The following is a 57,671-nucleotide window of genomic DNA, read 5'->3' as shown; positions in this document are numbered from 1 at the left end:
GCGAGATCGAGTTGACGATGGACTTGCCCTGCACGCATTGCAGGCCGGCCTCGATCACCTCCCATTTGGAGCTGTCGATCATGATCGGCACGCGGGCGATGTCGGGCTCGGCAGCGATGAGGTTGAGGAACTCGATCATCGCCTGTTTGGAGTCGATGAGCCCCTCGTCCATGTTGATGTCGATCACCTGCGCGCCGTTCTCGACCTGATTGAGCGCGACCTCGAGCGCGGTGGCATAATCGCCGTTGGTGATCAGTTTGCGGAACTTGGCAGAGCCGGTGACATTGGTCCGCTCGCCGACGTTGACGAAGGGGATCGCCTCGGTGAGCGTGAAGGGCTCCAGCCCCGACAGGCGCATCTGCGGGATGTGCTCGGGGATCTCGCGCGGTTTGTATTCGGCCACGGCATTTGCGATGGCCCGGATGTGGTCAAAGGTCGAGCCGCAGCAGCCGCCGACGATGTTCACCAGCCCGTCACGGGCAAAGCCAGCGACCTGCTCGGCCATCTGCTCGGGCGTCTCGTCATATTCGCCCATCTCGTTGGGCAGGCCGGCGTTGGGATAGGCGCAGATCAGCGTGTCGGCGACCGACGAAAGCTCGGCAAGGTGCGGGCGCATGGCATTGGCCCCAAGCGCGCAGTTGAGGCCGATGGTCAGCGGCGCGGCATGGCGCACCGAGTGCCAGAAGGCGGTGGGCGTCTGGCCCGAGAGCGTGCGGCCCGAAAGGTCGGTGATCGTGCCCGAGATCATCACCGGCAGCCGCTCGCCGCGCTCGGCGAACACCTCTTCGCAGGCAAAGATCGCGGCCTTGGCGTTCAGCGTGTCAAAGATCGTCTCGATCAGCAGGATGTCGACGCCGCCGTCGATCAGCGCGCGCGCCTGCTGGGCATAGGCCTCGCGCAGCTGGTCGAAGGTCACCGCGCGGTAGCCGGGATTGTTCACGTCGGGGCTGATCGAGGCGGTGCGGTTGGTCGGCCCAAGCGCGCCCGCGACGAAGCGCGCGCGCCCGTCCTCGGCCTCGGCCCGGTCCATCGCCTTGCGCGCCAGACGCGCGCCCTCGAAGTTGAGGTCATAGACCGCCGCCTGCATGTCGTAGTCGGCCTGCGCGATGGTGGTCGACGAGAAGGTGTTGGTCTCGGCAATATCGGCGCCAGCCATGGCGTATTGGTAGTGGATCTCCTCGATCGCCTCGGGGCGCGTGAGGTTGAGGATATCGTTGTTGCCCTGCTGCGGCTTGTCGCTGGAATGCGGCAGATGGCAGGTGCAGGCCCCGCCGCCACAGCCTTGGAAGTCGCCCTCCGACAGGCCCAGCTTCTGGATCTGCGTGCCCATGGCACCGTCGAGGATGAGGATGCGCTCGCGCGCGGCCGCCTCGAGACGGTCGAAGACGGGGGAGCGGGTCGGGATGGAAGCGGACATGACGGACTCCGGGCCAGAGGTGGCAAGCATTGGTTGCGCCGTCTCTAGCGATCTAGGGCGGTGAAGGCCATCTCATATTAATCATCGTTTATATGAAGACGGCTCAAGCGGCGGCCAAAAGCCTCTCATGGCTTTTGCTCCAACGCAAAGGGGCGGACCTTTCGGCCCGCCCCTCGCGGTCTCTCACCTGACCGATCAGTTCGGGATCAGGTCGGGCACGATGGTGACGATCCCCGGCGCGAACCACAGCAGCGCAAGACCGGCCACCTGGATCAGCACGAAGGGCAGCACCCCGCGGTAGATATGCCCCGTGGTCACCGAGCTTGGCGCCACGCCGCGCAGGTAGAACAGCGCGAAGCCAAAGGGCGGCGTCAGGAACGAGGTCTGCAGGTTCACCGCGATCATGATGGTCACCCATTTCGGATCGAAGCTGCCGCCGTAGATCACCGGCCCGACGATCGGCACCACGATGTAGATGATCTCGAGGAAGTCGAGCACGAAGCCGAGGATGAACAGCACCAGCATGACGATCAGGAAGACCTTATGCTCGTCATCGAAGCTGCGCAGGAAGCTCTGGATGTAGTGCTCGCCGCCAAAGGAGATCACCACGAGGTTGAGCAACTGCGAGGCCACGAGGATGGTGAACACCATCGAGGTCACCTTGGCCGTCTCGCGCACCGCCGGGGTCAGCACGCCCGCTTTGAACAGCACCCAGCAGGCGAAGAGCAGACCGAAGAGCGCGTAGAGATAGGCCGCCTGTGCCACCATGAAGGCGATCCAGGTTTCGGCGCCTGCGCCCTCGGTGCCGACGCGCAGGTCGAAGTTCACCCCGATGAGGATCATGATCGCCACCGCGAAGGTGGACATCAGGATGATCTTCGGCGAGCGCCCCTCTTCGCCCAGCTTGCGGTAGGCCGCGAGCATGATGGCACCGGCCGCGCCGAGCGCCGCGGCGGGCGTCGGGTTGGTGATGCCGCCGAGGATCGAGCCCAGCACGGCGACGATCAGCACCAGCGGCGGGAAGACCACCCGGATGAGATCGTTCTGCGCAAGGCGCGCTGCCGCGTGTTTGCAGCCCCAGAGCGCGATGGCCCATGGGATGAGCATCATCAGCACGGTGAACAGCGGCGAGGTGCTGGGCGAGATGAAGAGCACATCCACCAGCAGACCAAGCGCCAGACCGCCTGCCCCGATCAGCAGCGGCTTCGGCTCGGACGAGGGCGAGACCGCCCGTGCCCATGCCAGCACGATGCCCAGCAGAACCGCGATCACCGCGATGCCGGTGCCGATCGGCGCGGCATTGGCGATCTTCTCGGCGCGCAGCGTCTCGATCTCTTCGGCGCTCAGACGGTGCGATTGCGCGACACCGCCGGCTTCGTCGATTGCCTGCTGCTCGGCCACGGCCGCATCCCATGCCGCCTGACCGTGCAGGTCGATCATCGCCGCCTTACACTCTTCACCAACGTTGGTGCGCAGCGAGGCCATCTGGCCGCTGTCCGAGAAGGTGTCCACATGCGTCGACTGCGAGCCGACGATGCCGATCTGCCCCAGCACCAGCGTGCCGACAATGATCAGCGCCGGAACGCCAAGGTACCAAGTGAAGGCCTCGCCGCGGGTCACCGGCTCGCCGGTGGACCCCTCAAGCTGCACCGGCGGTGCGGACTGCGGGCGGAACATGGCAAAGCCGAAGGCATAGAGCGCGTAGAGCACCGCCAGCAGGATGCCCGGCAGCAGCGCCGCTTGGAACAGCGTGCCCACGGAAACCACCGCAGGCTCGCCCAGCAGCGTCAGCGCGTCGGTACAGCCCGCAAGCTGCGCGCGGTCTTCCTGCGCGGTGGCGTAGAGGTCACCGGCCAGCGTGCCCAGCAGAACGATCACGATCGACGGCGGGATGATCTGACCCAGCGTGCCCGACGCGGCGATGACGCCGGTGGCCAGTTCGGGCGAGTAGTTGTTGCGCAGCATGGTCGGCAGGGCCAGCAGACCCATGGTCACCACCGTTGCGCCGACGATGCCGGTGGAGGCCGCGAGGAACGCGCCCACGACCACGATCGACACCGCAAGGCCGCCCGGCAGCGGTCCGAAGACGCGCGCCATGGTGGTCAGCAGGTCGTTGGCGATCTTCGAGCGTTCCAGCACGATGCCCATCATCACGAACATCAGCACGGCCAGCAACGTCTCGATGGACTGACCCGCGATGACCCGCTCGTTGATGCGGTTGACGATAAACGACACGTTGCGGTCCAGCGCCACTTCCCAGCCGCGATCAAAGACCGGCATCGCGTAGCGCGGCAGGTCCGGATAGCGGAAGATGGAAATGGCGTCCTCGCGCACGCCGCTTGCGACCAGCGCACGATAGGCGTCAGAGCCCGTGTCGATGGCCTGATGGATCAGCAGCCCCGCGCTGTCGAGCGCGGCGATGATGCCAAAGGAGATGACCCCTGCGCCGCCGATGGCGAAGGCCACCGGGAAGCCCGAAAGGATCGAGGAAAAGAGCGTGAGAAAGACGATGATCAGGCCGATCTCGACGCCATCGAGTCCGAATAGCATTTACCTATGTCCCTCTCAGAATTCCGCGTGGTCGTAGGCTTCTTCGCCTGCTTCGACCTTGTCGTGATCGTGGTATTTGCCGTCGCTCTCCGGGCCCTCTTTCCATTCGAGGTAGGAGCGCCAGAAGAAGGTGACCCCCTGCAGGAAGATGAAGCCGCACATCAGCACGATCAGGATCTTGAACAGGAAGTAGGCGGAAAAGCCGTTGGGGCTGAAGCCGATGGTCTCGACGTTCCAGCGCAGCGCGCGCGCCTTCATCACCAGCCGCTCGAGACCTTCGGAGGCCGAGGGCTTGGGCACGATCAGGTGGCGCCACAGGAAGTACCACGAATAAAGCCACATCAGCGCGGCCATCGGCATCATGAAGAACAGGCTGCCGAACATGTCGATGATCTTCTTGGTGGAGTATTTCACCGGCGAGTAGACCAGATCGACGCGCACATGCCCGCCCTGCACGAAGGTGTAGGCAAGGCAGAGCGCCACGACGATGGCGTTATAAAGCTTGAGCTCTTCCGACCACCAGCTGACGTCGAAGGTCACCGGAACGCCAAAGCCGAACGACAGGTCCGGCCGGGCGAAAACGCGCTGCACGAGGATGATGATCACCTGCTGCAGCACCATGATGAGACCGGCCCATGCGGCGACGCGCCCGACGGTGTTGTGGAAGGCTTCGAGCCCGCGCACCATGCCCCACATGAAGCTGTTGCGCCAAATTCCGATCGCCGTAAGCACGAGGAACGTGGTGAGCACGACAAAGAAGAACTCTGCCGATGCGCCGTAATAGACGAAGCGCATCACCGCCTCGTTGTCCGCCCAGTTCAGCCAGCTTGACGGATGCGTCAGCGCGTAGCCGAAATTCCAGAAGGACATGGCGATATTGCCGAAGAACCAGGCCAGCGCGTCCAGTATCGCACTGAACGCCCCACCCGAGGCTGTCTCTTCCATGACCGGTGCCCCCTTTTCTTATCTTGTTGGATGCCGCCCCCGGACCTGCGAAATTGCGATCCCAGACGGGGCGATGTCTTGAAGCAGCGACGCCCCCGCGTGAAGCGGGGGCGCGTTTTGCGGTATGCGTGGGATCAAAGACCCATGACGCGGTTACGCTGTGCCGAGAACGAGCCTTCCGAGCGGCTGATCCACTGGGCCGAGGAGCGCAGCGAGGTGTTGAAGCTCTCGTAGCACTTGGCATAGAGCTCGTCGCCCATGGGCTCTTCCATGACTTCCTTCGCCGCGGCGCCGAAGGCATCCCAGACGCTGTCGGGGAATTCCATCAGCTTCACGCCGCCGGACTGCAGACGCTGCAGCGCTGCCGAGTTGTTGGCCATGAACAGCGACATGGTCCACAGGTTCGACGCGCGCGCCACCTGACGGACGATCTCCTGATGACCTGCGCTCAGGCCCTCGAACACGTCGAGGTTCATGGTCAGGTTCAGGTTCGGGCCCGGCTCGTGGAAACCGGCGGTGTAGTAAATCTTGGTGATTTCCTGGAAACCGGCCTTCTCGTCTGCCCACGGACCGATCCACTCGGTGCCGTCGATCGCGCCCGAGGACAGCGCCTGATACACTTCTGCGCCCGGCAGGTTCTGCACCGATGCGCCGAGCTTGCCCAGCACCTGGCCGCCCTGGCCCGGCATACGGAACTTCAGACCCTGGAAGTCTTCCGGCGAGTTGATCTCTTTCGAGAACCAGCCGCCCGACTGCGGGCCGGTGTTGCCCGACGGGAAGGCCTTGAGGCCGAAGATCGAGTACAGCTCGTCGCAGAGCGCCTCGCCGCCGTCATGGTAATACCAGTTGGCATATTCCATGAAGTTCATGCCGAAGGGCACCTGGCTGAAGAACGACAGCGCCGGGTGCTGGCCGAGGAAGTAGTAGTCCACGCCGTGGTACATGTCGGCCTGACCGGCGGAGACAGCGTCGAACACCTCGAAGGCGCCCACGAGCTCGCCCGCAGCCTTCAGCTCGACGGTCAGCTGGCCATCGGTGGCCGCGGTGATCTGGTCGGCGCAATATTGCGCGCTGTCATGCACACCGGCAAGGCCGCGGCCCCAGGTGGTGACCATGGTGAGGGTACGCTTGCCCTGCGCATAGGCCGGAGCGGCAAGCGCAGACGCGGCAGCAGCGGCACCACCAGCGGTGGACGCCCTCAGAAAGGAACGACGATCCATTTAAATCCTCCCATAGATTATCACGCGGGCCATCTCCTCATGTCCTCGCGCGGATCGTTACAGTGCGGGCACCCTAGGACAGGTGCGCGCGCAAACGAAATACCCAGCACTACGTAAAAGACGACATAATCTTGCGGGTGACGCTGCGATACACCCGCTTTCCCTTGCCTTTGCCGTGGTTTCCGTTGCGGAATTGCGCACCAAATATGGCGTTCGCGCTTCCCTGAGGCCCGAATCATGCCGTAACTGGAAAGAGATGCGCAGACTTTTGCAAAAACTCAGCCTTAGCTACGGACAGAAGCTCTTTCTTCTGGCCTCAGTGCCGCTGATCCTTGCCTGCGCCGCCATCGCGCTGCTGGTGGCCTATCAGTCGCGGATGCTGGCCGAGCGCGAAATCCGCCAACTCGAAAGCGAACTTCTGGAAGCCAAGAAGCAGGAGCTGCGCAATTACGTCACGCAGGCGCGCAACGGGTTCTATTTCATCTATGGTGCCGCCGCCCCCGATGACGAGGCCGCCAAGACGCAGGTCGCGCAGATCCTTGCGGCGATGATCTACGGCGAGGACGGCTCGTTCTTCGTCTATGACTACGACGGCACCAATCTGGTCTCGCCGCGCCGCACCGACATGATCGGCAAGAACTGGTCGGGTCTGGCCGACAGCGCGGGCACGCCGATCGTCGATCCGATGATCGAGATCGCGCGGCAGGGCTCGGGCTATCTGTCTTTCCTCTGGCCCAAACCCTCGACCGGCGAAGAGGCCGAGATGATCGCCTTCGTGCTGGGCTTTCAGGACTGGCAATGGGCGGTGGGCACCGGCGTCTGGATCGACGACGTGCTGGCCACGGTCAGCGCCAGCCGCACCGAGGTGCAGGCCCGCATCCGCCGCACCTTCCTTTATATCGGCGGCATCACCCTTGGCGCGCTGCTGATGGTGTTCCTCTCGGGGCTGGCGATGAACCTGCGCGAACGGCGGCTGGCGGACGCCAAGCTCAAGGAACTGACGCAGCGGGTGTTCGACGCGCAGGAGGACGAGCGCCGCCGCGTCGCGCGCGAGTTGCACGACGGCATCAGCCAGATCCTCGTCGGGGTGAAATACGCGCTCGACATCACCCGCCGCCGCCTCAGCCAGAACGACCCGCGCGCCATGGACACGCTGGGCCGCGGCACCGAGGCGCTCTCGGGGGCCATTCAGGAGGTGCGCCGGATCAGCCGCGATCTGCGCCCCGGCGTGCTCGACGATCTCGGCCTCGGCCCCGCCCTGCGCGCGCTCATCGACGATTTCGAGGCCCGCACCGGCATCACCAGCCGGCTCGAGACGGTGGTCTTCCGCAACCGCGTCGATCAGGAGGGCCGGATCGCCCTCTACCGCATCGCGCAGGAGGCGCTGACCAATATCGAGCGCCACTCCGGCGCCACCTCGGTCACCATGGACCTGCGCGGGCATCGCCGCGGTGCCACGCTGCGGATCGAGGACAATGGCCACGGCATCGACCCCGAAAAGGCGCGCGGCCAGCGCGGTATCGGCCTGCGCAATATGCAGGAGCGCATGGATCAGCTTGGCGGCAGCTTGCGGATCTTGTCCTCGAAATCTGGCACGGTTATCGAAGCGCAGATCCCGCTGTCCCACCTCCTGCCGCCCGAAGACGGCGCAACCACTTCCAGCAGCAAGGCGTCCGCATGACACAGCCCATCCCCCAGCACGCGCAGGGCGCAGAGCCCACCAAAGTGGTGATCGTCGACGATCACCCGCTCGTCGCCGAAGGGATCGAGGCGCTGCTCGACAGCTATGATGACATCGCCGTGCTGGCCACGGTGTCGGACGGGCAGATCATGATCGACCGGCTCGACGAGCTGTCGCCGGATGTGATCTTGATGGATCTGAACATGCCCGGCCTCGGCGGGCTTTCGGCCACCGAGATGATCCTCGAACGCCGCCCCGAGACGCGCATCCTCATCCTGTCGATGCATGACACGCCGCAATATATCACCACCGCGCTCGGCCATGGCGCCTCGGGCTATGTGCTGAAGGATGTGCCGACCGAAGAGATCAAGACCGCCATCGACACGGTGATGCGCGGCGAGCGCTATCTCTGTACCGGTGCCGAGGGCGCGCTGGCCCCGGTAATGTCGGGCGGGCGCGAACAGCTGACCAACCGCGAGCAGACCATCCTGCTGCAGCTGGCGCAGGGCAAATCCAACAAGGAAGTGGCGCAGGCGCTGGATATCTCGGTGCGCACGGTCGAGACGCACCGCAAGAACATCAAGCGCAAACTCGGCATCAGCTCCACCGCCGGGCTCACCCGCTACGCGCTGGAACATGGCGTGCTGCAGGGCACCGGCGTCAACAGCTGAGCGCCCCCGCCCTCCTTCGTCTAGACAAAAATATCCCGGGGAGTCCGCGTCAGCGGACGGGGCAGAGCCCCAAATCCCTCAACCGCCAGACCGCCCTCAGATCAGCTTGCCGATCTTCGCCACCGCGTCCTCGGCCTCTCCGAACATGGCGGGCAGCAGCTGCGGGACATGCACGGTCTCGATCGCGGCCTCTTCGGCGGCGTGATGGGTCTGGATACTGGCCAGCGCTTGGGTCAGGACGAGCAGACCCACCAGTGCGACGGCCTTCAGCGCGCCAAACTCCCGCGCCCGACGATAGAACCTGTGATGATGCGCCATGTTTCCCTCCTGCGCATAAGTAAACCCTCCAGTTCAGTATTCCACGCAGGTCCCGCACGCACAATTCACGTTGACGCGCGGTCTCGTGTCATGCGCGAGTCGTGGCGCACAGCAGGCCAAAACTGGCGCAATGTTTCGTAAAAGATCATTCTCACCCATATCACGCGCAACAAAAGTAAATTTTTCTCGCGCCGCACGCAGTTTTTCTGTGCCGTTAGGTGTTGACGCCCCCTGCCCCTCCGCCTATGGTCCGGCCCACGCACGAAGGGAGTCTGCGGATTATGGGCCTACTTGTAATCATTGTAGAGACATGGCGCATGGGCCGGTAATCGGAACCATAATGGACCCCCATGCGCCCCCGACATCCTCGGGGGCTTTTTTGTGCGCGACAGAAATTAAGTGAATGACGTCTGGAACGGAGACCGCGATGACACGTCAGATGACCGGAGCGAAGATGGTGGTTCAGGCCCTGAAGGATCAGGGTGTGGACACGGTATTCGGCTATCCCGGTGGCGCGGTGCTACCGATTTATGACGAGATCTTTCAGCAAAACGACATCCGCCACATCCTCGTGCGGCATGAGCAGGGCGCGATCCACGCTGCCGAAGGCTATGCCCGCTCGACCGGCAAGCCGGGTGTGGCGCTGGTGACCTCCGGCCCCGGCGCGACCAACGCCGTGACCGGCCTGACCGATGCGCTGCTGGACTCGATCCCGATCATCGTCCTTTCGGGTCAGGTGCCGACCTTCATGATTGGCTCGGACGCCTTTCAGGAGGCCGATACCGTCGGCATCACCCGCCCCTGCACCAAGCACAACTGGCTGGTCAAAGAGACCGACAAACTGTCGGCCACCATCCATCAGGGCTTTCACGTGGCGACCTCGGGCCGCCCCGGCCCGGTACTGATCGACATTCCCAAGGATGTGCAGTTCGCCACCGGCACCTATACCGCCAAGCCGCAGGCACCGGTCGGCCACTACCAGCCGCAGGTGAAGGGCGATATCGAGACGATCACCCAACTGGTCGAAGCCATTGAGAACGCCGAGAAACCGGTGTTCTACACCGGCGGCGGCGTGATCAACTCGGGCCCTGCCGCGAGCCAACTGCTGCGCGAACTGGTCGAGGCCACCGGCTTTCCGATCACCTCGACGCTGATGGGTCTTGGCGCCTACCCGGCGTCGGGCAAGGCGTGGCTGGGGATGCTCGGCATGCATGGTCTTTACGAGGCCAACCTCGCGATGCACGGCTGCGATCTGATGATCAACATCGGCGCGCGCTTCGACGACCGGATCACCGGGCGGCTCGATGCCTTCTCGCCGCGCTCGAAAAAGGCGCATATCGACATTGATCCCTCGTCGATCAACAAGGTGATCAAGGCCGATATCCCGATCGTCGGCGACGTGGGCCATGTGCTCGAGGACGTGCTGAAGATCTGGAAGGCGCGCGGCCGCAAGGTGAACCGCGAGGCCATCGCCAAATGGTGGCGTCAGATCGAAGAGTGGAAGAAGGTCGAATGCCTGACCTACAAGAACTCCGAGACCACGATCAAACCGCAGTACGCGCTGCAGCGGCTCGAGGCGCTGACCAAGAGCCATGACCGCTATATCGCCACCGAAGTGGGCCAGCACCAGATGTGGGCCGCGCAGTTCCTCGGCTTCGAGGATCCCAACCGCTGGATGACCTCGGGCGGCCTTGGCACCATGGGCTACGGCTTCCCCGCCTCGATCGGCGTGCAGGTTGCCCACCCCGATGCGCTGGTGATCAACGTGGCGGGCGAGGCGTCTTGGCTGATGAACATGCAGGAGATGGGCACCGCGGTGCAGTTCAACCTGCCGGTGAAGCAGTTCATCCTCAACAACGAGCGGCTCGGCATGGTGCGCCAGTGGCAGCAGCTGCTGCACGGCGAGCGTTATTCGCAAAGCTGGTCCGAGGCACTGCCCGATTTCGTCAAGCTCGCCGAGGCGTTCGGGGCCAAGGGCATCATCTGCAAGGATCCCGCCGATCTCGACGACGCGATCATGGAGATGATCAACTACGACGGGCCGGTGATCTTCGACTGCCTCGTCGAGAAGCACGAGAACTGCTTCCCGATGATCCCGTCGGGCGAGCCGCATAACAAGATGCTGCTGGGCGACGCACAGGCGACCAACGCCATCGCCGGCAAGGGCGCGGTGCTGGTCTGAGCCATCAGCGGACGGGGCTGCCCCGTCCGCCCCCACCCCACGCATGTTCCGCAGCGCCGGTCAGAGGAGGAAGCCGGATGATCTTTGCCGCCATCACTTCGGCCAGCCACCCGGCCCGCCAATGCGACGCACCCCATGCGCGCGCCCTGCCGCTGCGGGCAAAAAAAACGCGGCGCCCCCACTCCGGACGCCGCTTACTTGGTACTGAAATAACTGCTGAAAATTCTGCTGAAATACCGGATGAAAAGTCTTTGGTGAAAACCGGTTACAGAATGATGTCGAGCAGCCCGTCGTCGCAATCGTCGGCGTATTCCTCGCCGCCATGCTCGTCAGAGCCGCTTTCGACATTGCCGGTGAGCAGCGCAAAGAGGTTGATGTCCTCACCGACGTCGGCAGAGGCAATGGCCGTCAGGTCGATGGCGTCGCCCACATCCACATCGGCGATGGCATCCACATCCAGCCCGTCCTCGTCGAGATCGGCACTGGCAAAGGCATCCACGTCGATGCCGTCCTCGCCGCCCACGTTGACCCCGGCCAGCACATCCGTGTCGAGCCCGTCTTCGTCGAGGTCCACATCGGCAATCGCCCCGATATCGATCCCGTCATCGCCGCCGATATTCACGTCGGCCAGCAGATCCACATGCAGGCCACCGTCATGCTGGTCTTCGTCCTTCGAGCCGAAGCCCCTGAAAATTCCGAACATCAATAACTCCTCCTGTTGCATGCGCCTTGCGACGCACAGCAGGAGTCACGAAAAAGAGAGCGAAACGGTTTCCAAAAATTTAGGCAACATTGTGTCAACAAGCGGTCAACAATCCGCCACAATTGCCCAGATGCCCGTCCCGCTTCCTGCGTTGCAATAAGGAGCTGCAATAATGTCGCCGCTACAGATCAAGAAAGGTTCGTCCAAACATTCGGCCTATAACCTCCGGCCGACATTCTCGGACGTGCAGGAAACCCATACGATTACCGTTCTGGTGGAAAACGAGCCGGGCGTTCTGGCGCGGGTTATCGGGCTCTTTTCCGGGCGCGGCTATAACATCGACAGCCTGACCGTGGCCGAGGTGGATCACGAGGGGCATCTGTCGCGGATCACCATCGTCACCACCGGCACGCCGCAGGTGATCGAGCAGATCAAGGCACAGCTTGGCCGCATCGTTTCGGTGCGCGACGTGCACGACCTGACCGCCGAAGGCAGCTCGGTCGAGCGGGAACTGGCGCTGCTGAAGGTCGTGGGCGCCGGTGACAAGCGGGTCGAGGCGCTGCGCCTTGCGGACATCTTCCGCGCCAATGTGGTGGACAGCACGCTCGAGAGCTTTGTCTTCCAACTCACCGGCACGCCTGACAAGATCGACGCCTTTGCCGACCTGATGCGCCCGCTGGGCCTCGTTCAGGTGGCGCGCACCGGCGTCGCGGCCCTGTCGCGCGGACACGGCTAAGCGCAAGACGCGCAACACATTGGGTACAAATGCGAAAGGGTCCGCTTAGCGGACCCTTTCTTTGTTCCAAGGACGCGACGTTCCGGAGTGGTAGCTAGGCAACAAAAGCCTTTTCACGTCGGCGTGCCCCCGGAAAGGCGATCACCCGCTCCCCAGCCGGACGATCGACCATGCTCGGCGTTGCGGGAGACTCCGCAGCGCGCAAACTCTGAGCAAGACCGAAGTAGGATTGCGACTCGAGACGTTCGGGTTTGCTCGCAAGCCGCAGGCTTTCGCCCTCGGTGACCTCGAATTGAATGAGGTCGCCGACATCCAGTTCCGCGCCGTCGTGAATGCTCGGATTTGTATCGTGCCAATAGGCCAGATCACCATGGTCTTCACACCAGATGACTGCCTTCTGATCGGTTTGATCGGCCCAAAGTACAACACCATACATTTTTCGTGACATGGACACCCCCCACCGTCTCTCCACTTAACACTGACGCACTCAAGCACCTGGGCACATGGCGCGAAACGTGACGCACGCTTGCTTTTTGTGACAGAATGGGCGACGCTTGGTGCGCAATGGCATCAATGCTGACGCTATAGCGCGACAGGTAATCGGTTCAAAGGGAGAAATTGCCCATGGATGGCGTTGTCCTTGAAGGAACTGTCTCTAAGAAGAAAGAAAGCGGCATGGCAAACCGTCCCGGAGACAGACAGTCACAACCCAGCCCCGCAGAATTGCGCAGCGTGTTTGGCGCGAATCTCCGAAGGCTCGGGAAACACGCCCCCTCCATTTCTGCCCTGTGCCGAGACCTCGGAATCAATCGCACGCAGTTCAATCGCTATCTTGCGGGGGAATCCTTCCCCCGTCCGGACGTGCTGCACCGCATCTGTACCTTTTTCGAGGTGGATGCCCGTATCCTTCTCGAACCGGTCGATGAAATCCGGCAAGAGCCGCGCGATCTGCTGAGCCACCCGTTCATCGCCGATTACGTCGGTGCCGGAATGAAGGGGCTGGTCGAGGATGATTTCCCCTCTGGCTTCTACCGCTTCTCGCGCGCGGCTTTTTCCGAAGAAGAGCGTTTCGTCGTCGGCGTCGTGCATATTTCGCGTCAGGGTGGCTATACCTTCCTGCGCGGCTTCGAGCCGAAAGAAGCGCTGGCCATGTATGATCTGCCCACCGATGCCGCCTCGCGCGAGTATCGCGGACTGGTCATGCCGCAGGCCGAGGGGATCGCCGCGCTGGTCAGTCGCCGCGACGCGGTGACCACCTCGTTCAACTACCTTTCGCGCGCCGCCGCGCTCGCCAACCATTTCTGGGTTGGCTACACCGTGCGCACCACCCCCGAGAACCCCTCGGGCAGGCGTGCGGCGCGGCTGGTCTACGAATATCTCGGCCACGACACGCATAAGGTGCTCGCCGCGGCGCGCGGCAGCGGCTACCGGACGATGAAAGAGCTTGTGCCCTTCCACCGCCAGCAACTCCGCGTCAACGAGCCGTTCCGCTGACCACAAGCGGGGTGCCGTCAGACCCGGCGCCCCGCCCAGCACTCCCCTCATCCGGCATCCATCACGTGCCGTCGACCCTCAGCAGATCGTATAGGTGCCATGTCGCATGTCCCAGCACGGGCAAGGCGACGAAGAGCCCCAGAAACGCCGGCAGCATCGCCACGAAGGTCACCAGCGCCAGCAGCACGCCCCAGCCGAACATCGGCAGCGGGTGGGCGGCAACATATTGAAACGACGCGATCATCGCGGTGACGAAATCCACGTCCCGATCCAAAAGCAGCGGCAGCGCCAGCACGGTGATCATGTAAAGCAGCGTGGCAAATCCCGCCCCCACAACCGAGCCCACCGCCAGCATGGTCAGCCCGTTTGGCGTGAGGAACACCTCAAGGCTCGACGAGACATTGGTCATCGGCGCAAGCCCGAGGAACAGCGCAAAGATCATGTGGCCGAGGAAGAACCAGAACAGAAAGACGATGACGATCACCGCGCAGAGCGAGGGCAATTGCCGTTTGGACTGCCGCAGGATGACGCTGAAGATCTGCATCCAGTCCAACGGCTGGCCGCGTTCGAGGCGGCGCGAGACCTCATAAAAGCCCACCGCCGCAAAGGGGCTGATCAGCGGAAAGCCGATCGCCGCCAGAACCAGCCAATAGCTGGTGCCGGTCGCCATGGTCAGCCATGCCAGAAACAGACCCGCCAGCACGTAGACGCCGGCAAAGACCAGCGCAAAGCCGGGCGCGAAGACCAGATCGGACCAGCCCTGCCGCAGCGCCTTGCGCAATGTCTTGACCGTGACGTCGGAAAACTCGGGCACCCCGTGCAACGGGGCCTCGGCATGATCATCCGGTCCGAAGCGTCGTCCGTCTCTGTCCTCGCCAGTGCTCTCCGACCCGATACGCTCCATTCGCCTTCCCCTCCGATCCCCTCTTGCAGGAGATTTAAGCCGGGAGGGACCGCGTTAGGCAAGCATCCTGTCGGGCAGGCGTGGAAGGATCAGTCGTCGCGGGCGTCGGCGCGGGACTTGCCCGAGACCTGCTGCGCCAGCGTCGCGCCCATGAACGGGTCGAGATCACCGTCGAGCACACCTTGCGTGTCCGAGGTCTCGTGGCTGGTGCGCAGGTCCTTCACCATCTGGTAGGGCTGAAGCACGTACGACCGGATCTGGTTGCCCCAGCCCGCCGAGCCCTTGTTCTCGTGGGCCTCGTTGATCGCCGCGTTCCGCTTGTCGAGCTCCATCTGATAGAGCCGCGATTTCAGGGCCTTCATGGCGATATCGCGGTTCTGGTGCTGCGACTTTTCCGACGAGGTCACGACGATGCCCGTGGGGTGGTGGGTGATCCGCACCGCGGAGTCGGTGGTGTTCACGTGCTGGCCGCCCGCCCCGGACGAGCGGTAGGTGTCGACGCGGATGTCGGCGGGGTTCACCTCGATCTCGATATTGTCGTCGACCACCGGGTAGACCCAGACCGAGGCAAAGGAGGTCTCGCGCGTGCCCTTGCCGAAGGGCGAGATGCGCACCAGACGGTGCACGCCGCTTTCGGACTTCAGCCAGCCATAGGCGTTGGGGCCAGAGATCTTATAGGCGCAGGATTTGATGCCCGCCTCGGCACCCGCTTCTTCCGACTGAAGCTCGACCTCATAGCCGCGCTTTTCGGCCCAGCGGACGTACATCCGCTGCAGCATGGCGGCCCAGTCACAGGCCTCGGTGCCACCGGCACCGGCGTTGATCTCGAGGAACGTGTCATTGCCGTCGGCCTCGCCGTCGAGCAGCGCCTCAAGCTCTTTCTGACCCGCCGTCTCGGCCAGCGCCTTGAGCGAGGTCTCGGCCTCGGCGACGACCTCGTCGTCCTCTTCCATCTCGCCCAGTTCGATCAGTTCGATCTGATCTGCCAGTTCCTGCTTGATCGACTTGTAGGTGTCGATGGCATCCACCAGCTGCTGACGCTCGCGCATCAGCTTCTGCGCCGCGGTGGGATCGTCCCAGAGGTTCGGGTCTTCGACCCGCGCGTTGAACTCCTCGAGCCGGAACTCCGCGGTCTCCCAGTCAAGGCGCTGCTCCAGCAGGTCGACCGACTTCTTGATTTTCTCGACGGTGTTCTGGATCTCGGCGCGCATGCGGGTCTTCCTGGGAAAAGGGCGGTTTTGGTCTGGCGTTTGTTCCGGGGGACATAAACCAGCGCCGGTCGCCCTTCAAGCGCAGAGCGCGCGCAGGGGATCGGGGGCCACCCGCCCCCGCCGCGCCAGGACGCGTTGGGCCGCGCTCAGCTTGCCGCGCCGCCCGCGTAGACCGTGATGGTCGGCAGATCGGTCAGCGGCGCGCCGATGAGGCGCATGGCCGCCAGCGAGATCCGGCTGCCGCCCGAGGCTGGGCCCTCGATGGGCCGAAGCTCGACCTGTGCCGACTTGCCGGTGCCGGGATAGACCACCCTGCCCTTGGTCACACTCGAGACCAGCGGCGTTTCGAGCCAGAAGCCCGGCTCGGCGGGATCGCCCAGCGAGGCCACCGTGCTGCCAAGCTGACGTTCGGAACTACTCGGCGCGGCGGCGGCGGCGGCGCGTTCCTCGACGCTGGTGGTGTCGAACTCTTCCTCGGTGCGCGCGCTGGCGGGCGGGCGCGCCGTGGTCACCGAGGTCTGGGTCGGGGCCTGCGCCTCGGGCGTGGGGCTGGTAGGGCTCTGCGCGCCCTGTTGCGCGCAGGCACCAAGCGCGACAAGCGCCGCGCCTAAAACGAGTTTCTGCGCCAACGCCAGCTTGGGCGCGCGGCTGCGGATCGGGGCGTGTGTCGCAACGTTCACTGTCATGTGTGGAAGATTAGGGCGCACCCCCCGGTCTGACAATCGCGCAGCGGCTTGTCCCGGCAGGGTTTCGCGCATACATTCCGGCCCATGACCCCGCTTGTCGATCCATTCCTCCGCCCGATCTCTTACCTGCGCGTCTCGGTGACGGACCGCTGCGATTTCCGCTGCGTCTATTGCATGTCCGAGAACATGAGCTTCCTGCCCAAGAAGGAGCTTCTGACGCTCGAAGAGCTCGACCGCCTGTGCTCGACCTTCGTCGGCCTTGGCGTCGAGAAACTGCGCATCACCGGTGGTGAGCCTCTGGTCCGGCGCGACATCATGACTTTCTTTGGCGCGATGACCCGGCATCTCGACTCCGGGGCGCTGAAGGAATTGACCCTGACTACCAACGGCTCGCAACTCGAACGCTTTGCGCAGCCGCTGTGGGACGCGGGCGTGCGCCGGGTGAACATCTCGCTCGACACGCTGGACGAACAGAAATTCGCCGACATCACCCGCTGGGGCCGCCTGCCGCAAGTGCTGCGCGGCATCGACGCGGCGCAGGCAGTGGGCATGCGGGTGAAGCTGAACGCCGTGGCGCTGAAGGGCTTCAACGAGGACGAGCTGTACTCGATGACCGAATGGTGCGCCGAGCGCGGCATCGATCTGACGTGGATCGAGGTCATGCCCATGGGCGACATCGGCAATGAGGACCGGCTGGGGCAGTATTGGAAGCTGTCGGATGTGCGCGCCAAGCTTGCCGAGCAGTATACGCTCACCGATCTGCCCGAAAGCACCGGCGGCCCGGCCCGCTACGTGCGTCTGGAAGAGACCGGCCAGAAGATCGGCTTCATCACCCCGCTGACGCACAATTTCTGCGAAAGCTGCAACCGCGTGCGGCTGACCTGCACCGGCGAGCTTTATATGTGCCTCGGTCAAGAGGACAACGCCGATCTGCGCGCGCCGCTGCGCAACCATCCGGGCAGCGACGCGCCGCTCGCAGAGGCGATCCGCGCCGCCATCGCGCGCAAGCCCAAGGGCCATGATTTCGACTATTCGCGCCAGTCGGTGGACGGGCGCGTGTCGCGGCACATGAGCCATACCGGCGGCTGAACCGCGTGACGCTCTGGACCTGAGAGGGCTGGACTGAGGGGGCGCTGCCCCCTCGCCGCTGCGCGGCTCACCCCCGGCGTATTTTCAAAGAGAAGAAGATAAAGCGGCGACGTTGGAGCAACGGCGTTAAAGCATCTCTGGCCAGCGCTTCGTCGCATTGAAAACGCCCGCCACGGGGAACCGGGCGGGCGCTTTGTTGGTGTGCTCGGTCGGGCGTCAGTCGCCCTGCAGCAGCGTCGTGATCCGGCGCACGGCGGCGCGGCGGTTCTCACGCTCGTCGCCCTGGCTTTGCACCGCAAGATCGCTCTCGCCGTAGCCCTGCAGGACCATGTTCGACGGCGGCACGTCGAAATATTCGGTCAGCGCAAGCGCAACGGATTCCGCGCGGCGGTCCGACAGCGCAAGGTTGTAGCTGGCCGAGCCGGTGGCGTCGGTGTGGCCCTCGATCAGGAAGACCTCCGACGGGTTCTGCTCGATCATCCGCTTCATCGCATTGCCAAGCGCCGCCAGTTCCTCGGCCTCACCGGGGCGGATCGCCGCGGAGTTGGTCGGGAAGGTCACCGTGTCCACCGAGATCTCGGGCACCAGATGGCGCACGCGGTCGATGTTGCGGATCTGGTTCAGCGAGAAGGCGCGGTTCACGCCCTCGGCTTCCTGAGCGGCCAGCGCAGCAGCGAGGTCCTCGCCCTGCAGGTCGCGGAAGTTGAGACGCTGGGTGCGCGCCTGCGGCAGCTCGCTCACGACCACGTCCTGCGCCTGCTGCGTGTCGTCAAAGAGCATGACCTGCTGACCATCGGGAAGGATGCGCGCACGGCGCAGCACCCGGCCATCGGCGGCCTTGATCGTCTCGACCATGGTGCCATCGTCATAGGCCACGACGGTGCGGGTCGAGCCGTCGTCATAGCGGTAAGTCTTCACGTCAGAGCCGGGCTGACGCAGCAGCACGTCGTCGTTGCGCAGCACGCGGTACTGGCCGTTCTCCTCGACCACGACGCGGTCGCCGGTGTTCTGCACCACCTGCGCGTCATCGCCGATCATCTGGCTTAGCGCGAAGGTGCCGAGACCGAGCAGGGCAGCTTTTTCGAAGTTGCTGAGGCCGTCTTCGTCGTCGTCATCGTCTTTCTCGGCGCGCTCTTCCCGCTTTTGCGTGTCCGCCTCTTGGCGCGACTGCAGGTCGGTGGCGAAATCCTCGTCCGAGCTGCGCACGTCGGCGTCGGTCAGCGTCTCTTCGGTCAGCTCCGCCTCGCTGCTGTCGGAGTCGCTCGCGGCGGCAGCGGCCACTTTGGCCTCCTGCTTGTCCTGACGGGCCACCGCTTCGGCCTGCGCCTCGGCGCTCTGCTGCTTCGGCGCCTCCTGCTCGGGCGCGGGCTGCTCGCCCGTTTGCTCTGCGGCGGTCTGCTCCGGTGCGGTCTGCTCCGGTGCGACCTGCTGGCTGTCGGCGGCGCGCGGCGCGTCCTGCGCCTCGGGGTCTTTGCCGCCGAGCTCATTGGCCAGATCCTCGGCCTTCACGTCGCCGCCGGATTTGGTCTCAGCTGTGGGCGCGGCTGTGGTCTCAGCTTGCGCATCAGCCTTCGGCGCCGGTGCGGCCTCCGCCGCAGTAGGCGCCTCGGTGGGCGCCTCGGTGGTCTGCTGCGCCTTCGGCTTTTTGTCTGCCTCCGCCTCGACCGTGCCGTCCTGCTGCGCTTCGAGCTTTTTGGCGAGATCGTCCGACGCCACATCGCCATCCGCCGGTGCCGTCTGCTCGGTTGCAGCGGCTGCGCCGGCGGCGGGCGCCTTTGCCGCGCTTTCGGCCTTGGGCGCCTGCGTCTTGGCTTCTGCGTCCTGCTGAGCCTTCTGTTCTTTGGGCTGGCTGTCGGCGGTCTGCGCATCCTGCGTCTGCTCAGGTGCCGGCTCAGGGGCCTGCTTGGTCGCCTGCTTGCTCGCCTGCGTCTCGGCGTCGAGCTTGGACTCTGCGGCGGCGGCGGTGCTGGCCTCCCCCTCGGCGATGCCCGGCTCGCTGGCCTTCTGCGCCTGCTTTGCCTTCTTGCCCTGAGCCGCGTCTGCCTCTGCGGAGGCCTCGGCCTTTGCCTTCGGCGCGTCCTCAGCGGGCTCTTCTGCGGTCTGTGTTGCGGCGGGCTCGGCGGGCTGCTCTTTGCCCTTCGCCTGCTTGCCGCCAGCGTCCTTGGCAGTCTCGGCAGCAGCGTCGGCCTCGGCCTTCTTGGCCTTGCCCGGCTTTTCGTCACCTTTGCCCTGCTTGGCCTTGGCCTGATCACCCTTGGCCTGATCACCCTTGGCCTGCTCACCCTTCTGCTGCGCGTTTTCGGGCGCACAGGCGGGGGCGTCGGGCGTCTTGGCGCAATCCGCGCCGTCGTTGCTCTGCGCAGCGGCAGGCATCGCGAGGCTGGCTGCCAGCGCGAGCATGGTCGTCGATTTGAGAAGACCCTTGGTCATCTTGTCGTCCTTTCTCCTCTCCGCTTTCGCGGCATGAGGGGGCAACGTTGGGGACGAACAAAGGTTCACTCAAAACGTCTAAAAAATAATCATCTTTTGGATGGAACTTTTCTTACTCCTGCAGCAAGGCCATCAGTCGCGCCTTCTCGCCGCTGTCGCCGGTGCTGGAGATCACCTCTCCGAGCGCCTCCAGCGAGGCGATGGAATGGCCCGCGCGAAAGCTGTCCACATGCGGCAGCATGGCGCGAATGCCCGCCGCCTTGGGGGCGAACCCATCCCAGCGCAGCAGCGGGTTGAGCCAGATCAGCCGCCGCGCCGAAAGATGCAGGCGCTGCATTTCCCGCCCGAGCAGCCCCGCGTCATCCCGGTCGAGCCCGTCGGTGATCAGCAGCACCACCGCGCCCTGCCCCAGAACGCGGCGGCTCCAGTCGCGGTTGAACGCGTGCAGGCAGCCGCCGATCCGCGTGCCGCCCTCCCAGTCCTGCGCCTCGGCCCCCGCCGCGCGCAGCGCCGCATCCACGTCGCGCGTGGCCAGATGGCGGGTGATATTGGTGAGCCGCGTGCCAAAGGTGAAGGCATGCACCCGCGCCCAGCCCGCGCCCTTGCGGTTGGCCACCGCATGCAGGAAATGCAGCACCATCCGCGAGTATTGGCTCATCGAGCCGGAGATATCGCAAAGCACCACGAGGTTCGGCCATTTCTCGCGCGGCTTGAGATAGGCGAGCTCGCGCAGCTCTCCGCCCTGCCGCAGGGCCGCGCGCAGGCTGCGCCGCCCGTCGATCCGCCGCCCGCGCAGCGAGGCAATGCCGCGGCGCGAGGGCAAGGGTTTCACCGGCAGGGTCAGCCGGGCCAGCATGCGCTTGGCCTCGGCGATCTCTTCGGTGGACATCTGTTCGAAATCGAGGCTCTTGAGCCGTTCCTCACGCGAGACGGTGAAAGAGGCGTCGACCTCGATCTTCGTCGCCTCCTCTTCCGGCGGCTCCTCGGGCAGATCGGGCAGCGCATCGCCCAGCAGCGCCTGCGCGGCGCGCTTCTCGGCGGACTGCGCGCGCTTTTCCTCCTGCACGCCGCGCACCGCCGGCAGCATCATCGACATCATGTGCTCGAGATAGCGCGGGTCGCGCCAGTAGAGGCGGAACACCTGCGCGAAGACCAGCCGCTGCTCGGGGCGCGAGACGAAACAGGCGTGCAGCGTCCAGTAGAAATCCATCCGGTCGGTGAACCCCGCCGCCTCCACCGCGCGCACCGCATCGACCACGCGGCCCGGCCCCACCGGCAACCCGGCGCGGCGCAGCGCGCGGGCGAAATGCAGGATGTTCTGCGCGAGGCGCGGGTGCTCGGGGAGCGTGAGGGGGATTTGCTCGGCCATCTAGTGCGCACACCAGATGCAAACACTTCGGGGGCTCTGCCCCCGGACCCCCGGGATATTTCTGCCAAGAGGAAGCGTCATGCGGTTGCGAGGGTGGATTTGGCTTCGTCGAGCAGGCGTTTGGCTTCGGAGCCTTGGATTTTCATAATGTCGTCCTGATACTTCAGGATCGCGCCGAGCGTGTCCGAGATCACCTCGGGCGAGAGATCGATCACATCGAGCGCCAGTAGGCATTTCGCCCAGTCGATGGTTTCCGCCACGCCCGGCTTTTTGAACAGGTCCTCGGTGCGCAACGCCTGCACGAAGGCCACGATCTGCCGCGACAGCGCCTCGGCCACCTCCGGCGCGCGGGCGTGCAAGATCTCAAGCTCGCGGGCGAAATCGGGGTAGTCGACCCAGTGATAAAGGCAGCGCCGCTTCAGCGCGTCATGCACCTCGCGGGTGCGGTTGGAGGTGAGGATCACCACCGGCGGCTCGGGCGCGGTGATCGTGCCAAGCTCGGGGATGGTGACCTGAAAATCGCTCAGCGCCTCGAGCAGAAACGCCTCGAAGGGCTCGTCGGTGCGGTCGAGCTCGTCGATCAGCAGGATCGGCGCGCCGGTCTCATCCGGGCGCATCGCCTGCAGCAAAGGCCGCTCGATGAGGAAATCCGGGCCGAAGAGATCATGCTGCAGCTGGCCGCGGTCGGCCTCACCCGCCGCTTCGGCGGCACGGATCGCGATCATCTGCGCCGGGAAGTTCCACTCGTAGACCGCCGTCGCCGCATCCAGCCCCTCGTAGCATTGCAGGCGGATCAGCCGCCGCCCGGTGGCAAGGCTCAGCGCCTTGGCGATCTCGGTCTTGCCGACCCCCGCCTCGCCTTCGAGAAACAATGGCCGCCCGAGCCGCAGCGCCAGAAACAGCACCGTGGCCAGCGGGCGCGGGCAGACATAGCCGCTGCGGGCCAGCATGTCCTGCACCGCATCGATCGAGCCGGGCAGACCGGCGCCTTGGTGATCCATCATGTGCCTCCTCCTGCCTCTCTTGCTGCCCGTCCGCGCGCATCCGGTCAAGATCCCAGCGTTACCGACCTTTGGCTCTATCGCCGCCCCGCGTTGACGCAGCCGGGGCAAGATGCGATGGTCAAAGGCAATATCACGGGGGAGAAACCCCCGGATGGGGACGGGCGGCGACGGGCAGCGACATGGCGACACCATCGGCAAGCGGGCTGCGCATCTGCGCGGTCACCTGCGTGAAGAACGAAGGCCCTTTCGTGCTCGAATGGGTGGCCTATCATCGGCTGATCGGCGTCACCGACTTTCTGATCTATTCCAACGATTGCGACGATGGCACCGATGCGCTGCTGGACGCGCTGGCGCCCGCGGGTGTGGTGCATCTGCCGAACCCGGCCGAGGGGCGCAATTACCAGATGGAGGCGCTGAAGGACGCCGCGCGGCAGGATCTGGTCACCGGCGCCGATTGGGTCTGGGTGGCCGATGTGGACGAGTTTCCCAATATCCACGTGGGCGATCACAGCTTTGCCGCGCTGATCGAGGCGTGCGGCAATCCGCAGGCGATCTCGCTCAGCTTTCACTTCTTCGCCAATGATGGCGTCGAGACCTTCGAGGACCGCCCGGTGATCGGCCAGTTCAGCCGCGCGCACAACCCCGACCTCTGGTGCGACCAGAGCGCCATCGAGGTGAAGACGCTGGTCCGCCGCGACTTCCCGCTGCAGTATTTCGGCGCCCATCGCCCCTTTGCCCGCAAGTCCCGCGCGCCCGCAAGCTGGACCGATGGTGCCGGGCGCGCCGTGCCCGGACCGTTCCTCAGCGCCGCGAAACCGCGCCGCATCCGCAAGTTCCCCGCCGCCGGGGCGCGGCGCTTTGCGACGCTCAACCATTACGCGCTGCGCTCGGTCGACAGCTATCTGGTGAAGACCGAGCGCGGCGACGTGAACCGCGAGGGCCGGGTGTTCGACGAGAGCTATTGGCAAGAGCGCAATGATCCGGCGTGGGAAGACCGCTCGATCCAGCGCATGCTTCCGGCGCTCGAGGAAGAGATCGCCGCGCTGCGCGCCCTGCCCGAGGTGGCGCGGCTGCACGACCTGTCGGTGCAGGCGCATCGCGCCAAGGTCGGCATGCTGCGTGCCCGCCCCGAGATCGCCGCCCGCGCCGCGCATCTGGCCGCCCTGCCCGCGCTGCCGCCGGGTGAGGCCGAGTTGATCGCCGAGCTTGGCCTTGCGGAGACGCCGCGATGATCGTCGTGAACCTCGGCCTGCCCAAAAGCGGCACCACAACGCTCGGCGTCGCGCTGGAGCGGGCCGGGCTGCGCGTGGCCGACTACCGGCTGCGGCGCGGCAAATGTCCCGACCCGTCGATCGCCGGCAGCTTTGTGGCGCGGCAGCTCTATGACGGGTACTTCGGCTCAGGCGATCCCTTGCAGCGGCTCGGCGGGCTCGATGCGCTGACCGAGATCAGCGTGCTCAACACGCGGCTCTGCCTCTGGCCGCAGACCGACTTTGGGCTGATCGAGGCGCTGCGCAGCCGCCATCCCGAGCTGAAATTCCTGGCCTCCACGCGCGACCCGCAGGCGATGGCGCATTCCATGCTGCGCTGGTCCGACCTTGGCAGCACCCGCCTGCCGCGCGGCGCGGTGCCCGGCCTGCCCGCGGGCTATGGCGAGACCCGGCTGGAGCGGGCGCAGTGGATCGCCGCGCATCATGCCTTTCTCGCGCGCATCTTCGCGGATGACCCGCGCTTTCTTGCCTATGACATCGACGACCCCAAAGCACCGGCGCGCATCTCGGCGCATCTCGGCGTCGATCTGCCGTGGTGGGGCAAGGCCAACGAGAACCTCTCGGGGCGGCGCGGGACGGCGGCGGAGACGCCATGAGAATTTGCGTTCACATCGGTCCGGAGGCACAGATCGCCGACCGGCTGCAGCGGGTGCTGGACGGCAAGCGCAGGCAGTTGGCCAAGCGCGGCGTGCTCTATTCCCGCAGCCTTGGCGCGCGCAACCACACGCGGCTTTACATGGCGGTGAGCGATCCGCAGGCGGTGGATGCGCTGCGCTGGAGCCGCGGCTGCGCCACCCCTGAGGCGCAGGCCGTGCTGCGCGACGCGGTGGCGGCGGACCTGCGGGCCGAGGTCGAGGCGGCGCAGCCCGATCTGCTCATCCTCGCGGCGCATCAGCTTGGGTCCGCGCTGGTGAGCGCTGCAGAGCTGACACGGTTGCGGGCGCTGCTCACCCCGCTCAGCGAAGACATCACCATTGTCGCGCATGTGGACACGCCCGCGCAGATGCTGGCGCGCAGCTATGCGGCGCAGCTGATGGAGGGGCGCGCGCGCGGGCTGGATCTGGAGCTTGGCCTGCTGGACGCGCCCGACTGGCGACACGCCGCGCTGGCGAGCCGACCGCCGCGCGATCCGCGTGCCGGGGAGTTCCCCGAGGCGCAGGGCGCGCCGCAGTGGCTTGATCTCGCGCGGCTGCAGCGCGAGTGGGAGGCGGTCTTTGGCCCCGGCACCCTGCAGATGCGCAGCGTCGATCCGCAGCAGCTTTACGGCGCGGAGGTCACCGAGGAGATCCGCACGGCCTTCGGCATCGCCGAGACCATCGGGCGGGCAGAGCCAGTAGAGCCGCCCAAGGCCCCCTCTGCCGCATGGCTCAGCCGCTGCCGGAGGATGAACGAGGTGCTGCTGCGCCGCCTTGCCACCGATCCGGGGCTGGTGCTGCAGCGCCCGCTCTGGCGGCGGCTGCTGACCGAGACCAAGGTGATGGGCGCGCCGCTGGACCCGGCCGCGCTGGCGCCGGTGAATACCCGCTTCGCCGCGGATATCGAGGCGCTCTGCGCGCAGCATCCGGGACTGCAACTGGACATTGGCTGCGCCGCCAGCACGGGTGCGCCGTGGCAAGAGGCCGATCCGCTCTTTGGCTTTCGCGCCACGCAATATCTCATGGCCTTCCGCTGGCGCATCGAGCGCGCCTCAAAGGAGGCGCAGGAGGCCCTCCCCGACAGCGCCGCCCCAGAAGCAGCCCCAAAAGCAGCCCAGAACACCGCCCCCAGCCTTCCCCCGCATGTGGCGCAGAAACTGGCGGGTCTGCAGGGCTCGCCATGGTTGCCGCACAACAATCACGGCACGCTGGACGAGACCTCCCCAGCCCCGGATTACACGCCCGCGCCGCGCCCGGCGGAGACGCAGGACCGCCGCGTCATCCTCGGCTGCATGAAGAACGAGGCGCCCTATATCGTCGAATGGATCGCCTATCACCGCGCCATCGGCGTGGATGATTTTCTGATCTACTCCAACGATTGCGAAGATGGCACCGACGCGATCCTGAACCGGCTGCAGGCCATGGGCGTGCTGCAGCACCGTGACAACTCCGCATGGTCCGGAAGCTCGCCGCAGCAGCACGCGCTCGACGCTGCGCAGGACGAGCCGCTGGTGCGCGCTGCCGATTGGCTGCTGCACATCGACGTCGATGAGTTCGTCAACATCCGCACCGGCAACGGCACGCTCGATGATCTCTTTGCCGCCGCGCCCGAGGCCAGCCATTTTGCCCTGACGTGGCGGCTTTTTGGGCATGGCGGGGTGCGGGCGCTGAGCGATGCGCCGGTGATCGCGCAATTCACCGATTGCGCGCCGCGCTACAGCCCCAAGCCGCACACCACATGGGGCTTCAAGACCCTGATGCGCAACGATGGCGCCTATGCCAAGCTCTCGTGCCACCGCCCCAACAAGCTGCGCAAGGGCGCCGAGGAGACGGTGACTTGGGTCAACGGCTCGGGCCGTGATATGACGGCGGAGGTGGCGCGGAACGGCTGGCGCAACTCGCGCAAGTCCATCGGCTACGATCTGGTGCAACTCAACCATTACGCCCTGCGCTCGGCGGAAAGCTATCTGATCAAGCGCCAGCGCGGGCGGGCGCTGCATGTGGACCGGGCGATCGGGCTGAACTACTGGATCCGCATGGACTGGTCGGGGGCGCGCGATCTCACCATCCAGCGCAACCTGCCGCGCCTGCGCGCCGAGATGGACCGGCTTCTGGCCGACCCCGAGCTTGCCCGCCTGCACCGCGCCGGACAGGCGTGGCACCGCGCCAAAGCCACCGAGCTGCGCGCCACGCCCGAATTTGCCGAGCTTTACGATCAGGCGCTGGCGCTGCGCCTCACCCCCGCCGAGCGCGTCGCATGGGCGCTGTCGCTGGACATGGAGAGCTGAGCGATGGACACGCCCAAACCGCCACGCGACCCCTATCTGCACTCGCGCGGGCTGCGCATCCCCAAGCATCCGCAACTGACCACCGGGCGCGTGCGCGGCGCGATCAAGGGCGAGACCTACGAACGCAAGGAATGCGACGCCGTGAGCCGCGTGGTGCACGAAGGCGACCGGGTGCTCGAACTGGGTGGCGGCATCGGCTATATGTCGACGCTGCTGTCGGTGCGGCGCAAGGTGGCCAGCGTCACCAGTTACGAGGCCAACCCGGCGCTCATCCCCTATATCCGGCAGGTCCACGCCGCCAATGGCGTCACCAATGTCGATCTGCGCAATGCGCTGCTCTCGCCCGAAGGCGGTGATCCGGTGCCCTTTCATGTGCGCCGCAACTTCCTCGCCTCCTCGATGGACCGCGACAGCGATCCCGACAGCATCACCGAAACCGTGCCCGTGCCGCGCCACAGCCTGCCTCAGGTGCTGGCCGAGACCGCGCCGGACGTGCTGGTCTGCGATATCGAGGGCGCCGAGGCCGAACTGCTGCCCGCTGGCGACTGGTCGTGCCTGCGCGTCGCGGTGATCGAACTGCACCCGCAATGGATCGGCCAGCGCGGCGTGCAGGCGGTATTCGACGCCATGCAGCGCGCCGGACTGACCTACTTCCCCAAGGCGTCGGAGGCGAAGGTGGTCACCTTTCGGCGCGGCTGGTGAGGACGGGTCCGACGATCACCGCCCCAAAAATCACCGCTGTGGTCTGCCTGCGCAACGAGGCGGCCTTTCTGCTCGACTGGCTGGCGCATCATTACGCCGCCGGGATCAGCCATGTGGTCGCGCTCAGCAACGATTGTCAGGATGGCACCGACGCGATGCTGGACCGGCTGGCCGAGATCGCGCCGCTGACCCACATCCGCAACGACGGCCCCTATGACAAAGGCGGCATCCAGTTCACCGGCCTGAAGCTGGCCGACAAAGCCCCCGCCGTACAGCAAGCCGACTGGCTGCTGGCGCTCGACGTGGATGAGTTCGTCAACGTCCACACCGGCGATCACACCCTGCCCGCGCTCATCGCGGCGCTGCCCGAGGCGACGGCGATCCCGCTCACCTGGCGGCTGTTCGGCAACGCCGGGGTGCTGCGCTACAAGGATGTGCCGGTGCCGCAGCAGTTCACCCGCGCCGCGCCGGTGCGGATGTTCTGGCCGTGGCGCTCGGCGATGTTCAAGACGCTCTACCGCAACGATGGCATCTATCGGAAGCTGGGCGTGCACCGTCCGCGCAACCCCGATCCGGCAAAGCTCGATGCGGCGCGCTGGTTCGATGGCGAGGGGCGCGAACTTGACGCGCAGTTCCACACCCGGCGCATCTTTTCGAACTACGGGCGCTCGAACTACCGGCTGGCGCAGCTCAACCATTACCCGCTTGGCGCGATGGAAAGCTATGTGCTGAAGGCCGACCGGGGCCGCGCGGTGCACAGCGATCATATGCTCGGGCTCGACTATTGGTGCGAGCGCAATTTCAACACCGACGAAGACCTCAGCATCACCGCGCTGGCCGCGCCATCAGCGGCGCGCCGCGCCGACCTCGCCGCCGATCCGCAACTGGCCGATCTGCATGCGCAGGCGGTGCGCTGGCGCCAGACGCGGTTTGCCGAGCTGATGGCCGAAGAGCCCTTCCGCGCGCTCATGGGCCGTCTGATGATGACCCCGCCCTCGCGCCCGCTGAGCCCGGAACTGGCGCGCCCGCTGATCGCGGCGGCGACCCGTGCGCGGCTTGGCGAGGAGGACTGAGTCCCCTTCCGCCACGGACCCACCCGCTCCGCCGACGGCAGTTTTTCATTGCCGCCGTAACACCGCCATATTACCCATAAAGCCACACAGTTCCGCCCCATTCGGCGCTCAGGCTGCAGAGGATACCGGGCACGTTCCGTTCCTTGCCTCCATCGCTTGCCTGCCGCCGTTCTGCCCTTTGCCCTGACGGGCCCGAAGGGAACGCACAGAGGATGCGCTGGCAGGTGAGGAGGGTACGACAGTGAGTGTTTTGCGGAACGGTGCCGGAAGTGACAGGACAATGGCAGATATCATGAAGGACAGCGCGGAACAGCCCCTCGACCGGCCCGCATTCGACGATGAGCTCGACCTCACGGATGTCGATCTCAGTGCGTTCACCCGCGCCGACTGGATCGCCGAGATCTCGAAGCTTGGCGAAGAGCATGGCTTTGCCGAACCGCTGGGCAAACGGCATCACGCGATCTTCGTTGAGGATGGCGACACGCTGCTGGTCACCTTCGAGAGCATGCCCGGCATCTCCGCCTACAGCCAGACCGCCACGCCGCTGGGCTGGGAAATGCAGGCGATCGAGGGCTGGTCGAACCTGTCGGTGATCTGCACCGCCGACACTTGGTTCCGCGACGAAGAGGTGACGCGCTTCTTTGACCAGTTGCTCGATGACGGCTTCTTCGACGAGTTCGACAAGGTGATCTTCTACGGCGCCGGTCCCTGCGGCTATGCCGCCGCCGCCTATTCCGTGGCCGCGCCCGGGGCGCGCGTGGTGCTGCTGCAGCCGCAGGCCACGCTCGATCCGCGCGTCGCCGAATGGGACGACCGCTTCCCCGAGATGCGCCGCGTCGATTTCACCTCGCGCTTCGGCTACGCGCCCGACATGCTGGACGCCGCGCAGGCGGGCTATGTGCTCTACGATCCGCAGCAAAGGATGGATGCCATGCATGCGGCGCTGTTCGAGCGGCGCAATGTCACCCGCTTCCGCCTGCCCTATATGGGCGACGCGCTGCAGGGCGATCTGCTGGAGCTTGACCTGATCCACCCGATCCTTTCCGCCGCCGCCGAGGACCGGCTCGACACCGCCGAGATGGCGCGGCTGCTGCGCAAGCGGCGCGGCCATATCCCCTATCTGCGGCGTCTGCTCAGTCGGCTGGATGCCGAGAACCGTCCGCTGCTGGCCGAATGGCTTTGCGCCAATGTCACCGAGCGGATCAACGCCCCGCGCTTCCGCCGTCGGCTCGAGGCGCTGCGCGCCGAGGGCGTCACGGCCGAGGGCTGACCTCAGCTGACCTCAGGCGGCGCGCGCCCCGTGCCGCGCGCGGGCTTTGAGGCGGCGTTTTCCGGCAACCCTGCCTGCCCCGCGCCGCGCAGACTGAGGGCATGACCCAAGACAAGGCTCCCGCCGCAAGCGCCAAAGACCCGCTCGTCGTCTTTACCCCGTCGGGCAAACGCGGCCGCGTGCCCACCGGCACCCCGGTGCTCGACGCGGCGCGCCGGTTGGGCGTTGATCTCGACAGCGTCTGCGGCGGCCGGGGCATCTGCTCGAAATGTCAGGTCGCGCCCGCCTTCGGGCAGTTCGCCAAACATGGGATCACCTCCGACCCGGGCGCGCTCTCGGCGTGGAACGCCACCGAGCAGCGCTATGTCGACAAGCGCGGCCTGCCCGAGGGGCGCCGCCTTGGCTGTCAGGCCCGCATCCTGTCGGACGTGGTGATTGATGTGCCGCCCGAAAGCCAGTTGCACCGGCAGGTGATCCGCAAATCCGCCAGCGCCCGCGCGGTGGAGATGGACCCGGCGATCCGCCTGCATTTCATCGAGGTCGCCCCCGCCGACATGCACGCCCCCAGCGGCGATGCCGAGCGGACCGCCGAGGCGCTGGAGGCGCAGTGGGGCATCTCCGGCGCCCGCCCCGCGCTGCCGGTGCTGGCCACGCTGAGCCAAGCGCTGCAGGACGGCAGCGGCAAGATCACCGTCGCCCTGCACCACACCCATACGGACCAGCCGCCGCAGATCGTCGCCGCATGGCCCGGACTGCTGGAAGGCGATGCCTACGGTCTGGCGGTGGATCTGGGCTCGACCACCATCGCCGCGCATCTGGTCTCGCTGCGCAGCGGAGAGGTCGTGGCCTCGGCGGGCCGGATGAACCCGCAGATCCGCTTTGGCGAGGATCTGATGTCGCGCGTCTCTTATGCCATGATGAACCCCGGCGGCGCGGCGCAGATGACCGCCGCCGTGCGCGAGGCTCTGGCCGCACTGGCGGGCGAGTTGACCACCGAGGCGGGCATCCCGCCGGATCGCCTGCTCGACATGACCATCGTCGGCAACCCGGTGATGCACCACCTGCTGCTCGGGCTCGACCCGACGCCCCTGGGACAGGCCCCCTTCGCCCTCGCCACCTCGTCGGCGCTCGATCTCGGCGCGCGCGATCTGGGCCTTGCCACCCTGCCCGAGGGCGCGCGCGTCTACCTGCTGCCGCTGATCGCCGGCCATGTGGGGGCCGATGCCGCCGCCGTGGCGCTGGCCGAGGATCCGGGCGCGTCGGATGATCTGGTGCTGATCGTCGATGTGGGCACCAACGCCGAGATCCTGCTCGGCAACCGTGCCCGCGTGCTTGCCTGTTCCTCGCCCACCGGCCCCGCTTTCGAGGGCGCGCAGATCAGCGCCGGGCAGCGCGCCGCCCCCGGCGCCATCGAGGCGGTGCGCATCGACCCGGCCACCAAGGAGCCGCGCTTTCGGGTAATTGGCTGCCCGCTCTGGTCCAACGAGGACGGCTTTGCCGAGGCCACCGCAGGCACCGGCGTCACCGGCATCTGCGGCTCTGGCATCATCGAGGCGGTGGCCGAGATGCGCATGGCCGGGCTGGTGGATGCGCGCGGGCTGATCGGCTCGGCAGCGCAGACCGGCAGCGCGCGGATGATCCCCGAGGGGCGCACCCATGGCTATCTGCTGCATGACGCCAGCGCCTCGGGCGGGCCGCGCATCCTCGTGACCCAAGCCGACATCCGCGCCATCCAGCTGGCCAAGGCGGCGCTCTACGCCGGGGCGCGGCTGCTGATGGACGAGATGGGGGTGGACGCCGTTGACCGCGTGGTGCTGGCCGGGGCCTTCGGCGCGCATATCTCGCCGCTGCACGCGCTGGTGCTGGGGATGATCCCCGATGTGCCGCCCGAGCGGGTCACCTCTGCCGGAAACGCCGCGGGCACCGGCGCGCGCATCGCGCTCTGCAGCCTTGCCGCGCGGCGACGGATCGAGGCGCAGGTGCACCAGATCACCAAGGTGGAAACCGCCGTGGAGCCGCGCTTTCAGGAGCATTTCGTCGCCGCCAGCGCGCTGCCCCATGCCGAGGCGCCCTTTGCCCATCTGCGCCAAGTGGCGCCCCTGCCCGAGCCGCAATTCAACGCGGGCGAGAGCGGCGGTCGGCGGCGGCGCGGCCGAGGACTCCCCGGTCAGGCGTCTGAGACGATCTGATCCACTAGGGCGCGCAAATCGCCGAAATAGCCCCCCGAGCGCGCCGGGCGCATCGGGTCCGAGGTGATCGCGATCACCATCTCGCGCTGGGGCACCACCACCAGCATCTGCCCGCCGTAGCCGCGCGCATAGGCCGCCTGCGCGCCGTCGAACCGCGTCAGGAACCAGCCATAGCCGTATTGATCGCCCGAGAAGGGCGAGCGCGCGCGCGGCTGCCACGAGGTCTCGATCCACCGCTGCGGCACCACCTGCCGCCCCTGCCAGTGGCCGTTCTGCCGCACCATCTCGCCGATCCGCAGCAGGCCGCGCGGGGTCAGCCCCATGTCGTTGCCGCCCAGATAGCGCCCCTGCGGATCTCGCACCCAAGGCGCCACGTCGATCCCCAAGGGATCGCCCAGCCCGCTGCGCGCAAGGCTCAGCAGGCTTTCGCCCGTGACCGCGCTCAGCGCCGCGCCCAGCACGTGCCAGCCGCCCGTGGAATAGATGAACCGGCCACCCGGCCGCGCCTGCGGGTCCGGCTGCAGCGCGCTGTCGAGCCAATTGTCGCTGGCCACCCATGCGCCGTAAGACGCCCCGGAGGTGCGCACCAGCCCGCCGCGCATCGACAGCAGATCGCCCACCGTCAGATCATCGCGGCTGTCTCCGGTCGGCGCGCGTCCCAAAAGCGGCAGCACCGGCGCCTCGACGCCGCCGATCTCGCCTTGCTCGATGGCAATGCCGGTGAGCAGCGCCACCAGCGTCTTCGACACCGATTTGACGTTGGCGATCCGGTCCAGCCCCGGCCCGCGGAACGCCTCTTCATAAAGCGGCGCGCCGCCACGCCAGACCTGCAGCGTATGCAACTGATCAAGCCCCTCGGCCCGGCCCGCCCAAGCGCGGCTCTGCGCCAGCGCGGGCGCGGCCAGCGGCAGGCCAAGCGCGGCGGCGGAGGTGGCAAGGAAAGCGCGGCGGGAGACGGCGAAGGACTGGCTCATGAAACAAAGGTTGCGCGTCATGGGCGCTGCGGCAAGCCAACGCCCGTTCACAGCCGCGTGGGGCGCAATTTCCGCGACGCAGCCGCTTGACGCCAGCCCGCGCCGCCAGTAGATCAGCACTCCAGAGCGCGGGTATGGTGAAAAGGTATCACGCGAGCTTCCCAAGCTTAAGTTACGGGTTCGATTCCCGTTACCCGCTCCATCCCCCCCGCCAGTCTAAATCATGCGGCCTAGATCACGAAGCCTGGACCACAGGCCTCAGACCAGCCCGCTCAGACCTCAGCCCTGAGACGTGCCCGCAGCGCCGCGACACCGCTGCGGATCTCATCCCGCAGCTGCCCCTCGCGCGGCGCGTCGCGCAGCGTGGTCAGCAGCGCCTCCGAGGGGCGCCCGCGCCGCGCCCAGACCTGCCGCCCCAACACCCCCAGCGCCCCGGCGGGCAGATGCTCCGGCACCTCGCGACCCGAGAGCGTGGCCCAGACCAGCGACCAGCAGCGCGCCACCGTCCACGGGTTATAGCCGCCGCCGCCCGAGACGATCATCCGCGGCGCCAGCGCGCGCAGCTCCCGCACCGCCGAGGCATGGGCGTTGTTCGACAGCGCCAGCCGCGCCAGCGGATCCTCCAGCACCGCATCGGCGCCGCATTGCAAAAAGATCGCGTCGGGCCGGAACGCTGCCACCGCCGGCAGGATCATCTCCTGCAGCACATGGGCAAACTCGGCATCGTTGAAATCCCGCGGCACCGGCAGATTGAACGCCGCGCCCCCGGCCCGATCCTCCAGCGCACCGGTGAAGGGCCAGCGCCGCGCCTCATGCACGGAAATCACCCGCACCTGCTCGGATCCGTCAAAGGCAATCTCCACCCCGTCGCCGTGATGTGCGTCGATGTCCACATAGGCCACGCGCCGCATCCCCAGCCGCAGCAGGTGGCGGATGGTCAGCACCGGCTCGTTGAGAAAGCAAAAGCCGCTGGCGCGGTCGGCCAGCGCGTGATGCGTGCCGCCGCCGGGGTTGAACACCGCGCCGCCCTCCGCCGCGACGATCTCCGCCGCCAAGAGCCCACCGCCCACCGCCGTTGCGGGGCGCCGGTACATCTCGGGAAAGATCGGGTTCGACAGCGTGCCCAGCCCATGCCGGTCGCGGGTCTGATCCGAAACCGCCCCCGCCGCCTCCGCCGCCTGCAGCGCCGCCACATAGTCCGGCGCATGAAAATCGGTCAGCGCGGCGGGCTTGGCGCGCGGCGAGACCCGCCAGTCCCGCGCTGGCAGCCAGCCCATGGCGCGGCACAGATCGATGACCGCCGGCACCCGCTCGATCGACAGCGGATGCAGCGCGCCATAGCGCGAGCCGCGATAGATCTCCGACCCGATGAAAATCGCCATGCCTACCTCTTTCGCGCCCTGCGGCCCCGGGCTTCTTCTCTTTAAAAATATGCCGGGGGTGAGCCGCGCAGCGGCGAGGAGGCAGCGCCCCCTGCCTGACCGGTAGACTTAGCGCAAGACCCTGCGGGCATCGACCCCAGAGGTGCCGCCGCCCAAGTTCAGCGGTATCCGGGCGCGCGACATCTCAGCGCAGCCAGTCGCTGAAGTCCTCTCCCAGGACATCCGACAGATGCGCGACATCCTCACGCAGCCTTTCGGTCAGGATCGCGCGCGCCGCCTCCGGCATCTCAAGGCCGCGGCGGGTGTTGAACCCGGCCAGCCAATCGCGGATTTTCCAGCGCGTCTCGCGCGGCACCACCAGACCGATCGCGCCGGTGATCGGATTGGGACGCATGAGAAAATCCTGAAACGCCCGGTTGCGCGGCGTGCCGCCAGCATTGACCCCTTCGGTCTGAACCGGCTGAAAATCGGGATCGGCGCCGACAAATGCCAGCGCATCGCGCAGCACCGCATCGGGCGTGTCGCGAAAGGCTTCATACCTTCGTATCAGGAAGCTCTCTCGCGGGAAAAGCTTGAAATATCTGGCCAATTGCTCGCCATAGCGCGGGAAGGAGGAATAGCCGAAGAGCGGCTGCCAGCCAGCGCGCAGACGCGCCTCTTCCTGATCGAGCGCACGCAGGAAATCGGTCTCGGTCTCGATCCGGTGGCGCGTGGCGTAGAGAAAATGCGAAAAGGCCTGCTCGACGGGATTACGCAGCACGACGATCATGCGAACCTTGGGCACATGGTGCAGGATGCGCTCGGGCGCGCGCGGTGCATAGAGATAGAGCGGCGACGCCTCGCCGCAGATCGCCCCGTCCGGCGCCTTGGCAAAGAGCGCCTTGTAAGCGTCCGCCTCGGTGATCGAGTTGTTGATATACTCCGCGCCGGGCCCTTGGCAGGTCAGCGCCTCACCCTCGTATGAGAAGAAATTCGGCTCCTTCAGCGCAGGCATGAAGATGTCCGGGGCCTGCCGCATCTGGGAATAGAGCGCGGTTGTGCCAGAGCGCGCTGCGCCGATGATGAGGAAATCGGGAAGCCTTCCGCCGCCTGACATGACTCAGCCCCCGTCGGTATTCAAATCGGTTGTTTAAAATCGTCTTGCCTGTCGCTCCCAAGGGCGGCGCAGGATTTAATCACCCAAATGTTGCCAACACCTTTCGAACAAATTCAAGAGTTGCGGCGAGGATTGCGCAGCTGGGACGGCATTTTGACGAAGAGAGAAAGATATTCTGCCGCCGCTGCGTGCAGTTCGGGGCGCGCGCAATAGCGCCCGCAGCGCCCGTCTGCGGCAGTAGTGCTGAATATTTCACAGGGAACGTCGCACGAAAGCGCCGCCGGATGCAAAGACGCGACGCCGGTCTATGCGTTTGCCGGGCGGCCATGCTACCGTGGATTTATTTAGACGCTTTCAGGATATTTGAATAATGCGCATTTTGGTGACCGGTGGGGCTGGCTTTATCGGGTCCCACCTTACGGAGCGGCTGATTGCCGAGGGGCATGACGTCAGTATCCTTGACGACCTTTCCACCGGAGTGATCGAGAATCTGGACGCTGTGATCGCCGACCCGCGGGTCCGCTTTGTCGAAGGCAGCGTTCTGGACAAACCTCTGGTCGAACAGCTTGTCTGCGAAGCCGATCTGGTCTTTCACCTCGCCGCCGCCGTCGGCGTCAAGGTGATCATGGAGCAGCCCAGCCGGTCCATGATGACCAATATCAACGGCACCGAAAACGTGCTGACGGCGGCGCTGATCGACAAGACACCGGTGTTCATCGCCTCTACCTCCGAGGTCTATGGCAAGGCCGCCAAAATCCCCTTCCATGAGGACGATGACCTGACCATCGGCGCCACGCGCAATCTGCGCTGGTCTTACGCCTGCGCCAAAACGCTCGATGAATTTCTCGCGCTCGCCTACGCCCGCGAGGCGGATCTGCCGGTCGTCGTGCTGCGCTTTTTCAACACCACCGGTCCGCGGCAGACCGGCCGCTACGGGATGGTGCTGCCGAATTTCGTGCAGGCCGCGCTGGAAGGCGCGCCCTTGATGATCCACGGCGACGGCCAGCAGTCGCGCTGTTTTGGCCATGCGCTCGATGTGGTCGAGGCGCTGGTGCGGCTGATGAACACTCCCGACGCGATTGGTCAGGTCTTCAACATCGGCAATGACCGCGAGATCACCATCGAGGCTTTGGCCAAACAGGTGATCGAGGCGACCGGCTCCTCCTCGGAGATACGCTATATCCCCTATGAGGAGGTATATCCTCATGGCTTTGAGGACATGATGCGGCGGGTGCCCGATGTGCAGCGGCTGAAGTCCGTCACCGGCTTTCGGCCCGAACGGTCGCTGGCGACCATCATCGAGGATATCATCGCCGAGAAGCGGTCCAACAGCGCAAAGACCGGCCCTGCGCAGATCGGTGCCGACATCACCGCGACTGGCCGCACATGACCCCGGGCGCATGGATCGAGAAAACCGTGCGGGACACCGCGACGACGGTTCTGCCCGAAAGCCTGCGCAAATGGGTGCGCAAGCAGCAGCGCCTGCACAAGCTGCAATCCGTGCCCGTGGGCTCTGTGAACTTTGGCGGCTTGCGGCGGCTCTCGCCCATCTCTGCGATTTTCGGGCAGGATCGCGACCTTCTGACGATCGAACGCTTCTACATCGAAGAGTTCCTTGCGGCCCATTCCGAGGACATCCGCGGACGCGTGCTCGAGATGGGCGACCCGGCCTATATCCGCAAATTCGGCGGTGACCGGGTCACCCAAGAAGACGTGCTGAACTATGTCGAAGGCAACCCGCAGGCCACCATCGTCGCCGATCTGACCGACGCGCCGCAGATCGCCGACAACACGTTTGACTGCATCATCATCACCCAGACGCTGCAAATGATCTTCGAAGTCGACAAGGCGATCGCAACGCTGCACCGCATCCTGAAGCCGGGCGGCGTTGTGCTCTGCACCTCGCACGGCATGAGCCGCGTGGCCCGGCGCGAAGGCGTCGACGATTGGGGCGAGTATTGGCACTTCACCTCGCAATCGAAACGGCGGCTGTTTGGGGCGGTCTTCGGACGCGAGAATGTCACGGTTTCGAGCGTCGGAAATGTGTTCACCTGCATCTGCAACCTGCATGGGCTGGGCGCTGGCGAACTCGATCCCGACGAGCTGGCGGTGCATGATCCCAACTATGAGATGCTGCTCTTGGTTCGTGCCGTGAAGGCGGGCTGAGATGGCCCAAACCCCGCCCGCAAGTTCCTACGATCTGGCTGTGCTCGGATTGATCCTTGCGCTGGCCTTGGCGCTCAGGGTGATCGGCCTCGACGCGCCGCTGTGGTTCGACGAGATCCTCACCATGGAGACCCACGTCAGCCTGCCGTGGAGCGACTTCGTCAATTCCTACTCGATGAACCATCACTACCTGCACAATCTCGAGGTCAAGCTGGCGACAGAGGCGCTGGGAGAGGCGAACTGGGTGGTGCGCCTTCCGGCGATGATCTTTGGCGTCGGCGCAATCGCCGCCGCATGGTTTCTGGCGCGCCCGATTGGCGGACCCAATGCCGCGCATCTTACGGCGCTGCTCTTGGCCGTCTCCTACCATCACATCTGGTTCTCGCAAAACGCCCGCGGCTATACCGAACTGGCGTTTTGGGGCACCGTCGGCATGAGCCTGTTCTTGCACGCGGTGAAGGACCCTCGCCCGCGGCTCTGGATCGGCTATGGGATCGTTCTGGCCGCCGCCACGTACACCCATCTCACCGGCGCCTTTCTGTTCGCCGCACAGGGCCTGCTGCTCTTGGCGGTGCTGCTTTGGCAAGCTGTCCGCGGGCGCGCTGGAGGCGCCGATTTCCTGTGGCCGCTGCTGGGCTACGGGCTGGGACTATTGCTGAGCGCGCTGTTGTACCTGCCCGTTCTGCCGGGATTGCTGGAGACGGTGACTGCGGTGTCCGAGACCTCGGCGGTCGACGTCATGCACGAGTATCAGACGCCGCTCTGGTCCATCGCCGAAGCCCTGCGCACCGGCCTTGGCGCGGCCGGACCTGTCACGCTGCTCGCCGGGCTGATGCTGAGCGCGCTGCTGTTGCTCGGCGCTGCCGCCAGCCGCAGACCCGCGCCGCTCTTTGCCCCGGCGGTCGGCCTGCATGTGGTGCTGTCGCTGCTGCTGCTCGTGGGCCTTGGGATGCGGGTTTGGCCGCGGTTCTTTTTCGTGGATTCCGCCTTTTTCGTCCTGCTGGCGGTGCTGGGGGTCCAAAGCCTCTGCCGCTGGATCGGACACAAGCTGCCGGGCGGCGGCACTTGGGTGATGCCTGTCACCGCAGCTGTCCTCGTCGCCGCCTCCGCCGCGCTTGCCTTACGAAACTACCTTGGCCCCAAACAGGATCTGGCTGCGGCGGTGAGGCTCGTTGCCGCCGAAAGGCTTCCGGAGGAACGGGTTTTCACCTTCGGGCCGGGCGGGCAAATCTTCAACGGTTATTTCGGCACCGATTGGACGATGCTCGCGCCGTCGGATGATTACGCCGCGGCGATGGCCACCGGACCCGCGCTCATGGTGGTGGTCTTTCCGGGCCGGGTCTTCCGCGCCTTTCCCGCCTTCTCCGCCGAGGAAGAAAGCGGCCGCCTGTCCCAGCTCGGCGCCTTCAAGGGCACGCTTGGGGATGGCACTGTCTTGGTCTACCGCCGCCGTGCCGATGGCTGATATCGTTGTGGGATCCGGCCCTTCTGGGGTGGCCGTGGCCTCGGCTCTGCTGGCGCGGGGCCGCAAAGTGCTGATGCTCGACGGCGGCCAGCGTCCCGAAGCCGCAGCTTTGGTCACGCGCGACAAGCTGGGTGCCATGCAGCGCGACAGCTGGAGCCGCGAAGACATCGCGGCCTACACGGCCCCCCGCTACGAGGCGCCGCGCGATGGCCAGGTCCGGCGCTTTGGCTCGGATTTCGCCATGGTCCCCGGACGCGAGACCTTTTCCGACCCAACGGGCGTTGATCTGCGGGCGTCGCTGGCGGTCGGCGGGCTGTCGAATGTCTGGGGCAGCGCGGTCTTGCCCTATGCCGCGCGGGATATCGCGGATTGGCCCCTCACCGAGGCTGACCTGCGGCCCCATTACCGCAAAGTCGCGCAGTTGCTGACCGTGTCCGGAACCCGCGATCAGCTGAGCGCAGAATTCCCCGACGCTCTGCCCGAGAGCGCCCGGCAAATCCCTCCGACACCGCAGGCCCGCACGATCATGAGCCGGCTCAGCCTCAGGCAAAGCCACTTGAGCGATCTTGGCATACAGATCGGAGCGGCCCGGCAGGCCGTCTCGTCTGATTGCACCGAATGTGGTCTGTGCCAGCACGGCTGCCCCTATGGCTACATCTGGTCGGCGACGGCGACGCTGAACGGGCTGAAGCTGCATCCCAATTTCCGCTATAGTCCCGGCATGATCGTGCAAAGCGTCCGCGAAGACGCAGACGGCGTGGTTCTGCAGGGCGCTCAGTGTGAACCGCTGCAGGGCGACCGGGTCTATCTTGCCGCCGGTGTGCTTGGGACATCTCAAATCCTGCTGTCATCGCCGCTGATGCGGGGGCGAACGCTGACCCTGAAGGACAGCCAGCAGGCCTTCATGCCGATGCTGCATCGCTGGGCACCCCCCAAGCCCGTCGATGCCCAGCCCTTCACCACATTGCCCCAGCTTTTCGCCGAGCTTTCGGACCCGGCGATCTCTCCCTATCTGGTGCACGCGCAGCTCTACAGCTGGAACGATTTCTACGCCCGCGAGATGCAGGCCACATATGGACGCCGATTGCCGGGCAGCGCGCCGCTGTGGAAAGCCTTGGCGCGCAGGCTGATCGTGGCCCAGATATTCCTGCACTCGACCCATTCGGCGCGGATCGACCTGCGCCTCGCGCCCGATGGCCGTCTGGATACCAAAGTCCATCCCGGCACCGAGGCTGCGGCGGTGCTTGATGCAGCCTCCGAACGGTTCGCGCGGGCGATGCGCCTTGCCGGGCTGCATGCGCTGACCTTTGCCCGCCGCGACGGGCCGCCGGGATCAAGCTTTCACGTCGGGAGCAGCCTGCCGATGACCAACGCCCCTGCGCCCTCGACCTCGGATCTGCTGGGCCGGCCAGAGGGGGCGCAGCGCATCCATATCGTCGATGCCAGCGTGCTGCCGACGGTGCCCTCGACGACGATCACCTTCTCGGTCATGGCCAATGCGCATCGGATCGGCGCGGCGCAGGTGTAACGGCCGCAGATCACGCCGCAGCCGCCCCGCTTTCGAAGGCTCCGCCCTCCAGCGCACGGGCAAGCTCATGGCGGCCCGCCCGCTGTGCCGCCGCAGCAAGCGCCTCGCCATAAGCGGCCATGACCCGATCTTCGTGCCAATGCGCGACGAAGGCGCTGCGTGCCGCCCGCGACAGCGCATCGCGATGCGCCGCATTGCCCTGAAGCGCGCTCATGGCCGCGATGACCTCGTCTTCGCTGGAGAAGAGCGCCCCCGCGCCCGCCGTCTCGACGATTTCCGGGAACGGCCCAAGACGGCGCGCGATCACCGGCGTTCCAAGCCGGAAACTCTCGATAAGGATGATGCCGAAGGTCTCATAGCAGACCGACGGCACGATCAGCCCCAATGCACCGCGGTAATAAGCGGCCAGCTCATCCGGTGACTTCCGCCCCAGAAAATGGACGCGCGGATGCCCGGCGGCCAACTGCTTCAACGGCTCGGCGTAATCCCCATCTCCGAGGATCAGCAGATCCGCCGCCTCATAGCGATCCATCGCCGGGATGACGTCCTGCAGTCCTTTGATCTTTTCCAGCCGCCCCACGAACAGGAAATACGGGCGGTCGTGCCCCTTGAAGGGCGGCGTGGCGGCATGGTCGAGGTCGGGCAGGAAATAGGGCAAGACCTCCATCTTCTGCCGCAGCCCGAACTCGTGGTGCTTGTCGCGGCTGAAGGCGCTTTTGGCGATCAGCAGGTCGATCTTATCAAGCTGACGATCAAGGTAGCCGGTCTGGCGCCAGACCTGCGGAGGGCGGCGGTGCGACAGCACACAGCGCAGGCATTCGCGCCCGTCGCACAGCTCGCGCCCATGCCGCCAAAGGACGTGCGAGGGGCAGACCAGCCAATGCTCATGCGCCTCATAGACCTTCAGCCCATCGCCGTAATCCAGCAGCCCCGGCCCACCCACGAGCGATACGTTGTTGTACCACACGATGTCCCACGCGCCTTGCTCTGCGATCTGCCGGAGCTTCGCGCGATGCATCACCGGTCGGCCCGATTGCTGGGTCAGCAGGTTCGACAGCACGCCCGCGCCGCTGCGCAGCCCGATGGTCTGCACGCCGTCGTCCTCGCCGCTCCCTTCGGGTGCTTTGCCCCCAAGGTTGAGAAAGGCATCCTCGTCATGGACCACCGTCACATGATGGCCGCGCGACACCAAGGCGCGCGCCATCCGCTGCACCCCGATCGCATCCCCGCCAAAGGAATACGGCGGGTAGAAGGTGGTGAACATCAGAACGCGCAAGGATCTCATGAGGCATCTCCAGAGGTGGTGGGGGGCGCAGGCAAGTCAGGCGCAGGCAAGTCGGGCGCAGCGCGGGCGGTCGGGCCGCGCCGCTTTGCCTGAAGGGTATAGCGGCGCGCGACGGCGAGGCTTTGCGGCAGCAGGACGCGGGCGAGCGCGGCGCACGCCGCCGCACCGATGAGCCCCCCCGAGAGCAGCACGGCAAGCGGGCTCCACGCCGCTGCGACACGGCACCAAAGCGCAAGCGCTACGCCGACCAGCGCCGCAAGCGCGGCGGCGTCGATGTATCGCCGCAGCAGGACCCGCGGGCGCAGATCCGCGACCCTCGCCACGATCGCGATGCGCACGCCCCACATCAGCAGCAGCACGCCCGTCATCGCCCAAGTCATCGACGCCGCCCCATAAGGTGCCGCCAGCGCCATCGCCAGCGCGATCAGGCACACTTCGGCCCATGCGGTGACGGCAAGCGGGGTGACACGGCCATGCGCCAGACAGAAGCTCTGCTCGACCTGCACGACGACGCTGCGGGCACCGACGATTGCAAGCGCCGACAACAGCGGTGCCGCCGCGATCCAGTTTGCCCCGCCGACGACGGCGAGAAAGGCAGCCGACAGAACCGCGAGCCCGGTGAAGGCGGGAAAGGCCAAGAGGCTGGCCAGACGCGCAAGATCGTCGAGCAAGGCGTTGGCCGAGCCCTCAGCGCGGCGCAGACTGGCGAAGGCCGGTTGCGACACCATTCGCAACGGCGTCACGATCAGCATCGAGGCCGCCTCGACCAGCCGCCACGAATAGGCGTAATAGCCCGTGGCGACCGGCCCCGCCACGGCCCCAAGGATCAACGTGGGAACCTGTACCGTGGCAAGCTCGGCGGCGCGCAGCGACAGCACCGGATAGCCGAAGGCCATGATGCGGCGGCGGCGGTTCGGATCGGGCTGCCTGACCCAGCCGGGGCGGAAATCACTGGCACCCCACGCCAAGACGACATTGACACCCACGACGGTGAGCCGCTGACCAACCAGAGCCCAGACCCCTGCCCCCGCCATCGCCAAGCCCAGCCCCACGATGCCGCCTGCGAGCACGCCCGCCACGGCACGCAGCGCGAGGATCCGGAACTGCATCTCGCGCCGCAGCAGCGCCACGGGGACCGCCGTGAGGGCCACAAGCGCCACGGTCGGCGACAGCGCCGACATAAGGTCCCCGATCTGCGGGTCTCCGTAGAACCGCGCAATCCACGGCGCGGCGCTGACCAGCGCGGCCACCAGAGCGATGCCCAGCCCCGCCAGCATCCAGAACACCGCGTTGAGATCGTCAGGGTCGGGCGCATCATCTGCGATGATGTATTCCGACAGCGTGTCCCGCACGAGAAACTCCGACAGCACCACAAAGGCGGCAGCCATGGCGAGCAGGCCGAAGGCCTCTGCGCCCAGAATGCGCGCGAGCACGACAAAAATGGCGAAGTTGAACGCCTGCTCGGTCCACCCGCCGATCGCCATCCATGCGACGCCTTGGCTGAATTGCCGCTCTGTCGACATCGCCGCCCCCTACCTTCCGGCGCCGGGACAGGGCATCGCCGCGCCTTCGAGCGCGGACATATGGCTAGCGCACCGCATGGATCACCAGCACTCCGGCGTTCGGGATGGCCGCCAAAAGCGTGCCATCGTCGTCGACCTTCACGAGGTCCTCGCTCTCTTTGTGCTCATCTTGCGTGGTGTAGGAGGTGCGGTAGTCTCCCGGCGGCAGCCCGCGCACCGACAACTCGCCGCCAACCTCTGCGTTCACAAGCACGGTGACACGTTCGTCCGGGCCCATAAAAGCGACCGGAGAGAAATCCCGCCCTTGGCTGGTCTCAGCGCCGATCCGCACCGCGCCCTGCCGGATGTGCCGGAAATACTGCGAGGTATAGCGCACCTCGGGCTGCATGCTGAAATCGCCCAAGTCGGCGGCGGGAAAGTCGAAGAGCCCATTGATCACCCGCCCCTGCCAGGACGCGGCATTGCCGACGGTCAGATCCTCGAGCAGCACCTGCTGGGTGCCCTTGCCGAACCACCACTCGAGCATCGAGGTCTCGATCCCCAGTTCGGCGGCACGCGTCGCAATGCGCCCGAGCGTGCGTGGACTGCGGCCCTTGTAGCGGTGGTAGGAGACCTCCACCACATGCTCGAGCGCGCCGGGAACAGCCCCGATCTCGTCAAGGTAGGGCACCGCATTGGCCATATTGGTGACCGAGGGCACCACGAAGGCGGGCTCAATCCCCATTGCCTGCAGCCGCCGGGCGCTGGCGACCATCGCTTCGCCGATCTGCGTTCCGGTCCATCCGCCGCGCGGCAGATCGGGCTCGAGAATGACTTCCCAACTGTCGGGCACCAGCCCGTATTTGTCCCGCAGATGCCGATAGGTCGCCTCGACCAGTTCGGCGTATTCCTCTGGCTCGGCTTGAAAGAAATCGGCATCGCGGAAGGAGACATAGCAAAGATTGACGAAAAGCCGCTCCGAGCGCTGCGACAGCAGTTCCTGCATCGGCAGCACGTAGGTCTCCACATGCCAGTCCAGTTCCGAAAAATCGAAACCGTCCCAGTTGATCACATGCGGATCGTCATTGTCGTTCTGGGCGTCGTATTGCGTTGGCTTCCACGCTTTATAGGTGGTCTTGCCCGCCATGTGCTCTGCAATACGGTTCGTCGGGTTCTCCGCGCCCGCGCGAATTTCCAGACGGACGCGGTCGATCCCGACCTGATTGACCGCCCTGTCAAGGATATCCATCCGGTAGGGCTCAAGCGGCCAGTCGGTCGGATCATCGGGCAGATCCGCTGTCGCCTCCCATCCGCGCATGGTCTGAAACCGTTCCGAAGGATCGATCCTGATCTCCACCACGTCCGAACAAGAGGCCAGCATCCCCGCCACCGCCAGACCAAAGGCCGCCAGCGCAAGCCCCGCGACACGCGCGATCCAAGGCGGCCTGCGCCCGGCGGGGCGCGGCAAAGAACGGTCTGGCTTGCGCAGGTGCAGCATGGGCAGTTCCCTTGATTTGGCGGCGTTCCCTCGCCGCGTTCGACGGGCGGGTGCGGTCAGGCCACCATTTCGCGATAGAGCTTTTCGAATTCTCCGTGGACAAAGGCCGGGTCAAAGCGATCTTCCCGGCTGCGGGCGAGCGCGGCCTCGGACATGCGTGATCTCAGCGCGGCGTCCGATCCGATACGCAGCAACTGGCGGGTGAATTCGGGCACATCGGCGATGCGCACCACCGCGCCCACCTCGTCATCCAGCAACTCGCGCACACCGCCCGCGTCGGATGCGATGACCGGCAGCCCGACGCGGAACGCCTCGACAATCGAGATCGGCAGGGCCTCCCAGCGCGAGGTCAGCAGATCAATGTCCGCCGCCCGAAGATACAGATAGGGCTCGTGGGTCTCGCCGATAAAGGTCACATAGGAATCGACCCCTTCGGCACGGGCGCGGGCGCGCATCTCATCGAAAAGCGGCCCGATGCCTGCCACCACAAAGCGAAAATCGCTGCGGGTCTGAGCTACGGCCTTCGCCACGTCGATGAGGATATCGAGGCCCTTCTGATACGAGGCCCGCGCGAGCAGAATCACGAGGACATTGCCGTCCGTGCCCAAAAGCTCAGCGCGCAGGCGCTCCACCGCCTTTGGATCAGAGGGCGGCGCGGGCTTCACCCCAAGCCCGACCACCCGCAGCTTCGATCTTGGCACACCCGCGATGTCGTGAAGCTCATCCGCACAGCGGCGACTGGGGGTGATGACGATATTCGCGCTCTGGTTGGCGATCCGGCCAAAGGCCTTCACGCGCTCGGGCTCGGACCCGTGATAGGTGACAGCCACCGGGATCCCCATGCCCAGCGTCGCCAATCGGGTGACGAGCGCGGGGGCGCTTTCGTGGCAGTGGATCAGATCGACCGGATGGCTCTGGATGCAGCGGCGCAACTCGCGGGCGCAGCGGAGCATGTTCATCACCCGCGACAGCATCCCGCCCCCCGAGGCCGAAACCGTCGCCAGCGGGACCGTCAGGAAATCGGGGTCCTTGCTGCTGTCGAGCAATGCGTCCGCGCCGCCCGCTATATAGACGGTGTGCCCCTGCTCGCGCAGCCAATGGGTCAGGTCGATCACATGGCGGGCAATCCCGCCGACACCGAACTCCGTTCCAACCTGTAAGATCTTCACTGCCTTCACTCACTCTTTCCAAGTCTGAGGGGCGGTCAGGACAACGCCGGGGCTGTGCCATAGGCGCAGAGCCAGCCCTTGGCGCGCTCGGGGATGGCGGTGAAGCGCGTCTCCACAAAGCCCGCCTCGGTCAGCAGCGCGGCAAGCTCTTCCCCGGCGTAGACGCGAAAGCCCATGCGCTCTGCGACATTTTCCGGCACTGCGGCCTCCGCCGAGGGTTTGCTGATGTCCATCACCTGCGCCACACGCCCGCCGGGTTTCAGGACGCGGCGTATCTCCATCAGCCCCGCCAACGGGTCGGGCCAGAAGTAGAGCGTCTCGACCCCCACCACGATGTCGAAGGAGGCGCTGTCGAAGGGCAGCGCGGCGACATCGCCCTGCACCACATCCATCTTTCCGGCAGCGATGGCTGACTTATTGCGCCCCCGCGCCTGCGCCACCATCGCAGGCGCATAGTCGAGCCCCGCAACAAACCCCTCTGGCACCAGATTTTGGAGTTTTCGCAAGGTCATGCCACCGCCGCAGCCGACATCGAGGACACGATCCGACACCGAGATTTCGAGCGGCTCCAGCATCCAATCAACAAGCGCCATATGCTCGTTCGCCATCAGATGGCCCAGCAGCCTGCCCGGCAGCCCGCTTGGTTTGCGAATTTGTCGCCCGATGAATTGATCGATAAGCTTCATGACGTCCCCGCCGCTGGAAATTCACATCTGAAAATCTGATCAGTCCGAGCCTGCACGTACCGCGAAATGATACGGCAAATGGTGCGGCCCCCTGCTCGCTGCAGCGCCGCATATTCTCCGGGCGACTGATTCGAGATCGGGCGGCATGCCGAGGGTTGAAATTGAAAAAACCCGCAAGCTGTGGCTTGATCGTTCTAAAATTTGCTCAAAAAGGAACCAATTACCCGATCCTAGTAAATTAACTAATTTCAGAAAAGGAAGATCGAACCACGTGCCGAATTTCCTGCCCCCAGAGACATTTCCTGCTCATGAACTTGTCGGAGTGCCCGTGGTTGTCACCGGCGCCACCGGCTTTATCGGCGGCGCTTTGGTCCGGGCGCTCCTCGCCTCGGGAGCCGAGGTCACCACGCTTCACCGCGGGCCGCATGGCCGCGCGGCGATGGAGGCGCTTGGCGCCCGCGCGCGCGTCGTGCCTTTGAAGGCAGGCCCTGCGCTTGCCAGCGCGCTGAGCGGACAGCAAGTGCTGTTCAACTTCGCCTATGACGTCCGCGCCGGTGCCGAGGACAATCTCAAAGCATTCGCCGCGCTGCATGACGCCGCAATTTCAGCCGGGATCGAGCGCTTCATTCATGCGGGATCCGCCGTCGTCTATGATGCCTGGCCCAAGGGGCCGGTCACCGAAGACGGCAGCTGCGACAGCCCGGTTCATGACCCTTATCGCATTGCCAAGCGCAGCATGGACCAGACCCTAATGAACGGCACGCTACCGGCGATTATCCTCCAGCCGACAATCGTTTACGGGCCCGGAAGCAGCCTTTGGATCGAGCGCCCCATCGCCGCCATGCGCCAAGGTGGTGTGGTGCTGCCCGAGCCGGTCGGGCGGTGTTCGGCGGTCTTTGTGGGCGATGTGGTTCAGGCAGCGCTGCGCGCCGCGATCCTGCCCGATCCGGGGCGCGAGCGGTTTCTCATCTCGGGTCCGGACACGCCATCATGGGCCGATTACTGGCACGCGATCCGCGGTCTTGCAGGCCAAGGAGAGGTCATTCTGGAGCCCCTCGGTCAGTTGACCGCCGAAGCAGGGCCAACACCGATCTCTCAGACCGCCACCCGCCCGCCGCTGGCCGCGCGCATCAGCGCCGCCGGACGCAGGATTCTGGGGCATGAAAGGTTCGAAAGCCTCGTCGCGCGGGCACAGCAGGTGCGCGGCCCGTCCGGGCCGGTGCGACCGGATCACGCGGCGCTTGAACTTTATGCATCGGACCCTTCGGTCAGCATCGAAAAGGCCCAAGCACGGCTTGGCTATGCCCCCCGCTACAGTTTCAGCGCCGGAATCAACGCTTGCCGCGCGTAAGATGAGACCCGATACTGTCTGAGTATTTATTGACGTATTTTGACTTCGATTTGAGCCAGAATTTTCTCATTTATTGCGATGAAGAATTGCCAATGAGCGTCATTGAAATTGCACTCGAGGGCTGCGGTTCGCCTGCAGACCTTCTGAAATCCAAAATCGAGGAGCGGACCGCACGGATCAAGGTCATCGGCCTTGGCTACGTCGGCCTTCCCTTGGCCCTGACCGTGCAAGAAAGCGGCTTCGCCGTCTCCGGGCTGGACCTGAACCGAGCGCGGGTGGCCGCCATCAACGGTGGCGCGCAGGTGATCTCGTATTTCGAGGAAGGCCGCGTGGCCGAGGCTGTGGCCAGCGGCAGGTTCTCCGCGACCGACGATTACGCCTCTGTCACCGCCGCGGATGTCATCCTGCTGTGCGTGCCGACCCCGCTTTCGGACAAACGCGAGCCCGATCTGACGCAGATCATCCGCGCCGCCGAAAGCATGAGCGCCCATCTGCGGCCCGGTCAATTGATCGTCGTGGAAAGCACGGTCTGGCCCGGGGCGACATCGACACTGCTTCGTCCGATTCTCGAACGTAGCGGACTGCGGGCGGGCGAGGATTTCTTCCTTGGCTTCTCGCCCGAGCGCGAGGATCCGGGCAATCAGACCCATTCGACGCGCACCATCCCCAAGATCGTCGGCGCCGACGATCCGATCTCGCGCGACCTGCTCGAGACCTTCTATTCGCAGGTGGTCACGCAAACCGTTCCGGTGGAGTCCTGCGCCATCGCAGAGGCGGTCAAGCTGGTGGAAAACAGCTTTCGGACCGTCAACATCGCGCTGGTGAACGAGTTGAAGGTGGCCCTCGATGCCATGGGGATCGACGTCTGGACGGTCATTGACGCCGCAGCGACCAAGCCCTTCGGATTTATGCCGTTCTATCCCGGCCCCGGAATTGGCGGCGACTGTATCCCGGTCTCGCCAGCCTATCTGTCATGGCGAGCGCTCGATGTGGGATCCGAACTGCCCATCGTCGATCTTGCTCGGGTGCGGGCCGCCGCGGCGCCTTCTGACCTTGCTGTCCGCATCGCCTCTGACCTGAACACGAAGGCCGAGACCGCCATCCAAGGCGCGCGCGTGCTGCTCTTGGGGGTTGCCTACAAGAAAGACGTCGAAGACACCCGCGAGAGCCCGGCGCTTTACATGATGCAGCACCTCGAGGCGATGGGCGCGTCCTGCGATTTTCACGACCCATATTTCCCCGTGCTGCCGCAGACGCGCGACCATCCAACCCTTGCGGGCCGCATCTCGGTCCACCTGAGTGCCGAGACATTGGCGGCCTATGATGCGGTCGTGGTGACCACCGATCACACCGAGGTCGATTACGCCGCCGTCGCACGCCACGCACCGATGATCTTTGACACGCGCAACGTGTTTGATCGGGCGGGCATCGCGATCGACGGGGACCGGACCTTCGTCAAAATCTGACGCTGACGGCGGGCAAGAGCGATTGGCGGGCAGCCCTACTTGGGCTCCAGCCGCATGTCCGCCATCAGCCCAAGATGGTCGCGGTCCGGCACGGCGACCGTCTCAACACGGTCGAATTGCGCCTGCCGCAGCATCAGGTGGTCGATCTTCACGCCCAACACCGGCAGCAGCGTCGGAAAGGTTCCGGTGAAGGCGCTGGCCGGAATGTCCGCCCACATGTCGGAGGTCATGCCTGTCTCGCGCAGGAAGTGCCGCAGCGAGGGCATGTGGATCGTCGCATTGAAATCGCCGCCAACGACAACGGGCCCCTCAATCCCCTTGACCCACTGCGCGAGGTCTTCGAGCTGGCGGGTCTGAACCTTGGCTCCGCTCGGGGTTGTCGGCTTGATCGTATGGAAACTGACCACCCATAGCGTTTCCGGCCCGACCTGCACTTGCGCGGCATTGGCCCGCCCCGACACGCCGCCAAGTGTCAGTTCGCGATGCTGCAGGATCGGATGATTGGCGAAAAGCACGGTGCCATGACGGTCGCCGATCCGCGAGACTTTGCCCAGCGGGGCGTAATCGCTGAAACGGCTGGCAATCTCGGACATTTGCCGCGCCCGCGCTGGTGTGATTTCCTGCAGCAGCAGAATATCGGGCTTTTCGGCGTCGATCTTTTCGGCCAGTGCGGCATCGTCGCGACTGGAAAACAGCATGTTCAGGGTCATCACCCGCAGGCGCGGGGCGTCGTCCGGCAGGTTGGCCACAGGCTTTGAGATCCGCGGCAGGACAATGTCAGATGCCAGCACAGCGCCATTGATCAGCGCCAAGCTCAGGGCCAGCCAGCGGATCGTGCTCAGGTCGCTCGCCCAGCCGATCAGCGTGATGACCAGAGCCAGCAAGAAAAGCTGCGGCACGAAGTTGGACAGAAGCGCGGTGACCCAGAGGTTTCCCAGAAACGGCGCAGCAAGCGATACGGGGATCGCCAAGGCCAGCGCAATCTCGATACCCAGTTTCACCATCGCGCCACCCTTGCCCAGACCCACCGTCAGTCGCCTCGTCTTTCCTGCAAACTCAGCCTACCGCGCTGCGACAACGGCAAGACGGTGACACTTTGTCCGATCTAGCGGACTGACCCGAAAATGTGGAGAGCAGCAGAGCCCGCCGCCTTTGCCGCTGTGCGACTGATGCGCAGAAACCCGACAGGTGAAAGCGAAATCGGGCAGCTCAGGCCTCGGGCGCGCCGCTTTGCGGCCTTGCTGTCAGCGAGCCCTGCCCCTGCGCCCAAGGTTTGACCATCGCCGAGCGCAGGCCGCGCAGCGTTTGCCGCCAGCGAAGATAGCCCTGCCCGCGCCCCCTCAGATAAGCGGCAAAGCGCGCGGGGGATTGGTAATAGAACATCTCAAGGCGTGGCAGGTCCATCAGGTCGCTTTCGGCCCCTGCCCGGTCCAAGCGGGTGCCGCAGGAGCTTTTGAAATGCGCCGCGATCGCGCGGCGGGTCTCGGCACTGGCGCGCCCATAGGGCGGCGCGAAATGATCCACGGCCCGGCCCAGATGATCCTCAAGCGTCGCTTTGCTTTGAACAAGCTCACGCTTCTGGTCTGCAAGCGGCAGCGCCATGAGATCGGGATGGGTGACCGTATGGGCGCCAAAGCAAATCCCGTGCCCCGCGAGATCACGGATTGTCCGCCAATCCATCAGGCGGCGCGGAGGGTCGGAGGCACCGGCCCAAGTCTCCGACGCGCCCACCCGGCCCGTCGGAACAAAGACCGTGGCCGAAAGGCCCAACCGCTCCAGCACCGGAAAGGCCGAACGCGCGAAGTCATCGAAGGCGTCATCAAAGGTGATGATCACCGAGCGGCTTGGAACCGGCGGCCCACCGCTGCGCGCGGCCACCAGATCGTCCAGCGAAATCACCGGAACATCGCTCGCCGCCAAGACCTCCATCTGCGCGGCAAAAACCTCGACCGCGATGTTGGTCGCGCCGCCACCGCCGGAGATCGAGTGATACATGAGGATGTCCACGCCGCCCCCCCGCGCGGCACCTTGCGGGTGATCAGTCTTCGACCACATGACTTTCAAAGTCCTTTCGGTGTCCGGCCCATGTCTCTTTGTCAAAGCTACCGTCGGGCCGAACGCAGGCCTCAACCGCATAGGCCGTCGCAAAGGCGTGGTGGGTATTGTCATGCGCAAAGAGCCCTTGGCGACCGAAAGTCACCAGCCCGTCGAGGCTCGACAGCCAAGTGTCGACGGTGCGGAAATCATCGGCATAGCCCCGCGCATAGACCGGATAGGCATTCGGCAGACGGCGCGTGATGGTTTTGAGAACCGGAACCTTCACCGGCAGCCCCACCTCGCCCAGCCACGTCACCAGCTCTGCGCCAAGCCGGTCATCGTCCATCCCCCAATGCTCGCTACCGGGGTCCGAAGGCAGCTCGGCGCAGAGGATCGTCCGGCCTTTGGGCTCGGTCGCGGCAGAGTAATTCTTTGGCTCCGACAGGCGCGACACAGGGATCGAAAGCTCGGGGAAGTAATGGGCATCATATTCGGTGAACTGGTCGGTCTCCAAAACGAGGTAGATCAGGATCATGCCGCGGCTCCGAATGCGCGAGGCGGCGTCGCGCACCGCTTCCTCGGCTGGCGGATCAATCAGCGACACAAGCGTGGTCAGCGGAATCGAAGAGAGGATTTGATCGGCGCTCACGCGGCGGTCCTGCCCGTCGATGGTCGCGTCAAAGCCGGTGATCTTCTGCCCCTCGCGGGTGATCCGGGAGATGCCGGCACCATAGCTGAAGCGCACGCCCTCCGCCTCGCAGGCATCGGCCATGGCGTGCATGATCTGCCCAAAGCCGCGCCGGGGATAGTAAAAGCGCCCCGCCGTGGGCGAGCGCACGCCGGGCAACTGGCTCAGCATCTTGCGCAGAATGCGGCCCACCGAATTCCCCGAGACCCGGCGATGTGCCAGTTCCGCATCCAGATCTTCGGGCGGAATTCCCCAAAGCTTGGTCACATAGGGAAAGTAGAAATGTTCGCAGATCGTCTGGCCCAATCCGGCCTTCATCACCCCGGCGAAAGTGGTCTCTGCGCGCGCCGACGTCTTGAAACGCTTCGACACCATATCCCGCAAAAGCGAAAAGCCGAACCACGCGGGCAGCTTGACCAGCGCATTGCCCGGTTTCAGCGGAAACTTTATCCAGCGCCCACCCAGCCGGATGCGGCCATGGCGCGGGCGAAGCAGCAGATCGTCGCCCAGCAGATCGTGCAGATCCTCGAGGATCTCGGGGCCTGCGACCGGGTGAAACCGGTGGCTGCCGTAGTCGCACCAGATCCCCTCCATCAGAAAACTGCCGGAATTCCCGCCCGGCCCCGGCGCGCGCTCAAAAACCTCGACAGAGGCATCCTCGCGCTTGGCAAAACGATAGGCGGCGGCCAGCCCGGCCGGACCCGCGCCCAGCACAGCCACCCGGCAGCGCGCCTTTATCGCGTCCTGCGCGGCTGTATCCAAATCGGCTTTTGACAGATCATTCATTTCCAGAGCCTCCCGAAGGCAAGGTCAGGTCACCTCCACGCATGCGGCGGCCGCCCGCCACTTCCGAAATCAGCCAGATGCCGCCGCCGACCAGACCGCCGAGAAACAGCACCACCTGCCAGACGAGGCTTGCCGCCACCACCGCCCCCAGATCGGATGTGAAAGGCGCAAGCAGCAGCGACAGCGCCGCCTCGCGCACGCCAAGCCCGCCAAGGCTGACCGGCAGCACCGCCAGTATCTTTGCCAGCGTCCAGGCAAAGACCCATGCGGCCAGACCGATTTCGACCCCGGCGCGCCCGGCCAGCGCATAGGCCAGAATGGCCAGCCCGCTTTGGATCAAGATCGCGAAGGCGAAGGCGGCACCTATCCGCTGCGGCGATGCGGCGACCGCGCGCAAGGCCCGGATCACCTTGGCGATAAGGCTGCCGAGCCGCTTTGGCATCGGCAGTTCCGACACCCGGTCCAGGGCATGCGGGAATACCAGCACCACCGCGACAAGCAGCGCGACCACAGCGAGCGCGATGGCAAAGAACCCCGACAGGCTCGCCGCGTCGAACCCTGCCACTGAGCTGTCCCTAAAGGCCACAATGCCGAGCAATCCCGCCGCCGCGACAAAGAGCAGGGCCAGCATGTCGATGAGCCGGTCGAGCACCGAGGCCGACACAAGATGCGCCGTATCCCCATGCGCGCGCGCGACGATCCCGGCGCGCACCAGATCTCCGCCAATCACCCCCGGCAGGCAAAGATTGCCCGCAAGCCCCGCGAGATGCGCGCGCACCGCCACAAGCATCGGCACCCGCCGCTCGCACAGCATCCACCACTTCAGCGAGGCGGCGGCATGCAAAGCGAGGAATGCCGCAAGCACGGTGCAGAGCGTGGTGACATCGAGGCGGGCAAACGCATCGCCCAATTGCTCCAGCGGCAGAATGGCCAGCGTCGCCCCAAGCAGCGCGAGCGATCCAGCAACGCGAAGCCACCAGCCCAGCGGAAAGCCGCGTTTCGTTCGCTCTACCGGCGGCGAGGTCACAGCGTCTTCTTGCATTTAGGGACGCAAATTCAGGCGTGCGATCATGTCGGCGATCAGCCCCAGCGACCACAGCATGATTGCCGCAAGAAACATGAAGATCGCGGTCTCTGACAGGTTCGACTGGGTGATGTCATAGACCCCTTTCGCAAAGCCGACCGCGAAGAAGATCAGCCCCAGAGGCAGGAAGATGCGCAACGGGTTGAAAAGCATGATCGCGCGCAGGACCAGAATGATGAAATTCACGAAATGCCCCGGCCTGATCTTTGAGGTGCCCACGCGCTTTCGGTACTCGATCGGGATGTAGATCAGGCGCAGGTCGGTGCAGGCCATGCACAGGGTGATCGTTGTGGTGAAGGAAAACCCCGACGGCAGCAGCGGGAAGAACGGCAGGACCTTCGACTTGCGCATCACCCGCAGACCCGAATTGAGATCGTTGAGCTTTCGCTCGGCCAGAAAGTTGGCAAGGCCGTTCAGGACCCGTTTGGCGGGTCGTCGGATGAGCGGCACGTTGTTCATCGCTCCGCCGCGATCTCCGACAACCATATCCGCATTCTGTGCGAGCGCGAACATTTCGGGCAAATAGCGCGGCGGATAGGTGGAATCGGCATCCAGAATGGCGACGTAATCATATTGGCTGCGGTTGATCCCCCGCTTCAGCGACGCCCCATAGCCAAGGTTCCCCGGATTCACCTCCAGAATGACGCCCGCATCAAGCGCTTCTTGCCGTGTCCCATCCTCGGATCCATCGTCGACCACAATGATTTCCGACGGAATTTCCGTGGCCTCAAGAACCGCACGAATTTCCTCGATTGTCTTGCCGAGCGATCCTTCCTCATTGAAGGCCGGAACCACGACACTCAGACCAAACCGCTTTTCGTCGCTCTGCGGCAGGTCTGCGTAGTCCTTTGTCTCAATATCTTTCACCTTCGCTCACTCCTTGCTCCTGCGGCAATCAATCCCGCGAAGTCGCCAATTCCCGCCAATTCCATGCGATCCGCTTGCGTGTCACCCGGCGAACGGGAGGACTTTCGGCGCGTGCAGCGGGCTCGCGAAGGCTTTGATAGGCGCCAGATGCGAGTCATCTACGCGCCAAGCCACATGGATCGGGCCCCATGGATTATGCTTCGTGGATCAGGTCAGCCGGTCATTTGGCGGAAAATCGCCGCAGCTGACGCAAACTCATTTCAAAATTGCAAAACAACTTTTGCGATAATGCGAAAACCAACCACTCAATCAATTCCAGAAATGTCGCCTAAGCGTCACTCAGAACTTCGTTGGGCTGCGAGCGAATCTCGAAACATCCGAAAATGTACGCACATTTGGATACGCTATGTCACCGCAGCGCAGGCACGACCACTATAGGACTGAAGAGACCAAAATTGGTAGGGGTTCCATTCTGCCGCGGACCGTGCACAATACAGTTTTGTGATCGGAGGGGGCGATCGCTCGGGGAACGCCAAAAATTGTGGCATCTCTGACATTCCTTAGTAATCTCGTGACCCTACGCCCAGAAATGACGCAGCGGGAACATTCTTAAGAAGCTTCATTCAGCCGAATCGTCAGCAAAGCTCATTTTGCTCTTCTCAAGTCTAAATAAACTTTTTACGCTCTCCTGAAGTTAACTAGACATTTGGCAATGTTTATAGAGACATTTTATTTTAGCGACCGCATTAGGTCGCGTCGGCGACCAGTTTCACCAGTCAAAATCTGAAGCGGTTGCCAATTTTCAAGAGTTGACCCTAATCCAGAATATTTTCCTTTCCGCATTGTGAAGAGGATCGATTTGTGTCGACATCAATTTCGAACACATCCGTCGGTATTATCGGCGGCGGACCGGCAGGCCTGACTGCTGCATATGAACTTCAAAAACTCGGACCTGAATATCGTCCCCTCGTGCTCGAGGCCGGGGGGCGTGTCGGCGGCATCGCCCGCACCGAGAACCACAAAGGGTTCCGGTTTGACATCGGGGGACACCGCTTCTTCACCAAGATCCCCGAGGTGCAGGCGATCTGGCAGGAGGTGCTTGGCGATGATTTCATCACGGTGCCGCGCCTGAGCCGGATCTACTACCGCGATGCGTTCTATGACTACCCGCTCAAACTCTCCAACGCATTGTCAAACCTCGGCATTATCGAGGCCGCTTGGATCGGCGCCAGCTACCTGCGGTGGCGGATCTTGCCGAACCGTCGGGAAGACACCTTCGAGGAATGGGTGATCAACCGCTTCGGAAAGCGCCTCTATACCCACTTCTTCAAGACCTACACCGAGAAGGTCTGGGGCGTGCCCTGTACCGAAATCCGTTCGGATTGGGCCGCGCAGCGGGTCAAGGATCTGTCGCTGTCAAAGGCGCTTTGGCAGGCGCTCGGCGGGGCCAGCAATGTCACCAGCCTGATCGAGGAGTTTCAGTATCCCCGGCTCGGCCCGGGCATGCTGTGGGAGAGGATGGCGGGCAAGATCGGTGCCGCGAATGGCGAGGTGCGCCTCAAGAGCTATGTGAACGCGGTCAATCATGATGGCCGCCGCGTCACCAGCATCGACGTCGCCACCGAGCGCGAGGACGGCTCTGTCCGGGCCTATGAGATGAAAGCCGATCACTTCATCAATTCGATGGCGCTTCGCGATCTTCTCAACTGCATGAACCCGGCCCCGCCGCCGGACGTGCTGGCAGCGGCGAGACGTTTGAAATACCGCGATTTTCTGGTGGTCACCCTCGTGCTCGACCACGCAGACCCCTTCCCCGACAACTGGATCTACGTCCACAGCGACGATGTCCGCGTCGGCCGCATCCAGAACTTCCGCGCATGGTCCGACGAGATGGTGCCCGAACCCGACCGCGCGTCGATCGGCATGGAGTTCTTTTGCAATGACGACGACGACTTCTGGGCAAAATCCGACGCTGAACTGATCGAACTCGCGGCTCAAGAGCTCGAAAAAATCCATCTGGCTCCGGCGTCCAGCGTGATCGACGGCGTGGTGATCCGCCAGCCCAAATCCTATCCGGTGTACGACTCGGAATATTCCGACGCGCTGGCGGTCGTTCGTGACTGGCTCAGCGGTTTCGAGAACTTCCAGACCGTCGGGCGCAACGGCCTGCACAGGTACAACAATCAGGACCATTCGATGCTGTCGGCGGTCTATGCGGCCCGCAACATCGCGGGGGCGACTTATGACGTCTGGGGCATCAACGTGGACCGCGCCTATCACGAAGAGTTCCAGACCAAACCCTATGAGGGCAGGACCGACACCGGCGCAGATTACGCGCATGGCGCTGGCCGCAAGGTCGCGGCGGAAAAGCCCGCCGAGCATCAGTCGCTTGGCCCGGTCGTGACCCAGAGCGGGCGCGACGAAGAGCCGATCGAGGCGCAGGCCACTTAGGCCTCCGCCACCTCGAGTTATTTTGACGTTTGAAGGTGCATTTTTTGACGCAGATTTCAGAGCGGAGATTTAGCCATGGATGACAGCAGCGGCGTCGGAAATCAGATTTTGGCCAGAAACGGCGCATGGAGTTTCGGCGACAAGACCCCCGA

47 protein-coding genes and 1 tRNA gene (2 of these 48 running past the window's edge) are annotated in these 57,671 nt (G+C 65.1%); 22 read left to right on the top strand and 26 right to left on the bottom strand.

The annotated features are described in order from the left end of the window. From metH to G0A00_RS10010, 4 genes are all read right to left on the bottom strand, one after another. Positions 1–1,417, bottom strand: partial view of a methionine synthase gene (gene metH, locus G0A00_RS10025; RefSeq protein WP_164181989.1) — the start only. 2,354 nt of this gene lie to the left of the window's left edge; the window shows 1,417 of its 3,771 coding nt (coding positions 1–1,417); it begins with the start codon at positions 1,415–1,417; its stop codon lies beyond the left edge, outside the window. Between the two features lie 195 nt (positions 1,418–1,612). Then, entirely contained in the window at positions 1,613–3,967 is a 2,355-nt protein-coding gene (locus G0A00_RS10020) for a TRAP transporter large permease subunit (RefSeq protein WP_164181987.1), read from the bottom strand. Positions 3,968–3,982: 15 nt separating this feature from the next. Beyond that, on the bottom strand, positions 3,983–4,912 hold the full coding sequence (locus G0A00_RS10015; protein WP_164181985.1) for a TRAP transporter small permease subunit: 930 nt from the start codon (positions 4,910–4,912) through the stop codon (positions 3,983–3,985). A gap of 134 nt (positions 4,913–5,046) precedes the next feature. Then, positions 5,047–6,132, bottom strand: a complete 1,086-nt coding sequence (locus G0A00_RS10010) for a TRAP transporter substrate-binding protein (RefSeq protein ID WP_066099511.1) — start codon at positions 6,130–6,132, stop codon at positions 5,047–5,049. 256 nt (positions 6,133–6,388) lie between these two features. On the opposite strand from G0A00_RS10010, the gene G0A00_RS10005 reads away from it, so the two are divergent. Both G0A00_RS10005 and G0A00_RS10000 read left to right on the top strand, forming a co-directional pair. Then, positions 6,389–7,813 carry a cache domain-containing protein gene (locus G0A00_RS10005; RefSeq protein WP_164181983.1) on the top strand — a complete coding sequence of 475 codons (1,425 nt, stop codon included), beginning with the start codon at positions 6,389–6,391 and terminating at the stop codon, positions 7,811–7,813. Next, positions 7,810–8,484 carry a response regulator transcription factor gene (locus G0A00_RS10000; RefSeq protein ID WP_164181981.1) on the top strand — a complete coding sequence of 225 codons (675 nt, stop codon included), beginning with the start codon at positions 7,810–7,812 and terminating at the stop codon, positions 8,482–8,484. The genes G0A00_RS10005 and G0A00_RS10000 overlap by 4 nt, the downstream gene beginning before the upstream one ends. Positions 8,485–8,580: 96 nt before the next feature. Here G0A00_RS10000 and G0A00_RS09995 read toward each other — a convergent pair whose 3' ends face one another. Next, a complete protein-coding gene (locus tag G0A00_RS09995) occupies positions 8,581–8,802 on the bottom strand; it encodes a hypothetical protein (protein ID WP_066099505.1) in 222 nt (73 codons plus the stop codon). A gap of 427 nt (positions 8,803–9,229) precedes the next feature. Between G0A00_RS09995 and G0A00_RS09990 the strand changes: the two genes are divergently transcribed. After that, positions 9,230–10,984: an acetolactate synthase 3 large subunit gene (locus G0A00_RS09990; RefSeq protein ID WP_066099503.1), complete on the top strand. Its 1,755-nt coding sequence runs from the start codon at positions 9,230–9,232 to the stop codon at positions 10,982–10,984. A gap of 265 nt (positions 10,985–11,249) precedes the next feature. On the opposite strand, the gene G0A00_RS09985 is transcribed toward G0A00_RS09990, so the two are convergent. Further along, complete coding sequence (locus G0A00_RS09985; protein WP_164181980.1) at positions 11,250–11,687, bottom strand: hypothetical protein; 438 nt, start codon at positions 11,685–11,687, stop codon at positions 11,250–11,252. A gap of 172 nt (positions 11,688–11,859) precedes the next feature. On the opposite strand from G0A00_RS09985, the gene ilvN reads away from it, so the two are divergent. After that, positions 11,860–12,423, top strand: a complete 564-nt coding sequence (ilvN, locus tag G0A00_RS09980; protein WP_164181978.1) for an acetolactate synthase small subunit — start codon at positions 11,860–11,862, stop codon at positions 12,421–12,423. Positions 12,424–12,517: 94 nt separating this feature from the next. On the opposite strand, the gene G0A00_RS09975 is transcribed toward ilvN, so the two are convergent. Further along, positions 12,518–12,871: a hypothetical protein gene (locus G0A00_RS09975; protein ID WP_164181976.1), complete on the bottom strand. Its 354-nt coding sequence runs from the start codon at positions 12,869–12,871 to the stop codon at positions 12,518–12,520. Positions 12,872–13,098: 227 nt separating this feature from the next. On the opposite strand from G0A00_RS09975, the gene G0A00_RS09970 reads away from it, so the two are divergent. Beyond that, a complete protein-coding gene (locus tag G0A00_RS09970) occupies positions 13,099–13,917 on the top strand; it encodes a helix-turn-helix domain-containing protein (RefSeq protein ID WP_164181974.1) in 819 nt (272 codons plus the stop codon). A gap of 61 nt (positions 13,918–13,978) precedes the next feature. On the opposite strand, the gene G0A00_RS09965 is transcribed toward G0A00_RS09970, so the two are convergent. The 3 genes from G0A00_RS09965 to G0A00_RS09955 form a co-directional block, all read right to left on the bottom strand. Continuing rightward, positions 13,979–14,821, bottom strand: a complete 843-nt coding sequence (locus G0A00_RS09965; protein WP_164181972.1) for a DUF2189 domain-containing protein — start codon at positions 14,819–14,821, stop codon at positions 13,979–13,981. 89 nt (positions 14,822–14,910) lie between these two features. Continuing rightward, on the bottom strand, positions 14,911–16,032 hold the full coding sequence (prfB, locus tag G0A00_RS09960) for a peptide chain release factor 2 (protein WP_164181970.1): 1,122 nt from the start codon (positions 16,030–16,032) through the stop codon (positions 14,911–14,913). 146 nt (positions 16,033–16,178) lie between these two features. Next, positions 16,179–16,718 (bottom strand): hypothetical protein, encoded by a 540-nt coding sequence (locus G0A00_RS09955; RefSeq protein WP_235953066.1) that lies wholly within the window; start codon positions 16,716–16,718, stop codon positions 16,179–16,181. 84 nt (positions 16,719–16,802) lie between these two features. Here G0A00_RS09955 and moaA point away from each other — a divergent pair, with 84 nt between their 5' ends. After that, positions 16,803–17,807 carry a GTP 3',8-cyclase MoaA gene (gene moaA, locus G0A00_RS09950; protein WP_164181968.1) on the top strand — a complete coding sequence of 335 codons (1,005 nt, stop codon included), beginning with the start codon at positions 16,803–16,805 and terminating at the stop codon, positions 17,805–17,807. Positions 17,808–18,023: 216 nt separating this feature from the next. Here moaA and G0A00_RS09945 read toward each other — a convergent pair whose 3' ends face one another. The 3 genes from G0A00_RS09945 to G0A00_RS09935 all read right to left on the bottom strand — a co-directional run bounded on the left by G0A00_RS09945 (position 18,024) and on the right by G0A00_RS09935 (position 22,610). Beyond that, positions 18,024–20,237 (bottom strand): OmpA family protein, encoded by a 2,214-nt coding sequence (locus G0A00_RS09945; RefSeq protein ID WP_164181966.1) that lies wholly within the window; start codon positions 20,235–20,237, stop codon positions 18,024–18,026. Between the two features lie 112 nt (positions 20,238–20,349). Continuing rightward, the gene (locus tag G0A00_RS09940; protein WP_164181964.1) at positions 20,350–21,606 is read right to left on the bottom strand and encodes a VWA domain-containing protein; all 1,257 of its coding nucleotides are present in this window, start codon (positions 21,604–21,606) and stop codon (positions 20,350–20,352) included. A gap of 77 nt (positions 21,607–21,683) precedes the next feature. Continuing rightward, a complete protein-coding gene (locus G0A00_RS09935; protein WP_235953065.1) occupies positions 21,684–22,610 on the bottom strand; it encodes a MoxR family ATPase in 927 nt (308 codons plus the stop codon). Between the two features lie 203 nt (positions 22,611–22,813). Between G0A00_RS09935 and G0A00_RS09930 the strand changes: the two genes are divergently transcribed. The 7 genes from G0A00_RS09930 (at position 22,814) to G0A00_RS09900 (ending at position 32,038) form a co-directional block, all read left to right on the top strand. Then, positions 22,814–23,842: a glycosyltransferase family 2 protein gene (locus tag G0A00_RS09930; RefSeq protein ID WP_164182018.1), complete on the top strand. Its 1,029-nt coding sequence runs from the start codon at positions 22,814–22,816 to the stop codon at positions 23,840–23,842. After that, a complete protein-coding gene (locus G0A00_RS09925; RefSeq protein ID WP_164181962.1) occupies positions 23,839–24,477 on the top strand; it encodes a sulfotransferase family protein in 639 nt (212 codons plus the stop codon). The genes G0A00_RS09930 and G0A00_RS09925 overlap by 4 nt, the downstream gene beginning before the upstream one ends. After that, positions 24,474–26,804 carry a glycosyltransferase family 2 protein gene (locus G0A00_RS09920; protein WP_164181960.1) on the top strand — a complete coding sequence of 777 codons (2,331 nt, stop codon included), beginning with the start codon at positions 24,474–24,476 and terminating at the stop codon, positions 26,802–26,804. Before G0A00_RS09925 ends, G0A00_RS09920 begins: the two co-directional genes overlap by 4 nt. Before the next feature lie 3 nt (positions 26,805–26,807). Then, positions 26,808–27,506: an FkbM family methyltransferase gene (locus G0A00_RS09915; protein WP_164181958.1), complete on the top strand. Its 699-nt coding sequence runs from the start codon at positions 26,808–26,810 to the stop codon at positions 27,504–27,506. Then, the gene (locus G0A00_RS09910; RefSeq protein WP_368667682.1) at positions 27,503–28,579 is read left to right on the top strand and encodes a glycosyltransferase family 2 protein; all 1,077 of its coding nucleotides are present in this window, start codon (positions 27,503–27,505) and stop codon (positions 28,577–28,579) included. The genes G0A00_RS09915 and G0A00_RS09910 overlap by 4 nt, the downstream gene beginning before the upstream one ends. 280 nt (positions 28,580–28,859) lie before the next feature. Further along, positions 28,860–29,849: a phosphoadenosine phosphosulfate reductase gene (locus tag G0A00_RS09905; protein ID WP_235953064.1), complete on the top strand. Its 990-nt coding sequence runs from the start codon at positions 28,860–28,862 to the stop codon at positions 29,847–29,849. Between the two features lie 101 nt (positions 29,850–29,950). Next, the gene (locus G0A00_RS09900; protein WP_164181954.1) at positions 29,951–32,038 is read left to right on the top strand and encodes an ASKHA domain-containing protein; all 2,088 of its coding nucleotides are present in this window, start codon (positions 29,951–29,953) and stop codon (positions 32,036–32,038) included. Here the strand turns inward: G0A00_RS09900 and G0A00_RS09895 are convergent. Beyond that, positions 32,017–33,033 (bottom strand): serine hydrolase, encoded by a 1,017-nt coding sequence (locus G0A00_RS09895; RefSeq protein WP_235953063.1) that lies wholly within the window; start codon positions 33,031–33,033, stop codon positions 32,017–32,019. The two genes, G0A00_RS09900 and G0A00_RS09895, sit on opposite strands and share 22 nt — an antisense overlap. A 107-nt stretch (positions 33,034–33,140) precedes the next feature. On the opposite strand from G0A00_RS09895, the gene G0A00_RS09890 reads away from it, so the two are divergent. Continuing rightward, positions 33,141–33,214, top strand: a tRNA-Gly gene (locus G0A00_RS09890). 70 nt (positions 33,215–33,284) lie between these two features. Here the strand turns inward: G0A00_RS09890 and G0A00_RS09885 are convergent. Together G0A00_RS09885 and G0A00_RS09880 are read right to left on the bottom strand one after the other, a co-directional pair. After that, a complete protein-coding gene (locus tag G0A00_RS09885) occupies positions 33,285–34,394 on the bottom strand; it encodes an acetoin utilization protein AcuC (protein WP_164181952.1) in 1,110 nt (369 codons plus the stop codon). A gap of 184 nt (positions 34,395–34,578) precedes the next feature. Beyond that, on the bottom strand, positions 34,579–35,490 hold the full coding sequence (locus G0A00_RS09880) for a sulfotransferase (RefSeq protein ID WP_164181950.1): 912 nt from the start codon (positions 35,488–35,490) through the stop codon (positions 34,579–34,581). Positions 35,491–35,860: 370 nt separating this feature from the next. Between G0A00_RS09880 and G0A00_RS09875 the strand changes: the two genes are divergently transcribed. Genes G0A00_RS09875 through G0A00_RS09860 form a run of 4 tightly spaced genes read left to right on the top strand, consistent with a single transcriptional unit; the run spans position 35,861 to position 40,649 of the window. Continuing rightward, positions 35,861–36,880, top strand: a complete 1,020-nt coding sequence (locus tag G0A00_RS09875; RefSeq protein WP_164181948.1) for an NAD(P)-dependent oxidoreductase — start codon at positions 35,861–35,863, stop codon at positions 36,878–36,880. After that, positions 36,877–37,656: a methyltransferase domain-containing protein gene (locus G0A00_RS09870; protein ID WP_066106121.1), complete on the top strand. Its 780-nt coding sequence runs from the start codon at positions 36,877–36,879 to the stop codon at positions 37,654–37,656. The genes G0A00_RS09875 and G0A00_RS09870 overlap by 4 nt, the downstream gene beginning before the upstream one ends. A 1-nt stretch (position 37,657) precedes the next feature. Continuing rightward, on the top strand, positions 37,658–39,121 hold the full coding sequence (locus G0A00_RS09865) for a glycosyltransferase family 39 protein (protein ID WP_164181946.1): 1,464 nt from the start codon (positions 37,658–37,660) through the stop codon (positions 39,119–39,121). Next, a complete protein-coding gene (locus G0A00_RS09860; protein WP_164181944.1) occupies positions 39,114–40,649 on the top strand; it encodes a GMC oxidoreductase in 1,536 nt (511 codons plus the stop codon). The genes G0A00_RS09865 and G0A00_RS09860 overlap by 8 nt, the downstream gene beginning before the upstream one ends. 10 nt (positions 40,650–40,659) lie before the next feature. On the opposite strand, the gene G0A00_RS09855 is transcribed toward G0A00_RS09860, so the two are convergent. From G0A00_RS09855 to G0A00_RS09835, 5 genes are all read right to left on the bottom strand, one after another. Beyond that, positions 40,660–41,934: a glycosyltransferase family 4 protein gene (locus tag G0A00_RS09855; protein ID WP_164181942.1), complete on the bottom strand. Its 1,275-nt coding sequence runs from the start codon at positions 41,932–41,934 to the stop codon at positions 40,660–40,662. Next, the gene (locus tag G0A00_RS09850) at positions 41,931–43,457 is read right to left on the bottom strand and encodes an oligosaccharide flippase family protein (protein WP_164181940.1); all 1,527 of its coding nucleotides are present in this window, start codon (positions 43,455–43,457) and stop codon (positions 41,931–41,933) included. Before G0A00_RS09850 ends, G0A00_RS09855 begins: the two co-directional genes overlap by 4 nt. 64 nt (positions 43,458–43,521) lie before the next feature. After that, entirely contained in the window at positions 43,522–44,934 is a 1,413-nt protein-coding gene (locus tag G0A00_RS09845) for a hypothetical protein (protein WP_164181938.1), read from the bottom strand. Positions 44,935–44,990: 56 nt separating this feature from the next. Then, positions 44,991–46,103: a glycosyltransferase family 4 protein gene (locus G0A00_RS26855; protein WP_164181936.1), complete on the bottom strand. Its 1,113-nt coding sequence runs from the start codon at positions 46,101–46,103 to the stop codon at positions 44,991–44,993. A 35-nt stretch (positions 46,104–46,138) separates the two neighbouring features. Beyond that, positions 46,139–46,789 (bottom strand): class I SAM-dependent methyltransferase, encoded by a 651-nt coding sequence (locus tag G0A00_RS09835; RefSeq protein ID WP_164181934.1) that lies wholly within the window; start codon positions 46,787–46,789, stop codon positions 46,139–46,141. 145 nt (positions 46,790–46,934) lie between these two features. Between G0A00_RS09835 and G0A00_RS09830 the strand changes: the two genes are divergently transcribed. Both G0A00_RS09830 and G0A00_RS09825 read left to right on the top strand, forming a co-directional pair. After that, positions 46,935–48,140 carry an NAD(P)-dependent oxidoreductase gene (locus G0A00_RS09830; protein WP_164214203.1) on the top strand — a complete coding sequence of 402 codons (1,206 nt, stop codon included), beginning with the start codon at positions 46,935–46,937 and terminating at the stop codon, positions 48,138–48,140. A gap of 92 nt (positions 48,141–48,232) precedes the next feature. Beyond that, positions 48,233–49,606, top strand: a complete 1,374-nt coding sequence (locus G0A00_RS09825) for a nucleotide sugar dehydrogenase (RefSeq protein WP_164181930.1) — start codon at positions 48,233–48,235, stop codon at positions 49,604–49,606. 35 nt (positions 49,607–49,641) lie between these two features. Here G0A00_RS09825 and G0A00_RS09820 read toward each other — a convergent pair whose 3' ends face one another. The 5 genes from G0A00_RS09820 to G0A00_RS09800 all read right to left on the bottom strand — a co-directional run bounded on the left by G0A00_RS09820 (position 49,642) and on the right by G0A00_RS09800 (position 55,068). Next, complete coding sequence (locus tag G0A00_RS09820) at positions 49,642–50,610, bottom strand: endonuclease/exonuclease/phosphatase family protein (RefSeq protein ID WP_164214202.1); 969 nt, start codon at positions 50,608–50,610, stop codon at positions 49,642–49,644. A 205-nt stretch (positions 50,611–50,815) separates the two neighbouring features. Further along, positions 50,816–51,661 (bottom strand): polysaccharide deacetylase family protein, encoded by an 846-nt coding sequence (locus G0A00_RS09815; protein ID WP_164181926.1) that lies wholly within the window; start codon positions 51,659–51,661, stop codon positions 50,816–50,818. Further along, positions 51,645–53,117, bottom strand: coding sequence for an NAD(P)/FAD-dependent oxidoreductase (locus tag G0A00_RS09810; protein WP_164181924.1), 1,473 nt, complete (start codon positions 53,115–53,117; stop codon positions 51,645–51,647). The genes G0A00_RS09815 and G0A00_RS09810 overlap by 17 nt, the downstream gene beginning before the upstream one ends. Beyond that, positions 53,110–54,159: a lysylphosphatidylglycerol synthase transmembrane domain-containing protein gene (locus tag G0A00_RS09805; protein ID WP_164181922.1), complete on the bottom strand. Its 1,050-nt coding sequence runs from the start codon at positions 54,157–54,159 to the stop codon at positions 53,110–53,112. The genes G0A00_RS09810 and G0A00_RS09805 overlap by 8 nt, the downstream gene beginning before the upstream one ends. After that, positions 54,160–55,068 (bottom strand): glycosyltransferase family 2 protein, encoded by a 909-nt coding sequence (locus G0A00_RS09800; protein WP_164181920.1) that lies wholly within the window; start codon positions 55,066–55,068, stop codon positions 54,160–54,162. Between the two features lie 861 nt (positions 55,069–55,929). Here G0A00_RS09800 and G0A00_RS09795 point away from each other — a divergent pair. Next, positions 55,930–57,519 (top strand): NAD(P)/FAD-dependent oxidoreductase, encoded by a 1,590-nt coding sequence (locus G0A00_RS09795; protein WP_368667681.1) that lies wholly within the window; start codon positions 55,930–55,932, stop codon positions 57,517–57,519. A gap of 75 nt (positions 57,520–57,594) precedes the next feature. Next, on the top strand, positions 57,595–57,671 hold the 5' end (the start) of the coding sequence (locus tag G0A00_RS09790) for a methyltransferase domain-containing protein (RefSeq protein WP_164181919.1). It continues 646 nt past the right edge of the window; only the first 77 of its 723 coding nucleotides appear in the window; its start codon is at positions 57,595–57,597; its stop codon lies off the right edge, out of view.

This window comes from Salipiger sp. PrR002, assembly GCF_010500775.1.
In the GTDB taxonomy this organism is placed as follows: Bacteria; Pseudomonadota; Alphaproteobacteria; order Rhodobacterales; family Rhodobacteraceae; genus Salipiger.
The sequence above is the reverse complement of the archived record's forward strand: the minus strand, read 5'-3'. Positions and strand labels throughout refer to the sequence as shown.

Coding starts and splice junctions, on each gene's coding strand:
- ilvN (WP_164181978.1), top strand. CDS start 11,860: ATGTCGCCGCTACAGATCAAGAAAGGTTCGTCCAAACATTCGGCCTAT.
- G0A00_RS10015 (WP_164181985.1), bottom strand. CDS start 4,912: ATGGAAGAGACAGCCTCGGGTGGGGCGTTCAGTGCGATACTGGACGCG.
- G0A00_RS09940 (WP_164181964.1), bottom strand. CDS start 21,606: ATGGCCGAGCAAATCCCCCTCACGCTCCCCGAGCACCCGCGCCTCGCG.
- G0A00_RS09990 (WP_066099503.1), top strand. CDS start 9,230: ATGACACGTCAGATGACCGGAGCGAAGATGGTGGTTCAGGCCCTGAAG.
- G0A00_RS10005 (WP_164181983.1), top strand. CDS start 6,389: ATGCGCAGACTTTTGCAAAAACTCAGCCTTAGCTACGGACAGAAGCTC.
- G0A00_RS09865 (WP_164181946.1), top strand. CDS start 37,658: ATGGCCCAAACCCCGCCCGCAAGTTCCTACGATCTGGCTGTGCTCGGA.
- G0A00_RS09985 (WP_164181980.1), bottom strand. CDS start 11,687: ATGTTCGGAATTTTCAGGGGCTTCGGCTCGAAGGACGAAGACCAGCAT.
- G0A00_RS09945 (WP_164181966.1), bottom strand. CDS start 20,237: ATGACCAAGGGTCTTCTCAAATCGACGACCATGCTCGCGCTGGCAGCC.
- G0A00_RS09855 (WP_164181942.1), bottom strand. CDS start 41,934: ATGAGATCCTTGCGCGTTCTGATGTTCACCACCTTCTACCCGCCGTAT.
- moaA (WP_164181968.1), top strand. CDS start 16,803: ATGACCCCGCTTGTCGATCCATTCCTCCGCCCGATCTCTTACCTGCGC.
- G0A00_RS09955 (WP_235953066.1), bottom strand. CDS start 16,718: ATGACAGTGAACGTTGCGACACACGCCCCGATCCGCAGCCGCGCGCCC.
- G0A00_RS09995 (WP_066099505.1), bottom strand. CDS start 8,802: ATGGCGCATCATCACAGGTTCTATCGTCGGGCGCGGGAGTTTGGCGCG.
- G0A00_RS09860 (WP_164181944.1), top strand. CDS start 39,114: ATGGCTGATATCGTTGTGGGATCCGGCCCTTCTGGGGTGGCCGTGGCC.
- G0A00_RS09895 (WP_235953063.1), bottom strand. CDS start 33,033: ATGACGCGCAACCTTTGTTTCATGAGCCAGTCCTTCGCCGTCTCCCGC.
- G0A00_RS09820 (WP_164214202.1), bottom strand. CDS start 50,610: ATGGTGAAACTGGGTATCGAGATTGCGCTGGCCTTGGCGATCCCCGTA.
- G0A00_RS09880 (WP_164181950.1), bottom strand. CDS start 35,490: ATGTCAGGCGGCGGAAGGCTTCCCGATTTCCTCATCATCGGCGCAGCG.
- G0A00_RS09965 (WP_164181972.1), bottom strand. CDS start 14,821: ATGGAGCGTATCGGGTCGGAGAGCACTGGCGAGGACAGAGACGGACGA.
- G0A00_RS09825 (WP_164181930.1), top strand. CDS start 48,233: ATGAGCGTCATTGAAATTGCACTCGAGGGCTGCGGTTCGCCTGCAGAC.
- G0A00_RS09805 (WP_164181922.1), bottom strand. CDS start 54,159: ATGCAAGAAGACGCTGTGACCTCGCCGCCGGTAGAGCGAACGAAACGC.
- G0A00_RS09970 (WP_164181974.1), top strand. CDS start 13,099: ATGGCAAACCGTCCCGGAGACAGACAGTCACAACCCAGCCCCGCAGAA.
- G0A00_RS09905 (WP_235953064.1), top strand. CDS start 28,860: ATGGCAGATATCATGAAGGACAGCGCGGAACAGCCCCTCGACCGGCCC.
- G0A00_RS09845 (WP_164181938.1), bottom strand. CDS start 44,934: ATGCTGCACCTGCGCAAGCCAGACCGTTCTTTGCCGCGCCCCGCCGGG.
- G0A00_RS09885 (WP_164181952.1), bottom strand. CDS start 34,394: ATGGCGATTTTCATCGGGTCGGAGATCTATCGCGGCTCGCGCTATGGC.
- G0A00_RS10010 (WP_066099511.1), bottom strand. CDS start 6,132: ATGGATCGTCGTTCCTTTCTGAGGGCGTCCACCGCTGGTGGTGCCGCT.
- G0A00_RS09830 (WP_164214203.1), top strand. CDS start 46,935: ATGCCGAGGGTTGAAATTGAAAAAACCCGCAAGCTGTGGCTTGATCGT.
- G0A00_RS09935 (WP_235953065.1), bottom strand. CDS start 22,610: ATGATGGATCACCAAGGCGCCGGTCTGCCCGGCTCGATCGATGCGGTG.
- G0A00_RS09810 (WP_164181924.1), bottom strand. CDS start 53,117: ATGAATGATCTGTCAAAAGCCGATTTGGATACAGCCGCGCAGGACGCG.
- G0A00_RS09875 (WP_164181948.1), top strand. CDS start 35,861: ATGCGCATTTTGGTGACCGGTGGGGCTGGCTTTATCGGGTCCCACCTT.
- G0A00_RS09815 (WP_164181926.1), bottom strand. CDS start 51,661: ATGTGGTCGAAGACTGATCACCCGCAAGGTGCCGCGCGGGGGGGCGGC.
- G0A00_RS09915 (WP_164181958.1), top strand. CDS start 26,808: ATGGACACGCCCAAACCGCCACGCGACCCCTATCTGCACTCGCGCGGG.
- G0A00_RS10020 (WP_164181987.1), bottom strand. CDS start 3,967: ATGCTATTCGGACTCGATGGCGTCGAGATCGGCCTGATCATCGTCTTT.
- G0A00_RS09835 (WP_164181934.1), bottom strand. CDS start 46,789: ATGAAGCTTATCGATCAATTCATCGGGCGACAAATTCGCAAACCAAGC.
- G0A00_RS10000 (WP_164181981.1), top strand. CDS start 7,810: ATGACACAGCCCATCCCCCAGCACGCGCAGGGCGCAGAGCCCACCAAA.
- G0A00_RS09920 (WP_164181960.1), top strand. CDS start 24,474: ATGAGAATTTGCGTTCACATCGGTCCGGAGGCACAGATCGCCGACCGG.
- G0A00_RS09870 (WP_066106121.1), top strand. CDS start 36,877: ATGACCCCGGGCGCATGGATCGAGAAAACCGTGCGGGACACCGCGACG.
- G0A00_RS09850 (WP_164181940.1), bottom strand. CDS start 43,457: ATGTCGACAGAGCGGCAATTCAGCCAAGGCGTCGCATGGATGGCGATC.
- G0A00_RS09975 (WP_164181976.1), bottom strand. CDS start 12,871: ATGTCACGAAAAATGTATGGTGTTGTACTTTGGGCCGATCAAACCGAT.
- prfB (WP_164181970.1), bottom strand. CDS start 16,032: ATGCGCGCCGAGATCCAGAACACCGTCGAGAAAATCAAGAAGTCGGTC.
- G0A00_RS09900 (WP_164181954.1), top strand. CDS start 29,951: ATGACCCAAGACAAGGCTCCCGCCGCAAGCGCCAAAGACCCGCTCGTC.
- G0A00_RS09925 (WP_164181962.1), top strand. CDS start 23,839: ATGATCGTCGTGAACCTCGGCCTGCCCAAAAGCGGCACCACAACGCTC.